Source organism: Streptomyces sp. NPDC047000, assembly GCF_040644295.1.
Classification (GTDB): Bacteria; Actinomycetota; Actinomycetes; order Streptomycetales; family Streptomycetaceae; genus Streptomyces.
In genome coordinates this window covers 228,179-283,404 of record NZ_JBEYWE010000007.1, presented here as the reverse complement: position 1 = coordinate 283,404, position 55,226 = coordinate 228,179, and the positions used below count along the sequence as shown (strand labels likewise).

Annotated in this window: 55 protein-coding genes (2 of these 55 running past the window's edge); 27 read left to right on the top strand and 28 right to left on the bottom strand. The window is 72.7% G+C overall.

All coding sequences use genetic code 11. The features are described 5' to 3' along the window. The 7 genes in view from ABZ862_RS14860 to ABZ862_RS14830 are tightly spaced (at most 1 nt apart) and all read left to right on the top strand, a layout consistent with a single transcriptional unit that may run on beyond the window. Window positions 1–475, top strand: the 3' portion of a protein-coding gene (locus ABZ862_RS14860) for a hypothetical protein (RefSeq protein ID WP_360957240.1). The gene continues 230 nt to the left of window position 1, outside the view; 475 of the gene's 705 nt are visible here — the last part of the coding sequence; its start codon lies beyond the left edge, outside the window; the stop codon is at window positions 473–475. Beyond that, window positions 459–2,162 carry a GH3 auxin-responsive promoter family protein gene (locus ABZ862_RS14855; RefSeq protein WP_360957237.1) on the top strand — a complete coding sequence of 568 codons (1,704 nt, stop codon included), beginning with the start codon at window positions 459–461 and terminating at the stop codon, window positions 2,160–2,162. The genes ABZ862_RS14860 and ABZ862_RS14855 overlap by 17 nt, the downstream gene beginning before the upstream one ends. After that, on the top strand, window positions 2,159–3,049 hold the full coding sequence (locus ABZ862_RS14850) for an SAM-dependent methyltransferase (RefSeq protein ID WP_360957234.1): 891 nt from the start codon (window positions 2,159–2,161) through the stop codon (window positions 3,047–3,049). The genes ABZ862_RS14855 and ABZ862_RS14850 overlap by 4 nt, the downstream gene beginning before the upstream one ends. 1 nt (window position 3,050) lies before the next feature. After that, on the top strand, window positions 3,051–4,499 hold the full coding sequence (locus ABZ862_RS14845) for a hypothetical protein (protein ID WP_360957231.1): 1,449 nt from the start codon (window positions 3,051–3,053) through the stop codon (window positions 4,497–4,499). Continuing rightward, complete coding sequence (locus ABZ862_RS14840; protein ID WP_360957229.1) at window positions 4,500–5,708, top strand: hypothetical protein; 1,209 nt, start codon at window positions 4,500–4,502, stop codon at window positions 5,706–5,708. After that, on the top strand, window positions 5,705–6,448 hold the full coding sequence (locus tag ABZ862_RS14835) for a DUF6182 family protein (RefSeq protein ID WP_360957226.1): 744 nt from the start codon (window positions 5,705–5,707) through the stop codon (window positions 6,446–6,448). Before ABZ862_RS14840 ends, ABZ862_RS14835 begins: the two co-directional genes overlap by 4 nt. Continuing rightward, the gene (locus ABZ862_RS14830; protein ID WP_360957223.1) at window positions 6,441–7,154 is read left to right on the top strand and encodes a LysR substrate-binding domain-containing protein; all 714 of its coding nucleotides are present in this window, start codon (window positions 6,441–6,443) and stop codon (window positions 7,152–7,154) included. Before ABZ862_RS14835 ends, ABZ862_RS14830 begins: the two co-directional genes overlap by 8 nt. A 94-nt stretch (window positions 7,155–7,248) precedes the next feature. Here the strand turns inward: ABZ862_RS14830 and ABZ862_RS14825 are convergent, their stop codons facing one another. From ABZ862_RS14825 to ABZ862_RS14775, 11 genes are all read right to left on the bottom strand, one after another. Beyond that, window positions 7,249–7,788 (bottom strand): hypothetical protein, encoded by a 540-nt coding sequence (locus tag ABZ862_RS14825; RefSeq protein ID WP_360957220.1) that lies wholly within the window; start codon window positions 7,786–7,788, stop codon window positions 7,249–7,251. A 158-nt stretch (window positions 7,789–7,946) separates the two neighbouring features. Then, window positions 7,947–9,089, bottom strand: coding sequence for a glycerol dehydrogenase (locus ABZ862_RS14820; protein WP_360957217.1), 1,143 nt, complete (start codon window positions 9,087–9,089; stop codon window positions 7,947–7,949). A gap of 122 nt (window positions 9,090–9,211) precedes the next feature. Beyond that, window positions 9,212–11,116 carry a Mov34/MPN/PAD-1 family protein gene (locus ABZ862_RS14815; RefSeq protein ID WP_360957214.1) on the bottom strand — a complete coding sequence of 635 codons (1,905 nt, stop codon included), beginning with the start codon at window positions 11,114–11,116 and terminating at the stop codon, window positions 9,212–9,214. Between the two features lie 19 nt (window positions 11,117–11,135). After that, complete coding sequence (locus tag ABZ862_RS14810; RefSeq protein WP_360957211.1) at window positions 11,136–11,567, bottom strand: hypothetical protein; 432 nt, start codon at window positions 11,565–11,567, stop codon at window positions 11,136–11,138. Between the two features lie 94 nt (window positions 11,568–11,661). Then, window positions 11,662–12,711 carry an ABC transporter permease gene (locus ABZ862_RS14805; protein WP_360957209.1) on the bottom strand — a complete coding sequence of 350 codons (1,050 nt, stop codon included), beginning with the start codon at window positions 12,709–12,711 and terminating at the stop codon, window positions 11,662–11,664. Between the two features lie 20 nt (window positions 12,712–12,731). Then, window positions 12,732–14,285 carry a sugar ABC transporter ATP-binding protein gene (locus ABZ862_RS14800; RefSeq protein ID WP_360957206.1) on the bottom strand — a complete coding sequence of 518 codons (1,554 nt, stop codon included), beginning with the start codon at window positions 14,283–14,285 and terminating at the stop codon, window positions 12,732–12,734. A gap of 6 nt (window positions 14,286–14,291) precedes the next feature. Continuing rightward, window positions 14,292–15,461, bottom strand: a complete 1,170-nt coding sequence (locus tag ABZ862_RS14795; protein WP_360957203.1) for a substrate-binding domain-containing protein — start codon at window positions 15,459–15,461, stop codon at window positions 14,292–14,294. Between the two features lie 80 nt (window positions 15,462–15,541). Then, window positions 15,542–16,924, bottom strand: a complete 1,383-nt coding sequence (locus ABZ862_RS14790; RefSeq protein ID WP_360957200.1) for a Xaa-Pro peptidase family protein — start codon at window positions 16,922–16,924, stop codon at window positions 15,542–15,544. A gap of 313 nt (window positions 16,925–17,237) precedes the next feature. After that, entirely contained in the window at window positions 17,238–18,263 is a 1,026-nt protein-coding gene (locus ABZ862_RS14785) for a 2-dehydropantoate 2-reductase (protein ID WP_360957197.1), read from the bottom strand. Window positions 18,264–18,457: 194 nt separating this feature from the next. Next, entirely contained in the window at window positions 18,458–18,760 is a 303-nt protein-coding gene (locus ABZ862_RS14780; RefSeq protein ID WP_360957195.1) for a Dabb family protein, read from the bottom strand. A 34-nt stretch (window positions 18,761–18,794) separates the two neighbouring features. After that, window positions 18,795–20,222 carry an amidohydrolase family protein gene (locus ABZ862_RS14775; protein ID WP_360957192.1) on the bottom strand — a complete coding sequence of 476 codons (1,428 nt, stop codon included), beginning with the start codon at window positions 20,220–20,222 and terminating at the stop codon, window positions 18,795–18,797. A 283-nt stretch (window positions 20,223–20,505) separates the two neighbouring features. Between ABZ862_RS14775 and ABZ862_RS14770 the strand changes: the two genes are divergently transcribed. After that, on the top strand, window positions 20,506–21,216 hold the full coding sequence (locus tag ABZ862_RS14770; protein ID WP_360957189.1) for a helix-turn-helix domain-containing protein: 711 nt from the start codon (window positions 20,506–20,508) through the stop codon (window positions 21,214–21,216). A 68-nt stretch (window positions 21,217–21,284) separates the two neighbouring features. On the opposite strand, the gene ABZ862_RS14765 is transcribed toward ABZ862_RS14770, so the two are convergent. From ABZ862_RS14765 to ABZ862_RS14750, 4 genes are read right to left on the bottom strand one after another with little or no spacing between them, the layout of a single operon-like run. Beyond that, window positions 21,285–22,172 (bottom strand): NAD(P)-dependent oxidoreductase, encoded by an 888-nt coding sequence (locus tag ABZ862_RS14765; RefSeq protein WP_360957187.1) that lies wholly within the window; start codon window positions 22,170–22,172, stop codon window positions 21,285–21,287. Window positions 22,173–22,219: 47 nt separating this feature from the next. Beyond that, complete coding sequence (gene lpdA / locus ABZ862_RS14760; protein WP_360957184.1) at window positions 22,220–23,620, bottom strand: dihydrolipoyl dehydrogenase; 1,401 nt, start codon at window positions 23,618–23,620, stop codon at window positions 22,220–22,222. 26 nt (window positions 23,621–23,646) lie between these two features. Further along, window positions 23,647–24,942, bottom strand: a complete 1,296-nt coding sequence (locus ABZ862_RS14755; protein WP_360957181.1) for a dihydrolipoamide acetyltransferase family protein — start codon at window positions 24,940–24,942, stop codon at window positions 23,647–23,649. A gap of 36 nt (window positions 24,943–24,978) precedes the next feature. Next, a complete protein-coding gene (locus ABZ862_RS14750) occupies window positions 24,979–27,159 on the bottom strand; it encodes a thiamine pyrophosphate-dependent enzyme (protein ID WP_360957178.1) in 2,181 nt (726 codons plus the stop codon). Between the two features lie 136 nt (window positions 27,160–27,295). Between ABZ862_RS14750 and ABZ862_RS14745 the strand changes: the two genes are divergently transcribed. From ABZ862_RS14745 to ABZ862_RS14730, 4 genes are all read left to right on the top strand, one after another. Continuing rightward, on the top strand, window positions 27,296–27,817 hold the full coding sequence (locus ABZ862_RS14745; RefSeq protein WP_360957175.1) for a VOC family protein: 522 nt from the start codon (window positions 27,296–27,298) through the stop codon (window positions 27,815–27,817). A 26-nt stretch (window positions 27,818–27,843) separates the two neighbouring features. Continuing rightward, window positions 27,844–28,509, top strand: a complete 666-nt coding sequence (locus ABZ862_RS14740; protein ID WP_360957172.1) for a GntR family transcriptional regulator — start codon at window positions 27,844–27,846, stop codon at window positions 28,507–28,509. A 348-nt stretch (window positions 28,510–28,857) separates the two neighbouring features. Continuing rightward, entirely contained in the window at window positions 28,858–29,139 is a 282-nt protein-coding gene (locus ABZ862_RS14735) for a hypothetical protein (protein WP_360957169.1), read from the top strand. Between the two features lie 225 nt (window positions 29,140–29,364). Further along, on the top strand, window positions 29,365–29,823 hold the full coding sequence (locus tag ABZ862_RS14730) for a PaaI family thioesterase (RefSeq protein ID WP_360957166.1): 459 nt from the start codon (window positions 29,365–29,367) through the stop codon (window positions 29,821–29,823). A 79-nt stretch (window positions 29,824–29,902) separates the two neighbouring features. Here ABZ862_RS14730 and ABZ862_RS14725 read toward each other — a convergent pair whose 3' ends face one another. Beyond that, a complete protein-coding gene (locus ABZ862_RS14725) occupies window positions 29,903–30,907 on the bottom strand; it encodes a YafY family protein (RefSeq protein ID WP_360957164.1) in 1,005 nt (334 codons plus the stop codon). Window positions 30,908–30,996: 89 nt separating this feature from the next. On the opposite strand from ABZ862_RS14725, the gene ABZ862_RS14720 reads away from it, so the two are divergent. After that, on the top strand, window positions 30,997–31,395 hold the full coding sequence (locus tag ABZ862_RS14720) for a VOC family protein (protein ID WP_360957161.1): 399 nt from the start codon (window positions 30,997–30,999) through the stop codon (window positions 31,393–31,395). On the opposite strand, the gene ABZ862_RS14715 is transcribed toward ABZ862_RS14720, so the two are convergent. The 6 genes from ABZ862_RS14715 to ABZ862_RS14690 form a co-directional block, all read right to left on the bottom strand. Further along, on the bottom strand, window positions 31,309–32,319 hold the full coding sequence (locus ABZ862_RS14715) for a DMT family transporter (RefSeq protein ID WP_360957158.1): 1,011 nt from the start codon (window positions 32,317–32,319) through the stop codon (window positions 31,309–31,311). The genes ABZ862_RS14720 and ABZ862_RS14715 overlap by 87 nt on opposite strands. Beyond that, on the bottom strand, window positions 32,316–32,906 hold the full coding sequence (locus ABZ862_RS14710) for a TetR/AcrR family transcriptional regulator (protein ID WP_360957373.1): 591 nt from the start codon (window positions 32,904–32,906) through the stop codon (window positions 32,316–32,318). The genes ABZ862_RS14715 and ABZ862_RS14710 overlap by 4 nt, the downstream gene beginning before the upstream one ends. A gap of 135 nt (window positions 32,907–33,041) precedes the next feature. Then, window positions 33,042–33,713 carry a lysophospholipid acyltransferase family protein gene (locus tag ABZ862_RS14705; protein WP_360957155.1) on the bottom strand — a complete coding sequence of 224 codons (672 nt, stop codon included), beginning with the start codon at window positions 33,711–33,713 and terminating at the stop codon, window positions 33,042–33,044. A 197-nt stretch (window positions 33,714–33,910) separates the two neighbouring features. Further along, window positions 33,911–34,747 carry a hypothetical protein gene (locus tag ABZ862_RS14700; RefSeq protein ID WP_360957152.1) on the bottom strand — a complete coding sequence of 279 codons (837 nt, stop codon included), beginning with the start codon at window positions 34,745–34,747 and terminating at the stop codon, window positions 33,911–33,913. An 83-nt stretch (window positions 34,748–34,830) separates the two neighbouring features. Then, window positions 34,831–36,033: a glycosyltransferase gene (locus ABZ862_RS14695; RefSeq protein ID WP_360957150.1), complete on the bottom strand. Its 1,203-nt coding sequence runs from the start codon at window positions 36,031–36,033 to the stop codon at window positions 34,831–34,833. Window position 36,034: 1 nt separating this feature from the next. Continuing rightward, window positions 36,035–37,552 carry an MAC/perforin domain-containing protein gene (locus tag ABZ862_RS14690; RefSeq protein ID WP_360957147.1) on the bottom strand — a complete coding sequence of 506 codons (1,518 nt, stop codon included), beginning with the start codon at window positions 37,550–37,552 and terminating at the stop codon, window positions 36,035–36,037. A gap of 413 nt (window positions 37,553–37,965) precedes the next feature. On the opposite strand from ABZ862_RS14690, the gene ABZ862_RS14685 reads away from it, so the two are divergent. From ABZ862_RS14685 to ABZ862_RS14675, 3 genes are all read left to right on the top strand, one after another. After that, entirely contained in the window at window positions 37,966–38,526 is a 561-nt protein-coding gene (locus tag ABZ862_RS14685; protein WP_360957145.1) for a hypothetical protein, read from the top strand. Next, window positions 38,439–39,032: an isochorismatase family cysteine hydrolase gene (locus tag ABZ862_RS14680; protein WP_360957142.1), complete on the top strand. Its 594-nt coding sequence runs from the start codon at window positions 38,439–38,441 to the stop codon at window positions 39,030–39,032. Before ABZ862_RS14685 ends, ABZ862_RS14680 begins: the two co-directional genes overlap by 88 nt. Window positions 39,033–39,243: 211 nt before the next feature. Next, a complete protein-coding gene (locus ABZ862_RS14675; RefSeq protein ID WP_360957139.1) occupies window positions 39,244–39,423 on the top strand; it encodes a hypothetical protein in 180 nt (59 codons plus the stop codon). Window positions 39,424–39,477: 54 nt separating this feature from the next. Here the strand turns inward: ABZ862_RS14675 and ABZ862_RS14670 are convergent, their stop codons facing one another. Beyond that, window positions 39,478–40,173 carry a GntR family transcriptional regulator gene (locus tag ABZ862_RS14670; RefSeq protein WP_360957136.1) on the bottom strand — a complete coding sequence of 232 codons (696 nt, stop codon included), beginning with the start codon at window positions 40,171–40,173 and terminating at the stop codon, window positions 39,478–39,480. A gap of 179 nt (window positions 40,174–40,352) precedes the next feature. Here ABZ862_RS14670 and ABZ862_RS14665 point away from each other — a divergent pair, with 179 nt between their 5' ends. Beyond that, complete coding sequence (locus tag ABZ862_RS14665) at window positions 40,353–41,738, top strand: amidohydrolase family protein (protein WP_360957134.1); 1,386 nt, start codon at window positions 40,353–40,355, stop codon at window positions 41,736–41,738. 43 nt (window positions 41,739–41,781) lie between these two features. Here the strand turns inward: ABZ862_RS14665 and ABZ862_RS14660 are convergent, their stop codons facing one another. Beyond that, window positions 41,782–42,603, bottom strand: coding sequence for a BMP family ABC transporter substrate-binding protein (locus ABZ862_RS14660; RefSeq protein ID WP_360957131.1), 822 nt, complete (start codon window positions 42,601–42,603; stop codon window positions 41,782–41,784). Between the two features lie 60 nt (window positions 42,604–42,663). Here ABZ862_RS14660 and ABZ862_RS14655 point away from each other — a divergent pair, with 60 nt between their 5' ends. From ABZ862_RS14655 to ABZ862_RS14630, 6 genes are all read left to right on the top strand, one after another. After that, the gene (locus ABZ862_RS14655) at window positions 42,664–43,911 is read left to right on the top strand and encodes a methylenetetrahydrofolate reductase C-terminal domain-containing protein (protein ID WP_360957129.1); all 1,248 of its coding nucleotides are present in this window, start codon (window positions 42,664–42,666) and stop codon (window positions 43,909–43,911) included. Then, window positions 43,908–44,966 (top strand): hypothetical protein, encoded by a 1,059-nt coding sequence (locus ABZ862_RS14650; RefSeq protein WP_360957126.1) that lies wholly within the window; start codon window positions 43,908–43,910, stop codon window positions 44,964–44,966. Before ABZ862_RS14655 ends, ABZ862_RS14650 begins: the two co-directional genes overlap by 4 nt. A 136-nt stretch (window positions 44,967–45,102) precedes the next feature. Further along, window positions 45,103–46,164 carry an ABC transporter substrate-binding protein gene (locus ABZ862_RS14645; protein WP_360957123.1) on the top strand — a complete coding sequence of 354 codons (1,062 nt, stop codon included), beginning with the start codon at window positions 45,103–45,105 and terminating at the stop codon, window positions 46,162–46,164. Between the two features lie 85 nt (window positions 46,165–46,249). Then, complete coding sequence (locus tag ABZ862_RS14640; protein ID WP_360957120.1) at window positions 46,250–46,705, top strand: trehalase-like domain-containing protein; 456 nt, start codon at window positions 46,250–46,252, stop codon at window positions 46,703–46,705. A 272-nt stretch (window positions 46,706–46,977) separates the two neighbouring features. Continuing rightward, entirely contained in the window at window positions 46,978–47,334 is a 357-nt protein-coding gene (locus ABZ862_RS14635) for a PRC-barrel domain-containing protein (RefSeq protein WP_360957117.1), read from the top strand. Between the two features lie 24 nt (window positions 47,335–47,358). Beyond that, window positions 47,359–47,532: a hypothetical protein gene (locus ABZ862_RS14630; protein ID WP_360957114.1), complete on the top strand. Its 174-nt coding sequence runs from the start codon at window positions 47,359–47,361 to the stop codon at window positions 47,530–47,532. Between the two features lie 248 nt (window positions 47,533–47,780). Here ABZ862_RS14630 and ABZ862_RS14625 read toward each other — a convergent pair whose 3' ends face one another. Next, window positions 47,781–48,068, bottom strand: coding sequence for a DUF5133 domain-containing protein (locus ABZ862_RS14625; protein WP_360957111.1), 288 nt, complete (start codon window positions 48,066–48,068; stop codon window positions 47,781–47,783). A 314-nt stretch (window positions 48,069–48,382) separates the two neighbouring features. Between ABZ862_RS14625 and ABZ862_RS14620 the strand changes: the two genes are divergently transcribed. After that, window positions 48,383–48,658, top strand: a complete 276-nt coding sequence (locus ABZ862_RS14620) for a hypothetical protein (protein ID WP_360957370.1) — start codon at window positions 48,383–48,385, stop codon at window positions 48,656–48,658. Window positions 48,659–48,741: 83 nt separating this feature from the next. Here the strand turns inward: ABZ862_RS14620 and ABZ862_RS14615 are convergent, their stop codons facing one another. Together ABZ862_RS14615 and ABZ862_RS14610 are read right to left on the bottom strand one after the other, a co-directional pair. Further along, complete coding sequence (locus ABZ862_RS14615) at window positions 48,742–49,854, bottom strand: enolase C-terminal domain-like protein (protein ID WP_360957108.1); 1,113 nt, start codon at window positions 49,852–49,854, stop codon at window positions 48,742–48,744. Between the two features lie 202 nt (window positions 49,855–50,056). Beyond that, the gene (locus tag ABZ862_RS14610; protein WP_360957105.1) at window positions 50,057–50,908 is read right to left on the bottom strand and encodes a helix-turn-helix transcriptional regulator; all 852 of its coding nucleotides are present in this window, start codon (window positions 50,906–50,908) and stop codon (window positions 50,057–50,059) included. 88 nt (window positions 50,909–50,996) lie between these two features. Between ABZ862_RS14610 and ABZ862_RS14605 the strand changes: the two genes are divergently transcribed. Beyond that, window positions 50,997–51,800: an SDR family NAD(P)-dependent oxidoreductase gene (locus tag ABZ862_RS14605; RefSeq protein WP_360957102.1), complete on the top strand. Its 804-nt coding sequence runs from the start codon at window positions 50,997–50,999 to the stop codon at window positions 51,798–51,800. Window positions 51,801–52,061: 261 nt separating this feature from the next. Here the strand turns inward: ABZ862_RS14605 and ABZ862_RS14600 are convergent, their stop codons facing one another. After that, window positions 52,062–53,273 carry an MFS transporter gene (locus ABZ862_RS14600; protein ID WP_360957100.1) on the bottom strand — a complete coding sequence of 404 codons (1,212 nt, stop codon included), beginning with the start codon at window positions 53,271–53,273 and terminating at the stop codon, window positions 52,062–52,064. Window positions 53,274–53,493: 220 nt separating this feature from the next. On the opposite strand from ABZ862_RS14600, the gene ABZ862_RS14595 reads away from it, so the two are divergent. Continuing rightward, entirely contained in the window at window positions 53,494–54,315 is an 822-nt protein-coding gene (locus ABZ862_RS14595; RefSeq protein WP_360957097.1) for a siderophore-interacting protein, read from the top strand. A gap of 145 nt (window positions 54,316–54,460) precedes the next feature. Continuing rightward, window positions 54,461–55,226: the 5' portion of an aminotransferase class I/II-fold pyridoxal phosphate-dependent enzyme gene (locus ABZ862_RS14590; protein ID WP_360957094.1), read on the top strand. The gene runs 452 nt beyond the window's last position; 766 of the gene's 1,218 nt are visible here — the first part of the coding sequence; it begins with the start codon at window positions 54,461–54,463; the stop codon falls past the right edge of the window.

Here is a 55,226-nt window from a genome sequence, read left to right as displayed (position 1 = left end):
CGGTGACGTGGTCCCGGGCATGGAAGACGCCTACTCACGCGACTTCCTGATCGCGACCTTCCAGACAGCGGTGCTGCATCTGCGGGACGAGATCCTGCGCGGCGCACCCGGGACCCCGGTCGTCGTGGACTCGTACTTCTACAAGATCCTCGCGAAGTGCCGTCTGGTCGCCGCGTCCGAACACCCCCTCTACGACTGGTGGCGCACCTTCCCCGCGCCCCGCCGGGTGTTCGAGCTGGAGGTGGACCCGGCGACCGCCTGGGAGCGGTGCGGCGCGGGCCGCGACCTCAATCCTCTGGAGCACTACGGCACCGGGGCGGACCGGCTGTCCTTCGAGAGCTTCCAGCGCGACCTGCGCAAGACGATGCGCGAGGAGACCCGCGCACTGCCCGTCACCACGATCGGGGAAGGCAGCCCGGCAGCGGCCGTCGCCCGGGAGATACAGGAGGCGATCAGCCATGACCACCTCGGCTGACGACGGCGCCGGTCCCGGCCGTACGAGCCGTTACCGCGCACGGGTCTTCGCCGAGCGCGAGGCGATCGCCGCCGCACTCGACGACGCCGCCGGACACCAGCGGCGCGTCCTGCGGAGGCTGCTGGACTTCAACTCCGGCACCGAGTACGGGCGTTCCCACGGCTTCGGGTCGGTACGCACCCTGGACGACTTCCGCAAGGCCGTGCCCGTCAACGACTACACCGCCCTGGCCCCGTACATCGAGCGGACGGCCGCCGGCGAGAGCGGGGTGCTCAGCGCCGACGACCCGGCGGTGTACTTCACCAGCAGCGGCACCACCGGCGCGCACAAGAAGATCCCGGTGACACCCGCCTTCATGCGGGAGACGTTCTTCCCCTTCTACTACGCCGCGTGGGCCCCGTTCATCGAGCACCACCCGGAGGTCCTGGCCCGCCCGGACGCGGTCCTCAACCTCAAGCACGACCCGCTGGCCGCCCCGCCCACCACCGCCTCCGGCTCCCCCCACGTGGGGGCGAGCCAGGTCGACTTCGGCGAGAAGTTCGGCGAACCGCTCTCCGCGGAGCCCGGCACCGGCGCCCCGTGGGGCAGCCTCCCGGTCCCCGTCGACCCCGCCGACCACCTGGAGAAGGCGTACCTCCGGCTGCGCCTGGCCGTCGCCGGCGATGTGCGCGGGGTGATCGGCATCAACCCCGCGATGGTCGCGGCCGTGCCGTACCAGCTGAACCTGTGGTGGCCCCGGCTGGTCAAGGAGATCCGCGACGGCACCCTCGGCGGGCTGCCGTACACCGGTCCCGACCCGGACCGGGCCCTCCTGCTGGAACGGCTGGCCGGCCACTTCGGCACCGTCCGCCCGTCCCACGTCTGGCCCCGCCTGCGGGCGGTCTTCTGCTGGACCACCGGTGTGGCGTCGCTGTATCTGCCGCGGCTGCGGGAGGAGTTCGGCGCCGGTGTGACCGTCCTGCCCGCCCCGGTGGCCGCGTCCGAGGGGCCCGTCGCGGTGTCCCTGGACCGGCACGGCTCGGCCTGCTCGCTGACCGTGCAGGCCGCGGTGTACGAGTTCCTGGACGCGGAGGAGGACCTCACGCCCGACGCCGCCACCCTCACCTGGGACGAGCTGGAGCCGGGCCGCGACTACCACGTCGTCTTCAGCCACGTCGGCGGCCTGTACCGCTACGCCGTCGGGGACGTCGTACGTGTCGTCGACCGGGTGCGGGGCGTACCCCGCGTCGAGTACGCGGGCCGGGCCACCCGTTCGGACGCCGCCGGCGAACGGCTCCGCGACGCACAGGTCGTCCGCGCCCTGGCCTCCGCGGCCCGGGCCACCGGGCTCGAGGTACGCAACGCGGCCTGCCGGGTGACCGGCGGCCCCACCGGCACACCGCACTACACCTTCGCCGTCGCACCCCAGACCCCGTGGACCCCGGCGGAGACGAGCCGTTACGCCGGGCTGCTCGACCGGGCCGTACGCGACGAATCGCCGCGCTACCGCGAGGCGCGCACCGCGGGACGGCTCGGCGCCGTCACCGTCATGCCGGTGGACCGCGACGCCTTCCTGCGCGACTGGCACACCGCCGTGGCCGCCGGGACCCGGCCGACCCAGGTCAAGGACCGGCTCTTCCGGCAGGATCCCGCGCTCTGGGCACGGCTGACCGGCACCGCAGACACCGACCGTGAGGACGTCCGATGACCAGCACACCCGACACCCTGGACGCCGTGGAACGGACGGCGCTGCTGACCGCCGCCCTGCGCGCCGTGGAGTCCGCCCGCAGCGACCGCCTGTACGACGATCCCTACGCGGCACGTCTGGTCGGCGACATCGGTCCCCGGCTGCTCGGCGAGGTACGCGCCGCCACGTTCCCGCCCGGCGCGCCGCGCACCGTACCCAGCACGCCCGACTACAACGCCATCCGCACCCGGTTCTTCGACGACCACCTGCGGCGGGAGGCCTCGGCCGGCGACCGGCCGCAGGTCGTGCTCGCCCCGGCCGGCATGGACTCACGCGCCTACCGCCTCGACTGGCCGGACCACACACGGTACTTCGAGGTCGACCGGCCCGCCGTGCTCGCCTACAAGGAGGAACGGCTGCACGGTGTCGCGCCGCGCGTCGACCACCGCCGGGTGGCCGTCGACCTCACCCACCCGGACTGGGAACGGGACCTGGTCGCGGCGGGCTACGACCCGGACGCCCCGTCCGTGTGGCTGCTGGAGGGACTCCTCTACTACATCCCCCGGGACGACGCCCACCGCGTCCTGGAAAGGGTCGCGGCCCTCATGGCCCCGGGCAGCCGCATCGCCGCCGACATCGTCAACGACAGCGCGCTGACGCTGCCCGGCATGCGGCCCCTGCTCGACGTGTTCGCCGGCTGGGGCTGTCCCTGGGTGTTCGGCACGGCCGAACCCGAGGCGCTCTTCGCCGGGCACGGCTTCGCCGTCCGCGCCGTCCAGCCCGGCGACCCGGAAGCGGACTACGGCCGCTGGCCGGACCCGGTACCGCCGCGCGCCGAGAGCGGCGTACGACGCGTGTTCTTCGTCCACGGCACGAAGAACGGGACGAAGAACGGGACGGGGAGCTGACATGGCCGATGTCGCGATAGTCGGCGGCAGCGTCGCGGGCCTGGCCACCGCACTGGCCCTGGGCGGCGCGGGCCACCGCGTGCGGGTGCTGGAACGCGCCGGCGCCCCGCCGGAGGGCCGGCCGGACGAAGCCGCCCGCACCTGGCACCGTCCCACGGTGCCCCAGGCGGTCCACTCGCACACCATGTCCTCGTCCGCCGTCGCCGTCCTGCGCACCCGGCTGCCCGGGCTGCTGGAGCAGCTGACCGGCCACGGCGCCGAGCTCCTCGACCTCCTCGACGCGCTGCCCCCGCTCGTGACGGACCGCGCCCGCGAGGCGGAGGACGACGAACTGGTGGCCCTGGCATGCCGCCGCAACGTCTTCGAGCTGCTGCTGTACCGCGCCGCCCGCGCCCTGCCCACCGTGCACGTGCAGCACGGTGTCACCGTCCGCGCCGCCGAGTTCGGCCCCGCGCCGCTCCGCCGGACACGGGCCGTCGTCACCGCGGACGGCGCACGGATCCCGGCCGACCTGGTGATCGACGCCACCGGACGCCGTACGGCGTCCCGCTCCTGGCTCGAGGCCGCGGGTGTGGCCGTCGCTCCCGACGCACAGGTTCCCAGCGCCATGACCGGCTACAGCCGCCAGTACCGGCTGCGCACCGCCGGCCGGCCCGGCCCGCTCAACCGCGGCAACGCGGTCGGCGGCATCTGGGACCACTACGCCGCCGCGCTCCACCCCGCCGACAACGGCACCTTCGCCGTCGCGCTCATGGTGCCCGCGGGTGACCGCGGGACCGCGGCCCTGCGCCGTCCCGACGCCTTCACCGCGGTGGCCCGGGCCACCCCCGGCCTCGGCGCGTGGCTGGAACCGGGGACGAGCACGCCTCTGACGCCGGTGAACGTGATCGCCTGTCCTCCGAACACGCTCAGCGGCACGGCGACGTCGCACCGGCAGCCCGTCGCGGGTCTCCTCGCCGTCGGCGACTCCGTCTGCGTCACCAATCCGATGCACGGCCGCGGCATGGCGCTCGCCCTCACGCATGCCTTCGCCCTGGCCGACCTGATCGGCACCGGTCCGGTGGACCACACCCTGGGCGAGGCCGCCGCGGAACTGGCGGAGCGCGTCCACCGGCCCTGGTACGAGGCCTCCGCCGCCGACGACCGCCAGCGCACGGCACGGTGGACGGCGGCCCTCGCGACCGGCACCGCCGGGCCCCGGGAGCCCGCCGCACCCGCGGCCGGTCCGGATCCGGAACGGATCCGCGACGCCATGCTCACCGACGGACAGGTCTGGCGGACCGTCACCCGCACCGTGATGGGCCTGCTCCCTCCGGCCGGTCCGCTGCACGACGACAAGTTCCTCGCCCGGGTGCGGCACGCGGCGCCCGTCGATCCCGCCCTGCTGCCGAAGCCGCCGAACCGCGAGGAGCTGCTGAGCATCCTCGCCTCCGTCTCAGGAGACGCGTAGATGGCCCTCCTCGCCGCCCCGGCCACCGGCGCCCCCACCGGCACCGTGTCCGCCACCAGCACCGTTTCGGCCACCGCGGCCGCGAACCGGACCGCCCGGCCCCGGGTGCTCCTCGCCCCCGTGACCGTCACCCCGACCAAGCCCCTGACGCCCAGCCACCTCAAGGGCCTGCTGTGGACCGACGTGATGCTCCGGGCCACCGCGGGTCTCGCCGAGGTGACCCTCCGCTACAGCCCCACCACCTATCACCTCACCGAACAGACCCTCGGCTTCTGGGAGTTCCTCGACCGGACGGCCCCCGACACCGACTGCACGACCCTGTCCGAAGACCGGATCGGCGCCCTGTACATGGCCTACCGCGCCCAGGAGGGCCGCGCGGACGAGACCACCATGCGGGCGTACGCCGACGCGGTCGAACACCACGGCTGGGTGCACCCGGCCGGGTCCCGGGTGCTGGACCTGTGGGCCGGCCACTACGCGCGTCTGGGAATGCACGACCCCGGGCTGCGGGCGCACCAGCCGCCGTCCCTCGGGCTGGAGGAGACGCTCGGCCTGCTCGCCGACCGCGGCCTCTGCCTCGACCTGCGGTCCCACGGCGGCCCCGCCTACCTCGACGTCACCCGCCACGGCCTGCCGCTGCGCCGGATCGTCACCCCGCACGGCCGCCCCAACTATCTGGCCTGCGCGCTGCGCGAACTCCTGCCGCTGGCCACCGCGTACGACGAGATCGTGCTGCTGTGCGACCAGGAACTCGACGCCGACTACCAGTTGCTGGACCGGGTCCTGACCGCCTTCGGCGCCACGGTGCGCCGGGTCCTGCTGGGCCGGGTCCCGATCGAGGGGCGCATCCGGTCGGCACGGCACGGCGGCTGGGCAGGCCACACCGTGGGCGATCTCCTGGACGGAGTGTGCGGCACGTACGACGAGCCGGTCGTACGGCTCGGTATGCGGCTGTACTTCATCGCGGTGCTCGGTGCGGGCCCGCAGCAGTCCTTCCAGCACGACGCCCTGCGCCAGAGCCTCACCCGTGCGGCGCGACTGCTGTCCCGGGGTGCCGGTGACGCGACCGATCCCGCGCCGGTCGCCGAGGTGCTCGCCCGGCACCGCACGGGTCATCTGTACGTCAACCCCTACCGGCTCACGAGCGCGCTTCTCGCCCGGCACCGGCCCGGTCCCACCCGTGAACTGCTCCAGGCGGTCTACCTGTGAACCTCACCCAGCCCCTGCTGCACGCCGAGGCGGTGCGCCGGGTCCGCGCGGCCCGGCCGGACCTCGCCTCCGCCGGTCTCCCGGCACCCGGGAGCCTGACCGCCGTGCGCCGCGACGGCACCGGCCCCGACGAGGACACCGCGGTCGCGGCCGTCTGCGTCCTGCGCTCCTTCGACCTGGCCACGTGGGCGGGCGCGACCTGCGACTTCGTCCTCGGCCTCGGGCCGGTGGAGGCCGCCGCCTGGCAGCGGGCCTTCACCCGCACGGTCTTCCTGGCCGGCAACCCGGACAACCTCCGGGACCGCTTCGCCTTCCGGCACACGGCCGCGGACGGCTCGGCGGCCTGGACCGCGCCCGGACCCGACGCGGACACCAGGACCCTGCGGCGGCTGCTGAAGCTCTTCGACGCCCCCGCTCCCCTTCCCGGCCGTCCCCCCGTGACGATCCGGGTGGGAGGCGGCCCCGCCCCCGCCGGGGCTTCCGGCACCCGGTACACCCTCCACCTCGCGACGGCCGGAGCAACCGTCAGCGACACGCTCGTGCACCTCAACCATCTGCTGGCGGAAGCCGTCCTCGACCGGACGCTCGTCCCCGGGGACCGGCTGACGCTCAGCCAGGCACCCCGTCTCACCACCCTCCCGGCTCCCCCTGTCGCCCTGCGGGTCGCCGAGGCGCAAGGACGCCCCGGGGCCCTGAGCGCCTACGCCGCCCTCACCGAGAGAGAAGCCCGGCATGTCTGACACCCGCCCCTCTCCCCCGGCGGGCCTCGTCCGTCTCGGTTATCCCAGCTCCGTGCGCACCGCCCACGAGGTGGTGGCGGCCTCGGGGTTCCCACCGGACGGGGTACGGCTCGCGCCCTACGACCTCAATGACCCGTTCGCCGCACTCCGCGGCGGTGAACTGGACGTGCTGATCGTCAAGTTCGAGCCCCGGGAAGCCGACCTGGCGGTCGGCGGAATCCTGGGTCTCGAGGCACGCGCCGCCGTCCTCGCGGCGACCCACCCCCTCGCGGAACGCACCTCGCTCTCGATCGAGGAACTCGCCGACCACGACGGCTTCGCGTGCCCCGGCTCCTTTCCCGGCTACCTCTGGGACATGATCGTGCCGCCCCGGACACCCGGCGGCAGGGTCTTCCACCGGCGGCATCACGCCGCCTCGATCGCGGAGATGATGGGCGTCCTGCTCTCGCACGACGCCGTGCACATCTCCGTGGCCTCGCTCGCCGACATGGCTCCCCCGGCCGTCCGGGTCATCCGTATCCACGATCTGCCGCCCACCCCGGTCCGCCTGGCCTGGCGGAAGGACATCGGCGTACCCGACCGTGTCGCGGCCTTCGTCCGGGCCGTCGAGGCCGGACGCCGCGGAGCACCCGGCGGGGCTGTCACCGTCGGCGCAGGCGCCGCTGGGCCGCTCCACGGTGCCCGTGGGCCGGACCTGGGCGCCTGACGCGCGGCCGGGGTGCCCGCCCCTCGCCTGTTCCCACGGCGGGGGGCGGGCCGGTCCCGCCCGGCGGGTCCCGTCCCGCGGGACCCGGGCGCGGTCACCAGCTGTGCGCGACGTCCACCACCACCCGCTCGGGCAGCACCAGCACGCGGAACGGCAGCCTGGCCCGGACCCCGAGTCCGATGTGAGTCGCCGAATCATAGGTTCCGCCGAACTTCGCGTCCCGGAAGGTCCGGTAGCCGCTGAAGTCCAGCCCCGGCAGCGGGTCCGCGAGCCCGACCGGGTACTGCGCCTGGTCGACCGGCGCGGTGAACTGGATCTCGATGATCGCCCCGCCCTCGACGGGAATCCCCGTCTGGGACGGGACGTGGGCGAACCCGGGCACGTACTGCACCCAGTACATGGCCGGATCGGCCGTGGTCATGCCCGGGATGTCGAAGACCATCCGGTCGTAGCAGGTGTGACGGCCGGTCCGGACACCCGTCAGGGCACCGGTCATCGCGAGCGACCCCGGCTCCGACTTCGTCGTGCTCCCCCAGCCCGTCTCACACACGGCGGACGGCTGCGCGGCGGCAGCCGGCGCTGCGCCGGCTCCTGCCAGTACCAGCGCCAGCGTCACCGTTGCCCAGCGTCTCATCGGTCACCAACTCCTTTGTCCCGCTTCGGCTCTGAACGTCCATGCGAGGTGAGACAAAGGGGGTGGCGAAATGGTTGGCCGCGCTGTCCTCACCGTTCAGAACCGGCTGCCGCCGGCGGTCGAGGCGGGCACAGGATCCCCCGCGGGCCCGGTCCGGGTCAGTGGGCTTCGTGGCGTACCGGGGCGGGAAGTCCCGCGTCCTCACGGACCCGGACGGCGAACCGCTCGATCGACTTGAGCGCGCTGACCACGTCCTCGCTGCGGACCTCGAAGGGCATCGAGTGGATCGTCTCGCCCTCCGCCGTGGCCGCGTCCGCCACGGTCCGCAGCGCCTCGTCGTCGTCCACCCGCAGCCCGGCCTCGGTGAGGGTGGTGGGCAGGCCCACCCGGGTCGTGAACTCGACGAACTCGCGGATGTCGGCGGTGGGCGCGCCCTCCAGGACCAGCTGGGTGAGGGATCCGATGTTGACCTTCTCGCCGTGCGCCAGACCGTGGGTGTGCGGCACCGCGGTGAGGCCGTTGTGGATCGCGTGGGCGGCGGCCAGGCCGCCGGACTCGAATCCCAGGCCCGAGAGCAGCGTGTTGGCCTCGATGACCTTCTCGACGGCCGGGGTCACCTGGTGGTCCATGACGGCCTGGATCGCCGGGAGCGCGTTCTCCCAGAGGATGTCCCAGCTGAGCTGGGCGAGTGCGGTGCCGGTGAGTGTGGGCAGGCCGCCGGCCATCGTTCTCGAGTGGGACCGAGCGGTGGCGCGGGCCTCGAGCCAGGTGGCGAGGGCGTCGCCCACCCCCGCCACCAGCAGCGCGGCCGGTGCGTCGGCCACGACCTGGGAGTCGACCAGGACCAGGTCGGGGTTGCGGGGGAAGAAGCGGTACTCCTCGAACTCCCCGTTCGCCGTGTAGATCACGGAGAGCGCACTGCAGGGCGCGTCCGTGGAGGCGACGGTCGGGCAGTTGGCCCAGCGGATCCCGGCGAGGTGGCCGGCGGCCTTGACCGCGTCGATGGTGCTGCCGCCGCCCACGGCGACGGCCACGTCGGAACCGGTGGCCTTGATGACGTCGACGAGCCTGTCGACCTCGCGGGCACTGGGCACACCGGTGAACCGCTCGCGTGTGACGGGCAGCCCGGCGGACTTCAGGGACGTCGTGACGTCGTGCCCCACCAGGCCCCAGACGAGGTCGTCGGCGACGACCAGCGGCGTGGATCCGATGGGCTTGAGGTATTCACCGAGCTGATGGATCGCTCCCCTGCCCTGTACATAGCGACCGGGGCTGATGACGGTACGGAGCGGGCGTGTCATGACTCCTCCATATTTCGACTCAGGTGGTCAAAATATTCCCTCTGGACGATAAGACGACGATTCGGCGAGCGGAAGAGTCGAAAGGCCCTGATGAGGTGAGACGTCGCGGACGCTGCGACGTCTCACACGGAGGGGTCCGAGGGGACGATGCTGATCCCGTCCTCGAAGACCTCGCCCTCGACGATGCGGAAGGAACGGAACTCGACGTTCTCCGGATCGGCGAGGGAGACGATCACATAGTGGGCACCGGGCTCGTTCGCGTAGGAGATGTCCGTGCGGGACGGGTACGCCTCGGTGTCGATGTTCGAGTGGTAGATGACGACCACTTCCTCGTCGCGTTCGTCCATGCTCCGGTAGACGTTCACCACGTCCTGCCCGTCCATCTCGTAGAACGTCCGCGAAGCCGCCGCGTTGCGCATCGGGATGTGTCTCTCCGGGCGTCCGTGACCGGCGGGGCCCACCACCAGGCCGCACGCCATCAGCGGGTACTGGGCCCGCGCGTGCGCGACGATCGCGTCGTGGACCGACTGCCCGATGACGAGTCCGTGTCCGCGCCCGCTGCCGGTGCAGGCGTCCCGCTCCCGTTCGATGTCGGCGCGCATGACGTGGGCGGACCGGTAGCGACGGGCCGGATCCGTGTCCAGCGCCTTCAGGACGACGCGGTCGGTCCCGGGCGGGATCCGGGGGTCGAAGGCGCTCGGGGGCCGGCCGTCGAAGGGGGGCACGAGCGCCAGCAGCTCGTAGAGCAGGCACCCGGTCGCGTACAGGTCGGTTCCGGTGTCCGGGCCGCCGACGGAGCCGAAGCCGGTGATCCTGACCTGGCTGTCGCGGTCCAGGAGGACGTTGGCCGGTCTGATGTCCCCGTGCACCGCGCCCTCGGCGTGGGCGTACTCGAGCGTCCGCAGGATGCCGGCCGTCCATCCCAGGGCGGTCCCCGGGTCCGGCCTGTGCCCGGAGTCCAGGAGTTCGCGCAGCGTCGGGCCGTCCACGTACTCCGTCACCGTGTAGGGCACCGAGACCTGGCCGAAGCGATGCTGGAGCCGGTCGTGGACGGCGACGATCCCGGGATGGCGGAGCGCGGCGGCCGACCGGCTCTCCTCGCGGAACCGTGCCTGGAACGAGGGGTTGAGCACGAGGTCCGGCAGCAGGGACCGCACCGCCACCGCACGGTGGCGGTGCCTGTCGTATCCGCGGTGGACCTCGCAGATACCCTCACGGCCGAGGAGCTCGCCCATCTCGTAACGGCCCCCGAGCAGTTGTGGCCTCCGGAGCCACTCCCGTCTGCCCCGGGCCGAGCGCGCGACGGTCAGCCGGTAGTGGATCTCACCCCACAGGCGCGGGCTCTGGTCGGGCCGGGCCGCGTGCATGCGTTCACAGACGTACTGGTAGAGGTCCTTCTCGCTGACGACCCCGTCCCGGTCGAGGTCCGCCTCGCCCGAGCGCAGCCCCTCGATCACCGCTCCGGTGAAGAGGGAGGGCCGGGGATCCAGTTCGCTGAGCCGGTCGTCCTCCCAGGCGTACTCGATCTCGTTGCTCGCGGTGAGCACCACGGTGCCGTCGCCGGTGAGTGCGTCCCTGAGGTGCACCGTGGTGTCGCCCTTGCGGCCCCGCATGAACGCCCCGCTGTAGCAGCAGTCGAGCAGCAGGACGATCGACTTGGCGCGGCACTTCCTGATCTGCCTGCGCAGGAACTCGGCCGACACGGTGGTGGAGTCGAGCAGTCTGCGCCGGGTGCCCCGTGTCGCGAAGAACAGTTCGCCGTCGTCGTCCTTGATGCCGTGACAGGACATGTGCAGCAGCAGGAAGTCGTCGCGGCTGCGGTCGATGAAGAAGCTCTCGACGGCGGTGGTCGCTTCCTGGTGCGGGGCGTCGACGACGCTGCTCACCTGGTATCCGCCGATGTACGGGTCCCCCAGCACCTCCGCCAGCCCGTCGACGTCCGCCATCGGTGAGCGCAGCCCTCCCAGACCGGGATGGTCGTACGTCTTCGTGCCGATGAGCAAGGCGAAACGGCCGCCCTTGGACATGTTCCCGTCCCCCGCCACCTCACAGCCCCGGGTCCGCGGCCGGCGCCGGTTCCGGCCCGGGCGGCGGCGTGGGACCGTGCTGCGCGATGAACGCCTCGATCAGACGGTGCTGATCGGCGCGGGACACGGCCTGCACCTCGATGCTGTCCCCGTCGACGGTCAGGGTGACCGCGCGGACCGGCCGGTTCTCCAGCCATGTCTGCAGCAGCCGCACCACACTGCGCAGAGCGAACGGCGCCGTGGTCACCACGAGGGCGCCCAGCGCGATCGTCCCGGCCGGCTTGGCGCCGTCGGGGGCGCGGCCCGAACGGCTCAGCTCCACACGCTGTACGTCCAGTTCGAGAAGACGGTCCCGTAACCGGCCTGTCAGTCTGTCCAGTTCTTCCTGGTCGCTGTCCTCGCCCCTTTCCAGCACCAGGTGCAACCGGTGTTCCCCGCCGTCGCTCGTCACCGTGTCCGCCTCCCCCGTACCGCCGGTGACGGAGGAGTCTAGCCGTCACCGGCGGTCACGGAGGGGTTTCTCTCCGGAATCACCTGTCCTGCCCTCATTCGCCGACCTCGGAGCTCCCGGTGCGCCGGCGGCGCAGATAGGCGGAGAGGACGATGGCGAGGATCAGGGCCGTGCCGTTGAAGACGTCGGTGACCCAGGGGGCGGCGCCGAGCAGGGAGAGACCGCTGACGACCATGGTGAGGAAGTACAGCGAGATGACGGTGCCGCCCACGTTGTAGGTGCCCGGACGCCAGGTCGTGGCGCCCAGGAAGGCCGCGGCCAGGGCGGGCAGGACGAAGGTGATGGTCCCGACCGAGGGATCGGCGTTGCCCTGGGCGGCGATCTGCAGCACTCCGGCGACGCCCGCGGTCGCGCCGCCGGTGACGAAGCTCAGCAGGACGATGCGGTTGACCGGGATGCCCGTCAGCCTGGCCGCCCTGAGATTGGAGCCGACTCCTTGCAGATAGCGGCCGTAGGGGGTCTGCCGCAGGACGAACCAGGCGATCGCCGCCACGACGAGTGTGAAGACGAACAGCACCGGCACGCCGGCGACCGCACGGGCGTTGAGATCGGTGAGCAGCGGGGACAGGCCGCTGCTGATCGGTGTCCCGCCGGTGTACGCGGACACCAGGCCGCCGATGATGATGCTCACGCCCAGCGTCCCGATGATCGAGTGGACCCCGAGGTAGGCCACCAGCAGTCCGTTGACCGCGCCGACGGCCGCGCCGGTGAGGATCCCGGCGAGGACCGCGAGCGCGAGCGGCAGGTGGTACGAGGACATCACCGAGGCGGCGATGATCGCGCTCAGGCCCACGTTGGCGCCGACGGATATGTCGAACCGTCCGGCGACCAGCGGGATCATCAGGGCGATCGCGACCACGGCGAGCACCGACCCGGAGGTCGCGATGCCGGTCCAGTTGGCGTAGGTGCCGAAGGTGTCCGGGCGCAGCACCGTGAACACCACGGCCACCACGACGGAGAGGACCAACAGGCCGTAGCGCTCCAGGATGTTCGCCATCAGGTGTTCGCGGGACGCCGCCGCGGCACGGGGGCCGGCCTCGGTCCGCGTCGTGGGTCCGTTCCCGGATCCGTCTTCCTGGTCCATCACATCTCCTGCCACGGGCTTCATGACGCCGCCTCCTTGCCGGTATAGGTCAGATAGGTCAGGGTTTCCCGGTCCAGCCGCTCCTTGGGGAGTTCCGCGCTGATCACGCCGTCCTGCAGGACGAGCACCCGGTCGGAGGCGTGCACGAGTTCCTCGAAGTCGGAGCTGACGAGGACGACGGCCATGCCCCGCCCGGTGGCGTGCCGGATCGCCTCGTAGACATCGGCCCGGGCGCCGACGTCCACGCCCTGGGTCGGCTCGTCCAGGAGCAGCACCCGGGGCTCACGTCTCAGCCAGCGGGCCAGGACGACCTTCTGCTGGTTGCCGCCGGAGAGCGTGGAGAACAGCGCCGTCTCCCGGGGAGGCTGGATGCCGAACTCGCTGATCGAGCGGAGGGCGTCCTGCTGCTCCGGCTTCGCCCGCAGCCGGCCGAACCTGCGGTAGCGGGACACCTGCGCCATGGACAGGTTGGTCTGCACGGTCAGATCGCCGAACGCCGCGTCGAGCGTGCGGTCCTCGGGTACGTAGGCGATGCCCGCGGCGATCATCGGGGCGGGGGTCCTGCTCCTGGGCAGGACACGGCCGCCGAGCCGGACCTCGCCGCGTTCGGGACGCAGCGCGCCGAAGATCATGCGCAGCAGTTCGGAGCGTCCGCTGCCCAGCAGTCCGGCGACGCCCAGCACCTCGCCCTCGTGCACATCGAGGTCGACGCCCTTGAGCGGGCCGCCGGCCAGGTCGCGCACGGAGAGCAGTACGTCGGTGCGGGGGATCTGGTCCGCCTCCCGTTCGCCGAACAGACGGTCGATGGGGCGGCCGGCGATGCACTCGGTCAGGGTCGCGTCGGTGAGACCGCTGACCGGGCGGGTCACGATGTGTCTGCCGTCGCGCAGGACCGTCACCGTGTCCGAGATCGACATGACCTCGTCGATGCGGTGGCTGACGTAGATGATGCCCTGGCCGGCCTCGGCGCAGCGGCGCACCGAGGCGAGCAGGACCTCCACCTCGCCCTGGGGCAGCGAGGCGGTGGGCTCGTCCAGCACCAGGAGGGACGGTTCCTCGCCCTCGCCCCGTTCCAGGGCGCGGGCGATGGCCACCATCGTCCGGTCCGCCGGGCGCAGGTCGCCCAGCTTGTCGCCCGGGCGGGCGTCGATGCCGAATCTCTCCAGCAGCGGGCCGACCCGGCGGTGGAGGTCGCGGGTGCGGACGGCGCCCCCTCGGGTGGGGAAGCCGCCGAGCATCGCGATGTTGTCCGCCACGGTCAGCTCGCCGAAGAGGCCGGGGTCCTGGTGGACGAAGCGCAGCCGGTTCTCCCTGGCCAGCGCGGGGCTGGTGGCGGCGGCGTCCACCGGGCGGCCGTCGAATTCCAGAATGCCGCCGGGGTCGGCCTGGTGGACGCCCGCGAGGATCTTGATGAGGGTGGATTTCCCCGATCCGTTGCCGCCGAGCAGGGCGTGGATCTCGCCGTGCTCCACCTCGAAGGAGATCCCGTCGAGGGCTTTGAGCGTGCCGAAGGTCTTCGAGACCCCGCGGACCCGCAGGGCCGCGGTCCCGGTGGTCGCCGTCGCGTCAGCCATGTCCGGTCACTTGCCCCAGACGGCCCGGTAGGCGGCCTGGTAGTCGACGGGCAGCTTCACGGGCTTCCCGGCCGCGGGGAGGTTGTGCTTGGCGTCGACGTAGAGCACGCCGCCGCCCTGGCTGGGCAGGCTCTTGGCGCTCTCCCCGGCGAACAACCGGTTGAGGGTGTCGGCGGTGGCCCACATGTACCAGTCGTAGGGGACGAAGGACGCGGACGTCTGCTCGCCGGACCGGATCAGGTCGAGGTTGGAGGGCAGGCCCTCCGAGCCGACCTTGAGCAGGTTCGCGGCGTGTCCGGACTGCTTGACGGCGGTGCTCAGACCGAGCTGCATGAGCGCGTCGGTGTCCCAGGTGATCGCTTTCACCTTCGGGTACTTCAGCAGGACGGACTTCCAGGTCGCGGTCGCGGGGTTGGGCACCTGGGAGAAGGTGAACGGCGAGTTCACCACCGTGCACTTGGGGCACTTGGCCTTGATCTCCGCGGCGAAGCCCTCCTCCATGTACTGGTGTGCCCGCTGGCTCGTCTCGTTGACGTCGATGACGGTGCCGCCCGCGCTGCCGAGCGACGCGGCGACGTAGTCCGCGCGGGACCGCCCGAGCCGCTTCCACAGGTCGGCCTGGTCGGCGCTGCCCATGATGTTGACGCTGGCGGCGAAGAGCGGTTCACCGCCGAAGGCGCTGTCGTCGCAGTCCAGGGAACCGAAGTTGACGACCGGGACCTTGGCGGACTTGGCGTTCACCAGCGCGCTCTTGATACCGGGGCAGTCGAAGGTGAAGAGGCCGATGCCGTCTACGTGCGCGGCCACGCCCTGCTTGATCGCGTTGGCCGCCGTCGACGGGTCGGCCTTGCCGTCGACGACGGTGACCTTCCAGCCGAGCGCGGTGCCGGCGTTCTTGAAGGACGTGGCGGCGTTGGCACAGGCCACGTACGCCTGGCCGCACGAGATGTACCAGACGGTCTTGCCCTTCTGGGCGGCCGGTCCGCTGGACGGCGGCGCGTCGAAGGCGCCCTTGAAGCCCGCGGAGAGCGCGGAGGTGTCGGCCTTCTTCGCGCCGGCGCCGGCGGCGGTGCCGGTGTTCGCGGTGGAAGAACAGCCGGCCAGGGCGAGGGTGAGGACGGCGCCGGTGGCGGCCGATCTGACGGCCCACGATCCGGTGCGGTGCGTGAGGGACATGGTTCACTCCTGGTGCGGGTGACGGCGGACCGCCGAGGGCAGGCGCTTCGGCGGAGCTGGTGGGGTACGGGAGGGGCGGATCAGCTTTTGCCGAGTCCCGCGGCGGTGTTGCGGTGGGACTGGGAGTCGCGGACGGCCGCCATCGGGCCGTCGACGGTGAAGTAGCGCCGGCCGCCGGCGACCATCAGGTCCTCGGCCGGGAACTTGGTGATGACCTCGCACCCGTCGGCGGTGACGACGATCTCCTCCTCGATACGGGCGGCGCCGATGCCGTCGGCGGACGGCCAGTAGGTCTCGAGGGCGAACACCATGCCCTCCTCGAGCACTTCGGGGTGGTCGAAGGAGACGAGACGGGAGAAGATCGGCTTCTCCCAGATGGACAGCCCGACGCCGTGTCCGTACTGCAGGGCGAAGGCGGACTCCTCGTTCGGGAAACCGAACTCCTGCGCGCTGGGCCAGACCGAGACCACGTCGGCGGTGGTGACGCCGGGGCGGACCATCGCTATCGAACGGTCGATGATCTCCCGGGCCCTGGTGTAGGCGTCGCGCTGGGCCCGGCTGGCCGAACCCACGGCGAAGGTGCGGTAGTAGCAGGTGCGGTAGCCGTTGTAGCTGTGCAGGATGTCGAAGAACGCCGGGTCGCCCGGCCGGATGATGCGGTCGGAGTAGACGTGGGGGTGCGGTGAACAGCGTTCCCCCGAGATCGCGTTGACGCCTTCGACGTACTCGGACCCCAGGTCGTAAAGTTTCTTGGAGACGAGTCCGACGGCCTCGTTCTCCCGCACCCCGGGCCGCAGGAAGCCGTACAGCTCGTCGTAGGCGGCGTCCACCATGGAGGCCGCGTGGGTGAGCAGCCCGATCTCGTCGCGGGTCTTGACCCGGCGGGCGTCGAGGAAGACCTGCTGGCCGTCGACGACGTGCAGGCCGGCCTTCTGCAGGGCGAAGAGGACCGGGAGTTCGACGATGTCGATGCCGAGCGGCTCGTCCGCCAGCCCGTACTTCTCCAGTTCCCGCTTGATCTTGGCGGCGAGGTTCTCGGCTATCCCGGCGTCCGGGTGGAAGGCGCCGCGCAGCACGGAGATGCCCGCGCGGGCGCCGCTCTCGGCACGCGGGGCGACGGCTCCGTGGTGCGGGGCGTGCGGGTCGGCGTCCGCCTCCATGTGGGTCTCGCCGAGCCACGGGTTGTACATCTGATGGTGTCTGGCGGCGGATCCGAAGTCCCAGGAGACGGGGTCGGAGTGCTGGGTGATCAGGGAGAAGCGGATGAGCTTGTCCATGGCCCACGTCCCGATGTGGGTCGCGGTCATGTAGCGGATGTTCCCGAAGTCGAACGCCAGCAGGGCTCCGAGATCGGACGCCCGCAGCTGGGCGCGGAGCCGGGCGAGCCGCTCCTCCCGCAGACGCCCCATGTCGATGCGGGTCTCCCAGTCCACGTTCATGGAGCCGTAACTGGCGATGCTCACGGTGAGCTCCTTGCTTTACGAAGCGGTGAGGGGATGGTGGGGGTCGAAGCCCAACGTGCGTTAAGTATAAGTGAACAACCTGTGGCCACAACCCGCCTGACGGGGATTTTTGTCCACCGATACTGAACACTAAGGGGAGCCCGACGAGGCAGGGGAGAGCGACGGAGGCGAGCCTGCGGACACACGGGCAGGGCGGGGCTGCGCTGGGGCACGGGCGGGGCGAAGGGGCGGGCCCGGGGGACGCCGTATGCGCCGTGCGCGGGCCGCCCCGTCGGCCGGCGAGAGGCGGAGGAACTACGGGGAGGAGGACGAACTACAGGGACGCGAGCAGGAGTTCCGCGTTGGAGGGACGGGCCGGGAGGTCACCGCTCTCGATGCGGTGGGCGAGCTCGACGGTCCGCGCGTTGGCCGGGGCGTCACCCAGCAGCCGCCGGTGCTCGGCCAGGACGAACCCGTTGAGTTCGTCGACCTCGCTGTGCCGCCCCTTCTGCCAGTCCTGGAGCACGGTGGTCTTGGTGTGCGGCAGGGACCAGCGGGTGTACACGGCGTCGAGCATGACCTCGACGAAGCGTTCGGGTGCGGCGGGATCCACGTCCCTCAGGCCGAAGATCGGGACGATGCGGTGTCCGCCGGCGACCGCGGCGCGCACCGCCTCCTTGCCGGCCCGCAGCATGAACTCGTGCATCCCCGGCACCTCCGCCGCGGCCTTCAGCGGCAGGTCGAGGATCGCGGACGGGACCAGTTCCGCCGCGTTCACCACCAGTTTCATCCACTTGGCGGACCGGATGTCCTCGACGGTCTCCACCGTCCCCGCGTGGCGCAGCAGGTCGGCGACCTCCTTCTCACGGCCACGGGCGGCCGGGGCGTCGGCGCCGAGCGCGAACCAGGTCCCGGACGGCGGGGTGTGCCGCTCGACCAGGCCCGGTTCCCACATGGCGGCGGCGATCTCGATGACGGCTGCCAGCGACCGGGCGGGTCCCATGACGTCGCGGACGACGTCCACCGTCATGCCGTTCTGCAGGCCCACCACCAGGCCGTCGGGTTTGACGTACGGTTTGACCAGTTCGCAGGCCCACCGGGTGTCATAGGCCTTGACCACCAGGAACACCACGTCGAACCGCTCGCGCAGGGTCGCCACGTCGCACAGGTGGATCGCCCGTACCGGCGTACGGGTCGTCCCGTCCGGTGTCTCGACGGTGATGCCGTGGGCCCGCATCGCCTCGACGTTGGCCGGCCACTGCTCGATCAGCGTCACGTCGAGCCCGGCGCGGGTCAGATCGGCGCCGACGCTCGCGCCGTTGGCGCCCGTTCCCAGGATGGCGATCTTCTTGTCGGACACGATCCTTGCACCTTGCCTCTTGGGGTAGCGGTGCGCAGCCGTTGCGGTGAACGGACGCGCAGACCTCATGCAGTCTGTCTTTACGGATGTCGGCCTGTCGCGGGGAAATCGTACATACACACTGAACACATGGCGAGGGTTCCGACAGGCCGAGACGGTTCGGTGACCTGCCGCGCCGCAGCGGTGCCCGGCGCTCAGTCCAGCTCGTGGTCGACCACGGCACGCTCGGCGACCAGCGTGTTCAGCCAGGCCACGACCTCGACGTGCGCGGGGTGCCGCTGGTAGGCCTCCAGCGCCGCGTTGTCCTGGTAGTCCGCCACCAGCACCGCGTCCCAGTGCCCTGCGACGATCCCCAGGTCCGCGCCGACCTCCAGCCGCAGGACGCCCGGGACGATCTGCCGCAGCGGCTCGAGCCGTTCCCGCATGGCCGCGACGGCGCTCGCGCGGTCGCCGGTGCCCGCGGCCCGCAGACGGAAGACGACGATATGACGGATCACGGTTCTCTCCTGACGGTGTGGGCCGCGTGCCGGTTCAGCGGTCGAAGACGGGCAGCTCGACCGGGGGCTGCGGGATGAACCCGCCGTGCCGGTCCATCTGGTCGTTCAGATACGCGTGCGACTCCTCCAGGGTGCGCAGCGCGGCGGGCACGTCGACGTGCACCAGACGGCCACCGCGCTTGACGATCCGGCCGTCGACCAGCACCGTGTCGACGTTTCCCGAGTTGGTCTGGGCGATGACCGCGGCACCCGGTTCACGCCGGTTCCAGCCGGCCTGGCTGACCCCGCTCATGTCCAGCAGGACGACGTCGGCACGCTTGCCCGGGGTCAGCGTGCCCACGAGGTCGCCGACACCGGCCGCCCTGGCCCCGTTCACGGTGAGCCATTCCAGGGCGTCGCGGGTGGTCCACCGCATCTGGGTGGGGGCCCGCATCGCGTCGTAGTCGGGGCGGTCGGCGTGCCAGCGGGTGGCCTGGAGCACCAGCCGGGCATGGGAGATCATGTCGGCGCCGGTGCTGCTGGTGCAGTCGATGCCCAGACCGGGGCCCGGGGTGTACCGGGTGGCCTCGTCGATGACGGGGAAGCCCATGCCCATCTGCATCTCGGTCTCGGCGCAGACCGAGACGGTGGTGCCGGTGCCGTCCAGCAGCTCCCACTCGTGCGGGGTGTTGAAGGTGCAGTGCACGAGGAGCAGGTCCTCGCCGAGCATGCCGTGCCGGTGCAGCACCTCGACGTCCTCGAACAGGTTGCGCACCAGCACCTGGTTGGCGTGGAAGGTGATGCGGGCGCCGAGTTCGCGGGCGAGGTCGAACTCGGCCTTGACGTCGGCGACCGGTGCGATGGCCAGTTCCTGCGGCGCGATGCCGAACCTGAGCAGCTGGTCGTCGCTGGAGAAGTAGGTGCTGCGGATCTCCCGCGCCCAGGCGGCCCTGGTCTTCAGGCCGCTCGGGTCGGAGCCGGCCTCCTGGCCGCCCTGCTCCTCCGACCAGGTGTTGGAGGTGACGGGCACCAGACCGTGGCCGTACAGACCGCGCACGCCGGAGTCGCGCAGGCCCTCGACCGACGCGTGGGCGTAGTCGAGGTCGAGGATGTTGTGGCAGTAGTCGACGAGGGTGGTCACGCCGGAGTTGAGGGCGTCCAGACCGCCGAGGTAGTTGCCGGCGTACATGTCCTGGGGCCGGTAGCGGGTGGCCATCTGGATACGGAATCCGCGCAGGTAGTCCGGGATGTTGCCGTCGGCCAGGATGCCGCGCAGACCGGTCTGCCAGGTGTGGCGGTGGGTGTCGACCATGCCGGGCATGGCGATCATCCGCGAGGCGTCGATGCGTTCGGCCCCGTCGGCGGCCACCTCGGGGCCGACAGCCGCGATCCGGCCGTCCTCGATCAGGATGTTCGCCCGCTCGAACTCGCCGAGCGCGGGGTCCATCGTGACGACTGCGGCGTTCTCGATCAGTATGCGCATGGTGCTTCCTTCCTGGCGCTCATCCTTGAGCGTCCAGCGATCGTATACACGGCCTTCGCGAGTTCCAATAGGACTGAACACTCGAAATCGAGAACGGTCAGCCGTTCGGTCCGGACGGAGGCGCGAAAGGGCAGGTCCCGGGCGGATTCGGGGCAAGAAGTGCCTGAACGGCGCCCGAGGGGGGTCAGGAGCGGCGGGACGGATGGGTTCTGCCGCCGACCCTGTGTAGTCTCATTGGACAATGGGACATACAACCGGGCGGGACACCGCGATGACGAATGCCATGACGAACCATTTCGGCCCCAACCTGCGTGCGGCGCGTACCGCCAAGGGACTCAGTCTGCGTGCGGTGGCCTCCGCCGTCGGGATCTCGGCGAGCCTGCTCTCCCAGGTGGAGACCGGCAAGACACAGCCTTCGGTGAGCACCCTGTACGCCCTGGTGACACATCTGGGCGTCTCGGTCGACGGCCTCATGGCGCCGCCGGCCGACCAGCGGGATGCGCCGCGGCCCGCGGACGGCCCCGCGCCCGTGGCACCGGTCTCCGACGCCATCCAGCGGGCCGAGGACAACCCGAGCATCGAGATGGAGAACGGGGTGACCTGGGAGCGGCTGGCCGTCGGCAGCCGCAGCGAGGTCGACCCGCTGCTGACCACCTACGCGCCCGGCGCCTCCAGCTCGGTCGAGGGCCGTCTGATGCGGCACGCCGGCACGGAGTACGGCTACCTCATGGAGGGTGAGCTGACCCTCAAGCTCGACTTCGACACCCATGTGCTGCGGGCGGGGGATTCCCTGTGCTTCGCGTCGAGCCGTCCGCACCTGTACTTCAACCACACCGACCGGCCGGCCAGGGGGATCTGGTTCGTCGTGGGCCGGCACAACACCGGCGACGGCGGGAACCTGCTGGCCCGGCTCGGTCTGCCCGAACCGGGCACCGGCCCGGTGCGCTCGGCGGTGGACGCGCTCGCCGCGCTGCGCCCGCCGCAGGACGGCTGACCGCCCCGCGGCGGCCGGCCGCAGGACGGTGACGGACCGTTCCCGGCCGGACGGCCGGAGCACCCGCGTCACGGCGTCTGTTCGCACAGGGTCCGCAGGAACACCGCGACCGCCGACTCGTCCGCGTCGCCGAACCCGGCGGCGGACGCCCGGCCGAGCACGTCGAGGGCGGCCCGGGTCTGCGGCACCGGGGCACCGACCCGGTCGGCGAGGGCGGTGGCCAGGCGCAGGTCCTTGGCGGCCAGGTCCAGGCTGAAGCCCACGGGCGTCTCGCCGGGCCGTTCGAACGCCGCCTGTTTGTAGCCGACGAACGGGGCCGCGACGGCACTGTTCAGCAGGACCGCGTAGGCCGCTTCGCGGGGCACGCCGGCCCGCTCGGCCAGGACCAGTGCCTCGGACACCGCCTCATTCAGGCTGTGCACCACCGAGTTGACCGCCAGCTTCATCACGCTGCCGCTGCCGCTCGGCCCCAGGTGCATCACGGGGTCGCCGAGCTGGGAGAGCAGCGGGCGGGCGCGTTCCACCGCGTCGGTGTCGCCCGCCGCCATGACGGTCAGGGTGGCCGCGGTCGCCGCCTGCACGCTGCCGGAGACGGGGGCGTCGACGAGGTCGGCCCGCCGCCCGGCCAGCAGGTGCCGCAGCCGCCGGACGGTGTCCGGGGAGACCGTGCCCATGTCGATGGCGAGGGTGCCCGGTGCGATCCGGTCCAGGGCGCCGCCGGGTCCGGTGTAGGCGGCCATCAGCGCGTCGTCGTCGGCGAGCATGGTGATCACCACCTCGGCGTCCGTGACGCACTCCGCGGGTGTGGCGGCCGAGGCGGCACCGTGCCGGGCGGCGAACACCTCGGCCTTGGCGGGCGTGCGGTTCCAGACGGTCAGCCGGTGTCCCGCCCGGGTCAGGCGGGCGGCCATGGGCAGGCCCATGCGGCCCAGGCCCAGAAATGCGATATCGGTCATCGTGTGTTCCCTCTGAGCTGTGTCACGGCGGGGTCCGGGCCGCGGCGTCAGGCGTTGATCGGGTGGCCGAGCAGCCCGTGGAAGGCCTCCTGGAGGGCTTCGGAGAGCGTCGGGTGGATGTGCACGTTGCGTGCCAGTTCCCGGGCGGTGAGTTCCCACTTCTGGGCCAGGGTCAGTTCGGGCAGCAGCTCGGAGACGTCCGGGCCGATCAGGTGGCCGCCGAGCAGTTCGCCGTGGGTGCGGTCCGCCACGAGCTTGACGAACCCGGTGGCGTCGCCGAGACCGTGGGCCTTGCCGTTGGCGGCGAAGGGGAACTTCGACACGACGACGTCGTGCCCCTCCGCGCGGGCCTGCTCCTCGGTGAGGCCGAAGCCGGCGACCTGGGGCTGGCAGAAGACGGCCCGCGGCATCATCCGGTAGTCGCCCAGCTCCACCGTCTCCGCGCCCGCGATGGTCTCGGCGGCCACCATCCCCTGGGCCTCCGCCACATGGGCGAGCTGGAGCTTCATGGTGACGTCCCCGATGGCGTACAGGTGCGGGACGCTGGTGCGCATCCGTTCGTCCACGGCGATCGCGCCGCGGTCGGTGAGGGCGATGCCGGTGTGTTCCCGGCCCCATCCGTCGACGTCGGGTGCGAAGCCGACACTGACCAGCACCCGGTCGGCCGCGAGCCGGTGGGACCGTCCGGCGGCGTCGGTGTAGAGCACTTCGGCATCCCGGCCCAGGTCGGTCACCGACGTCACGCTCGCCGAGGTGACGATCGGGATGCCGAGGGCGCGGTAGGCGCGGCCGATCTCCTGGGAGACCTCCAAGTCCTCGCCGGGCAGCGCCCGGTCCTGGTGCTCCAGGACCGTCACCTGCACACCGTAGGCCCGCAGCACGTACGCGAACTCCATGCCGATGGCGCCGGCGCCGATGACGGCGACGGAGCGCGGCAGTTCGCGGCTGAGGATCTGCTCCTCGTAGGTGACGACGTTGGCCGAGCGTTCGGTGCCGGGCAGCATGCGCGGGCGGGCTCCGGTGGCGATGACCGCGTCGTCGAAGGTGAGGTCGGTGGACTCACCGGACGGCGTGGTGACCCGCAGGGTGTGCGGGGAGGTGAAACGGCCGCGGCCGTGGTGTTCGGTGACGCCGTTCTTCCGCATCAGGAAGTGGACTCCCTTGACGCGGCCCTCGGCGACGTCCCGGCTGCGGTCGAAGGCGGCGCCGAAGTCCGCGGTCGTCTCGCCGCCGAAGCCGAACTTCTCGCGGTCGCGGGTGAGGAGGGTGAGCAGCTCCGCGTTGCGCAGCAGGGCCTTGGAGGGGATGCAGCCGACGTTCAGGCAGACGCCGCCCCAGTACTTCTCCTCGACGACGGCGACCCGCTTGCCGAGTTGGGCGGCCCGGATCGCGGCGACGTAGCCGCCCGGCCCGGCGCCGAGGACGACGACGTCGTAGTGGTCCGTCACGGATGGACTCCTTCGTGGTGACGCGGTCAGGCGAGGAGCCGCAGGGGCTCTTGGAGATGGGAGACGAGGACGTCCATCCACTGCGCGGCGAGCGCCCCGTCGATGGCCCGGTGGTCCACGGAGAGGGTGAGCGCCATCACGGTGGCGATCCCGACGGTGCCGTCGTCCACCACCGGCTGCGGGCGGGCGGCGCCGACCGCGAGGATCGCCGACTGGGGAGGGTTGATGATCGCCGAGAACTCCTCGACGCCGTACATGCCCAGGTTGGTGACGGTGACGGAGCCGCCTTCGAGGTCCCGCTGCGGCAGCCGTCCTTCGTCGGCCAGCCGGACGTACTCCCTGACCTGTGCCGCGATGGCGGCCGGCGAGGTGCGCTGTACATCGCGCAGGACCGGGGTGACCAGCCCGCGCCGGGAGGCGATGGCCACCGACACGTCGACGGAGGCGAAACGGGCGAGGCCGTCCTCGGTCCAGATCACGTTGGCGTCGGGTACCTGGGCATGGGCCCCCGCGACCGCGCGCAGGACGAGGTCGTTGAGGGAGATCTTCTGCGGGGAGACCGCGTTGAGCCGGGTGCGCAGCGCGTTCAGTTCGTCGATCCGGGCCGTGCGGCGCAGATAGAAGTGCGGGATGTCGCGCTTGCTCGCGGTCAGCCGTTCGGCGACGGCCCGGCGCAGCCTGCTGTGCGGGACGAGTTCGTGCTCGCGGCCGGGGGCGGTCGCGGTGGAGGCGGGGGCCGGGGCCGGGGCGGGCGCGGGAGCAGGGGTGGCCGGGGCGGCCGCGGGAGCGGCCTGCGGGACGGCGGATCCGCGGGCCCGTGCGACGGCCGCCTCGGCGTCCGCGCGCACGATGCGGCCGTTCGGGCCGCTGCCGGTGAGGCCGTCGGTGCTCAGGCCGGCCTCGGCGAGCAGCCGCCGGGCGAGGGGTGAGGCGAACACCCTGTGTCCGAGCGGTGGTTCGGGCGGTTCCGGTGCCGTGGGCGCCGGACCGTCCGGGCCCTCGGGTCCGCCGGGCGCGTCCGGGCCGTCCGCGGCGGGGGCGCCGAGGGCGGCGAGCAGCCGGTCGGGGTCGGCGTCCCGTTCCGCCTCCTCGCCGATGAGCGCGATCGGCGCGCCGACCTCGACCGTCGCCCCGTCCTCGACGAGCCGCCGCAGCAGGACGGCGTCGGTGTCGGCCTCCACCTCGACGATCGCCTTGTCGGTCTCGACGACCACGAGGGGTTTGCCGGCGACGATGCGGGCGCCCTGCGGCACCAGCCATTCGGACAGGACGGCCTCGGTGGCACCGGCCGCGACCTCGGGCATGTTCAGGAGTACTGCCATGATGGCTCCTTGGCTGTGGGCTGTCGGCCCGGGGTGTCAGGACGAGGCGAACGCGCGCAGGGCGGCGGCGACTTCCTCGGTCCGGGCGATCGCGGCCCGCTCCAGGACCTTGCTGATGCTCGGTGAGGCGACGGAACCGGTGACCCGCTCGACGGGGGCGTCGAGCCAGTCGAACAGGCGCCGCTGGATCTCGTCGGCCAGCCAGCCGCCGTAGGACGTGCCGCGGGCGCCCTGTTCGACGACGAGGACCCGGTTGGTCTTCTTCACGCTCGTCTCGATCGTCTGCCAGTCGAGGCTCGCCCGGTCCAGCCAGCGCAGGTCGACGAGGTCGGCGTCGACGCCGGGGACCTGGTCCAGGGCTTCGAGGCAGTGCCGCACCATGGACAGGTAGGAGATGATCGTCAGGTCGCCGCCCTCGCGGCGCAGCGCCGCGCTGCCGATGGGGATGCGGTAGTCCAGGTCGTCGACCGGGCCCGGTCCCTTGGTGGGGTACAGGTCGACGTGTTCCAGGACCACGACCGGGTCGTCGCAGGCGAGGGCGGTGTTCATCAGGCCCACGTAGTCGAAGGGGGTGGAGGGGGCGGCCACGCGCAGGCCGGGCGCGGTGGTGAGCACTCCGGCGGGGTCCATGGAGTGCTGGGAGCCGTATCCGGTGCCGGCGGCGAGCTTGCTGCGCAGTACCAGGGGTACCGGGCTGTCGCCGCCGAACATGTGCCGGGCCTTGGCGATCTGGTTGAAGAGCTGGTCGGCCGCGACCCACATGAAGTCGGCGTACATGAACTCCACGACCGGGCGGAACCGTCCGTCCAGTGCCATGCCGCCGGCCATGCCGGCGAAGGCGTTCTCGCTGATGGGGGTGCCCAGGACCCGGTCGGGGAACATCTCCAGGGGCTTGCGGGTGGCGCCGTTGGTGCCGCCCTTGAGGCCGTCGACGTCCTCGCCCAGCAGGACCACCGACGCGTCGGTCTCCATGCGGCGGGCCATGACCTCGCCGACGACGTCGATGAAGCGCCGTTCGGCGAGCTCGCCGCCGAAGGCCGTCTCCTCCTCGTAGCGGCTGCCGTCGAGTTCGCTCAGGTCGCCGAGGATGCCGACGTCGACGAATCCGGGGTCGGGCCACTTGTCGGCCCGGAAGCGGCGGCGGCCGGGCTTGTCGCCGGGGATCTGCTCCAGCAGTTCGTCCCCGACGGAGCGCAGGCAGGCGGTGATCTCGGTGTGCCGGGCCTCGTACTCCTCGGCCGTGATCAGCTCGCGCCGCAGCGCCTGCTCCTTGAGCAGCCGCAGCGGGTCACGCGCGCGCCAGCTCTCCTCCTCGTCCTTGCTGCGGTAGCCGAAGGCGCTGCCGGGGTAGGCGCCGTTCTGGTGGAAGTAGCGGTACACCTCGGCCTCGATGATCGTGGGGCCGTGGCCGGCCCGCATATGGGCCACGGCCTCCTCCGTCGTGAGCCGGACGGCCAGCGGGTCCATGCCGTCCACCCGCCAGCTCGGTATGCCGAAGCCGGGGCCGCGGGCGGACAGTCTCGGCTCGCGGGTGACCCGGTCGACGTGGGTGGAGACGGCGTAGAGGTTGTTCTCGATGAAGAAGCAGACCGGCAGCCGCCAGGCGGCGGCCAGGTTGAAGGACTCCAGGACGGATCCGATGTTGACCGCGCCGTCGCCGAAGTAGGTCACGGAGACGGCGTCGGTGCCGGAGCGCAGCTGGTTGAAGGCGTAGCCCAGGGCCTGGGGTACGCCGCCGCCGACGATGGCGTTGGTGCCCATGGCGCCCGCTTCGGCCCACCGCAGGTGCATCGAGCCGCCTCGGCCCCGGCAGTAGCCGTCGGCCAGTCCGCAGATCTCGGAGAGGGTCCGGCTCAGTACGGTCCGGACGTCCGCGGTGAGTTCGGGCAGTCGGCCGGGAGCCGGTGTCATCACGTGGCCGAACGCCTTGGCCAGGAACTGGTGGTGGCCCCGGTGCGAGCCGTTGATCATGTCGGCGCCGGTCAGCGGGAGGGCGGAGCCGACCGCGCCGCCCTCCTGGCCGATGCTCGAGTGGACCGGGCCGTGGGTCAGGCCCGCTGAGGCGAGTTCGAGGGCGTACTCCTCGAAGACCCGGATCCACAGGGTCCGCATCAGCATGTCGCGCACCGTGTCGGGGTCGGCCGCGTCCCAGTCCGCGGGGCGGGTCGTGAGGTGGATCCAGGGGGATGCGGCGGTGAGTTTCTTCCGCGACGGCATGGTGTACCTCCGAGCAACAGCCGTTCAATGGATCCATTCGAACCATGATCCCGACGAGCCGATGCCATAAACGCAGGAATTGACGGGAAAGCTTCGCCATCGTAGGTTCCGAATGGATCCATTACAAGGAGGGGCGATGAAGAAACCGACCGGACCGATCCCCGGCGTCACCGGGGTGGACCACTTCGGGGTGACGGTGCCCGACCTGGAGGAGGCGCGGGCGTTCTTCGTGGACGTGCTGGGGTGCGAGTACCTCTACTCGCTGGGGCCCTTCCAGCACGACGACCACTGGATGAGCGAGCACCTCGGCGTCGACGACGACACCGTGATGCGACGGCTGCACTTCTTCTCCCTCGCGGGACGGGCCGTCTTCGAGGTCTTCGCCTACGAGGCGGCCGGCCGACGCACCGTGCCGCCCCGCAACAGCGACGTCGGCGGCCACCACGTGGCCCTCTACGTCACGGACCTGGACGCCGCCGTCGCCCATCTGCGCGCGCTGGGCGTCACGGTGATGGGCGACCCGACCGCCAGCCGGGGGCCGAGCGAGGGCCAGCGCTGGGTCTACTTCCGCTCCCCGTGGGGGATGCAGTTCGAGCTAGTCTCCTACCCGGGCGGCAAAGCCTTCGACCGGGCCGGACGGCGGACCGGCGAGGACTGACCGCGTCGATCCGACAGAGGTGAGTGATGGGATCCGCAGCCAGCGGGCCGGAGATGACCGCCAGCCGGCGCATCGCGGAGATCATCCGCGCGCGGATCCTGGACGGCGAGCTGAGACCCGGTACCCGTATCCGGCAGGACGACCTGGCCGAGGAACTGAACGCCAGCCGGCTCCCGGTGCGCGAGGCGCTGCGCATGCTGGAGTCCGGCGGCCTGGTGACCCTGCGCTCCAACCGCGGGGCCTGGGTCTCCTCGCTCGACCAGCACGACTGCGAGCTGAGCTACACCATGCGCGAGCGGCTGGAACCGCTGCTGCTGGCCGAGAGCATGGGAAAGATCACGGCGGACGACGTGAACGACCTGAGGGGCCTGCAGGACCGTATCGAGCGGAGCGAGGAGGTCGAGGACTTCCTGCGGCTGGACCGGGAGTTCCACTGGCTGTCCTACCGGCACCACAACGCCCGTGAACTGGCCACCATCATCGCCCGGTTGTGGGACACCACCCAGCACTACCGGCGCGCCTACAGCCGGCTGGCCCACCACGACCGGCGCTGGGTGATCAACAGCGAGCACCGGCTGCTGATCGCCTCGATCGAGGACGGCGACTGCGAGATGGCCCAGCGCGTCCTGGAGACCCACATCGGCCGGACCCGCCGTGCCCTGCGGGCCCACCCGGAGATCTTCACCGACTGACCGGCTCCGCCGCGGGCGACGGCAGACCGGACGGGGTCGGCAGGCGGGACCCGAGCGGACGGGGCACGGCAGGCGGGCACGAGGGGCGAGGCTCGGCAGGCGGGCACGAGCGCGGGCCGCGGGGGGGCGTCGTCAGGCACGGGCGGGCGGCGGACGCCGGCCCCTGTTCCGGCGCGCCGCGGGGCTCCGGGTACCGGGCCGGTGTGCACGGAACCCGCGGGCGCCACCACCCGAACGGCCCAGCCGCAGCCCCGTCGCAGGTGCGGGGGCCACCCGGTCGGCCCACTCTGGACACGGACCTGTTGCCGTCGTGCGGCTTCAGTGATCACTGCTTCACCGGGAGGCATCGTGATCGTGGTGGCTCTGCTCGTGCCGGTCGTCCTCCTGCTCTTCGTCCTGGCCCTGGACGTGTTCGAGAACCTGCTGTTCCCCCCGGCGCCGACCGCGCCCCCGGAGGACACCGCCGAACAGGTGACCGGCCGTGGTCACGGCAACGGCCGGTCACCGGCGGTGACGCGCGCCGAAGATCACGCCTCTGCGCCCCTCGGCCCCGAGGCGCGCTGGCGGGCGCCCCGCCGCAGGCCCGGTGGCAGCGGTCCCGGCAGAGGGCGGTGCCGGCACGAGTGGTGAGCCGCGGGACGGATGCCGCGGCTCACGGCTGGCGCGATCGCGTCTGCCGCCCCTTGCCGGATCTCTCGTCCGCTTGGCAGACTGCCCGGCCGAGGCACCGGGTCCGGAGACGTACGGCCCGGCGGGCCGCCGTTCACCCGGTCCCGTGTACCGCCGGTGGTGAACGGCGCGGACCCTCCCGGGCCGAGGACCACGACCGTCGACGCGTAAGGCACGAGGAGAGCGGTGGACGACCGGACGTCACAGGAGCAGGCCGATCCGGCGGTACGGAAACGGATCCAGGAGAGCTTCGACCGGCAGGGCCTCATGCGCCACCTCGGGGCCCGCATCACCCACATCGCTCCCGGCCGGGTGCACATCACGCTGCACAAGCGGGCGGAGGTCACCCAGCAGCACGGTTACATCCACGCGGGCGCCACCAGTGCCGTCGCCGACAGCGCGGGCGGCTACGCGGCCTTCACGCTCTTTCCCGAGGACTCCACCGTCCTGACGGTGGAGTACAAGATCAACCTCCTGGCGCCCGCCGCGGGCGACCACATCGAGGCGGTGGGGACCGTGCTGAAGTCCGGCCGGACACTGACGGTGTGCCGGCTCCAGGTCTTCAGCGCGCAGGACGGGAAGAGGACACTCATCGCCACGGGGCAGCAGACGCTGATGTGCCTGGAGTCACGGCCCGACCGGTAGGGAGGCGGTCAGCCGGCACAGCCGTCGGCCGCTGTCGCCGCAGACGTCACTGCGGGCCACCGCCGGGGGCCGGGGTCCGTCATGCGCCGGTCGGGCCGCGCCGGGCGGAGTGGGTGAGCCGCTCGGCGAACGCCACGACGAGACCGCGGAGCTCGTCCGGGCGTTCGATGACGAAGGGCAGGTCCATCGAGGCGAGCACGGCGGGCAGCCAGTCGAGCCGTTCCACGCGCAGGTCGACCAGGGACCAGTGCCCGGTCGCCTCGTCCGCACCGCCCGGGGAGGGCGGTTCCCGCACGACCGCGAGGCCGGCGGGGAGCCGGGCGTGGATCTGCGCGGCGGTGCCCCGGATCCGCAGGGTCACCTCGTGCCGGTACGGGACGGTGGCGAGCCCTGTCAGGAGACGCTGCGCCGGATCGGGTCCGGCGGGGGGTTCGAAGGAGCCCGGCAGGGTCCGTACGTCGGTGACGCGGTCCAGGCGGAACGTCCGGTCCTGGCCGCCCTTCGTGAGGTCCCGGGCCGTCACGTACCACTTGCCCCCGTGGGCGACGAGTCCGTAGGGGTGCAGTGTGCGTTCGCTGCGGCGGCCGTCGGCGGCGGCGTACCGGATCGAGACCGGCCGGTGGTGGTTCACCGCGTCGGCGACCGGAAGCAGGACGCCGGACTCCGGCGGGAAGGATTCGCCGGGCGGGGCGGTGAGGGCGAGGGAGGCGAGCACCGCGTCGAGTCTGCGGCGCAGCCGCTCGGGCAGGACCCGCCGGATCTTGGCCGCCGCCGTCTCGCCCGCGGTCCCCGTGGCCGTGGCCAGGCCTGCCCGGCGGCCCGCGACCAGGCCGAGGAGCACGGCGAGTGCCTCGTCGTCGCTCAGCATGAGCGGGGGCAGGCGGAAGCCGGGGGCGAGCCGGTAACCGCCGTGGCGGCCGCGCAGCGACTCGACGGGCACGTCGAGATCGAGGAGGTGGCCGACGTAGTGCCGCACGGTGCGTTCGTCGACGCCCAGCCGGCCGGCGAGTTCGGCCGCGGTCCGGGTACCGCCGGACTGCAGGAGCTCCAGCAGGGTCAGCACGCGGGCGAGGGGACGGGACATGCCTGAAGTCTGCCGCGGATACCGGGCGGGTTCCGCCCGGTATCCGTCGTAGCGTCCACGGCAGAGCACCGAACGACCAGGAGAAACCCGTGAACCTTGTCTCTGTCCGGATCATCACGGACGACGTCGCCCGCCTCGCCGGCTTCTACGAGCGGGCCACCGGGATACCCGCCGTCCGGGCCGGCGAGGACTTCGCCGAGCTCCGGACCGCCTCGGGCACCCTCGCGATCGGCAGCACCCGTACGGTCCCGCTGTTCGCGCCCGGCGCCGCCCGTCCGGCCGCGAACCGCAGTGCCGTCATCGAGTTCCTCGTCGACGACGTGGACCTGGTGCACGGGAACCTGACCGGCATCGTGGCGGACTTCGTCAACGGGCCCACCACGATGCCCTGGGGCAACCGCTCACTCCTGTTCCGCGACCCCGACGGCAACCTCGTCAACTTCTTCACGCCCGTCACGCCCGCGGCCGTCGCGAAGTTCGCCCGGTGAGGGAGGACCGCCGGCCCCCGGGGCGGTCAGGACGGTGAGACAGGCGATGACGAGCGCGATGCCGGCCCAGCCGGCGGCGGGCAGCCGTTCACCGACGACCAGGACCGCGAGGACGGCCGCGACGGCGGGTTCGAGCAGGGACAGCGTGGTGGCCGTGCTGGCCGGTACGTGCGCGAGTCCCCAGCCGAACAGGACGTAGCCGGTGAACATGGGCACCGACGCCATGTAGGCGCCGACGGCCGCGTCGGGCCAGGACGCGACGAGCGGGGCACCGGTGCATGCCAGGACGGGCAGGAGGAGCAGTCCGCCGAGCCCGAAGACGGCTCCCATCGCCGCGCGGGAGGGGATCCCCCGGGTGATCAGCCGGTGCGCGGCCCAGGAGTAGAGGGCGTACGTCGCGGCTGCGACGAGTCCCAGGCCGACGCCGGACAGGGTGCCGGCCACGGAGTGCCGCCCCGCGTGGCCCGGGGCGCGGGCGGCTTCCGCGACGCACAGCAGGACCGCGCCGAGCAGGCCCAGGGAGGCCGCGAGCAGCCAGCGGCGGGTGAGGCGGCGGCCGTCCGCCACGCGCTCGATCACCGCCGAGAGGAGAGGGGCGGTGCCGATCGACACCACCGTGCCGACGGCGACACCGGCCAGGTGCATGGAGCTGTAGAACGCCAGGGGGTACACGGCCACGGAGCCGGCGCCGAGCAGCACCGTGCCGCGCCGCTCGCGCAGCCGGCCCGTGTACCGGGCGAGCCGCGGGGCGGCGGCGAGGGCCTGGAGCAGTCCGCCCAGTCCCATGGCGGCGGCGCCGATCGCGAGGGGGCCCGCGTCGGGCGCGAAGGTGGCGGCCGTCCCCGTCGTCCCCCAGAGCACCGAGGCGGCCAGCACGCAGAGCGCGCCCGTCCGCGCGGGGCGTCCGCGGCCGGGGCCGTTCACAGCCGGTCCAGGAGGGCCGCGGCCATCGACCGGGCGTGCCGGAGGCGTTCCCCGTCGCCCTCCAGGCCGGCGCGGGCCATCGCGCCCTCCAGGAGGAAGGCGAGGTGCTCGGCCGCCGTGTGCGCCGCACCGGGGCGGCCGGGCAGCAGCTCGCGCAGATGGCCGCCGATCAGCCGTTCGACCTCCTCCTTGTGGGCGCGCACCACGGCCCGCCCGTCGTCCCCGGCCGGGAGTTCGGCGGCGGCGTTGAGCAGTCCGCAGCCGCGGAACCCGTGCGCGTACGCGGACTCCGCGTGGTCGGCGTAGGCGTCGAACACCGCCAGCACCCCCTCGCGCGGCCCGTCGGCGTGCTCCAGCCGGGCCCGGTACAGGCCGAGCCATTCCTCGTGCCGGGCGTCCAGGTAGGCCCTGACCAGGTCGGCCTTCGAGGAGAAGTTGTTGTAGAGGCTCATCTTCGCCACGCCCGCCTCGGCGGTGATCGTGTCGATACCGGTCGCCGTCACCCCGTCGGCGTAGAAGCGGCGGGCCGCCGCGGCCAGCAGCCGCTCACGCGCCGGCCGCCGTCTGCCGGTCTCCGGCCCGGTCATGTCGCTCTCACCTGTCACCCTCGCCTCATTAGGTAGGTAGGTCTACCTAATATAGCGGGCGTCCGGGGGCGTCCGGGGGCGGCCGGACCGGCCGTCCGCCGGACCGCGCCGACGACCGGCTCGTCCGGGACCCCGTCAGCGCGGCGGCCGGACCGTCCCGGTGCGCTCGTCCAGCCGGGCGGCCGCGGTGCGCCAGGCGGCCGTCACCGCGAGGTGTGCCTGTGCCGTGCGCACGGCCAGATCGCCGTCGAGGAGGACCGGCGCCCCCACATGGACATGCAGGGGCGGGCGGCGCAGCGGTGCGGTCGCCGCCCCGACGAACTGTTTGGCGGCGTTCCCGGAACTGATCCGGCGGGCTCCCGCCTGGCCGACGGGCACGACGGGGGCGCCCGTGCGCCCGGCGAGGCGTGCCAGGCCGCTGCGGAAGGCGCCGGGCGCGAAGTCCGCGGCGTCCGTGCGCGACGGGAGGCCCCCTTCGCCGTAGATCAGGACCAGCCGGCCCCGTTCCAGCGCGTCCGCGGCGAGGTCGAGGCAGCGGGCGGCGCGCCGGTCTCCCCGGTGCACCGGGATGTGGCCCTCGCGGGCGAGGGCCCGGCCCAGCAGGGGGACGCGCCACAGGCCCGCGGCGGCCATGACGACCGGTTCGGCGCCCAGGCGGTGCAGTGCCGCGAGGACGACCGCCGGGTCGGCGAGCGAGGTGTGGTTGGCGGCGACGATGCTGCCCGGTGCGAGGCCCGTCCCGCTGTCCGTGCTCACGCGCAGCCGTCCGGCGGCCGGTATCAGGACGTGGGCGAGGCGGCTGAGCATAGGGTCTCCCGGGCTGTGCGGTCGTGGTTTCCCACCATCATCGGGAGCGGGGACCCGCCCGGCCTGAGCACGCGTACTCATCCGGCGGCGGACCGGGTACCCGGTCCGGGTCCTTCGGGACCGCCCCGGCCTGGCCGGTCGCCGCGTCGGGCTCCCGCCGAGAACCCACGTCGGCCACCCGCGCCCGGAGGGTGCCGTCAGGAACGGAAGGCTTTTTGATAGAGACTCAGCACGTCGCTGTCGAAGTAGGGCGAGAAGTCCTCGACCGGGAACTCGTCGGTGCTGTAACTCTCCACACCGTTGGCGTAAGGGTGTCCGGGGACCAGCCAGGGGCCGCCGCTGGCCCCGGCGGTCAGGTTCCCGTCCATCCCGATCGTGTTCAAGGTGGGCTGGCGGGTGAAGTCGCCCCGGCAGCTCCACATCCAGCGCCCGTCGAAGTCGTAGGAGGGGACGGTGACACTCGGGTAGGCGAGGACGTCCCACTCACGGATCCCGGGCCGGTCGACGAGGAGTTCGAAATGCCCGGTCACATCGCCCAGCACGCTGTAGCCGTTCGTACCGCCCAGGCCGACCTTGCTGAATCCGTAGTCCCAGGCATGATTGACCTGTGCCTTCCACTGATCGGGGACCACGGGCTCATCGAACAGGGGCCACTTGCCCAAGGGCGCCAGGAGGTTCTGGTAGCCCGGCACGTATGCCGCATTGGTGAGGTATTCTCGCGGCTTGATCCCGTACAGACAGTGGGCGGCGGTGAGGATGCCGTTGCGGGTGATGGCCGATGCGCTGCCGCGGCGGTCCACGCCTTCACGGACGTAGAACAGGGCGCCCGCGCGCCGGTAGTAGGGGCTGTAGGCCGGGTCCTTCACCAGGGTCGTGGTGAATCCGCCGGGCAGCTCGGTCTGCGGTGCCGGGAACTCCGGGGCCGCGGTACGCGTGCCCTCCGGCAGGGCTGCCGCCATCCGCCCCGGCGTCCAGTATTCGTCGATCTCGAGCCAGCGCTCGTGGTGTGCGCGTTCGGTGTGTGTCCTGGACATGGTGTGTCTTCCTTCCGCGTAGGTCTTCGGGAGTCGGTGCCGGTTGCTGTGACGGGCGCCCGACGCGATCGGTCACCTCTGGTTCAGCACGGCGTGCCGCGCCGGGTCATCGCCTCCCGGAGCAGCCGGTCCCAGACGGCGGCCACGGCCGGCCGGGCCAGCGCGGGGTCGAGCGCGCGGGCCCGGGCCCGGCGGCCGTACTCGCGCAGGGTGCCCGGTTCGGTGGCCAGCCGGACCAGGGCCGCGGTGAGCGCGGCCGGCATGGTGTCCTCGCCGGTGGGCAGCAGCACGGCCGCGTCGCCCCAGATCGCCCGCTGCCCGTCGTGCCCGGGCACGATCTGCGCGGCTCCGGTGCGGGCGTGCTCGAAGGCGACGAAGCCCCAGCTCTCCCCGTCGGCGGTGTTGACCCCGACGTCGGCGGCACGGTAGAGCCACCGGAGTGCGGCCTCGCCGGTGTCCGGGTGGTCGTCGCCCGCGGCGGTGCAGACGACCCGGTCGGCCACGCCGAGCCGCCGGGCGGTGGCGATCACGTCGGTCCCGAAGTCCCGCCGCCCCATGTGCAGTACCAGCCGGGCGTGTCCGTGCCCGGCCCGCACCAGCCCGGCGAAACCGGCCAGCGTACGGTCGATCCGCTTGCGGCCGGTGTTGCGGTTGGCGTTGAGCACGACGAAGGCCGAGGCGAGGTCGGGACGGCCGGGCCAGAGGCGGGCCCTGGCCGTCGCCCGGTCCGTCGCCCGGTCCCGGTCCCGCCCCGGTCCAGTGGCACCGGTCCCGTCCGTCTCCGGGCCGTCCGCCGTCAGACCGTGCGGCACCACCCGCACGGCCGGTGCGGGCCCGCGGGCCGCGACCAGCGCGGCGCGGGCCGGTTCGTGGGGTACGACGGCCAGGTCGAGGCCGTCCAGCCAGGACGCGATCTCCGGCGCGTCCGCCGTCCGCTCGACCTGCACCGCCGCCACGGCCGGCCGGGTCCCCCGGCCGGCCAGCCACCCCGCGTGCAGGCCGGGCAGAACGGCTTCGTGCAGGAACAGCAGCGCGTCCGGCGCCAGCCGGTCGGCCAACAGCGGGACCTGGACCAGTCCGTAGCCGTCGCCCTCGACCTGGCCGCGGTGCACCTGCCAGGGCCGCGCGATGCGCAGGCCGGCGTCGCGGACCTCGAACTGGTGGATGTCCCACCGGTCCGTCAGGGCGCCCAGCAGGCCCTCGGCGTGCCGTGCGTAGCCGGTGTGCCGCTGGGACTCCCCGACCACCAGCAGCCGCGGACGCGACCGGCGTGGCGCCGCCGGCATCTCAGGCCCCGGCGGGCAGGGGTGCCAGGCCGAACGTGTACGGGGCGTCGTAGGCCAGCCGGTAGAAGTAGGCGTCCAGGCCGAGCCGGGCGGGCTGGTCCCAGGCCGACGTGAACGCCTCGAGTCCGCTGTCGGCACCCTCGTCGAACACGCCGATGAGCGCGTAGGCGGTGTTGTGGGCGTTGCCGCTGCCCGGAACGGCGTTCTGCACCCACCGCTGGAGCGTCTCGCCGCCGCCCGCCGAGCGCAGCAGGCCGTAGAAGTCGCTCTCCGGCGAGCAGTTGTACTTCAGGCCGAAGGCGCACGCCACCAGGATGTGGTTCTCGTCGGCGTGCCCGGACTCGCGGATGTCGCGTGCCATGGTCCGGTACACCTGCTGGAACGAGGACGGCCAGTTCCTGTCGAAGGTGTAGTACCGGTCGAACACCACCTTCGCCGGGGTGCTCACGTCGCGCCGGTCCAGGACGGCGATCTGCCAGCCGGACAGCGTCTCGGGCGGGGTGGACGGCTTCACCTGGAAGCCGAGGGTGACCGTGGGGGCCTGGGCGGCCGGGCTGGTGGCCTCGATCGTGATCCGCGGGTGCATGGTCCTGCCGAACAGCAGCCAAGCCTGCCGGACCACCGCCTTCTTGTCGCCGCACACGTTCCAGATGCCGCTGAGCTTGTACTCCGACACCGCGGGGTTGTCGCTGATCGTCTCCAGCCAGCCGTTGAACGCGTCCACCGTCTTGTCGCTGGGGTTGCGGGAGTCGATGGACTGCAGGTGCGCGGCGCCGATGGCGTCGCCGCCCGTGGTCGCGATCGACAGCGTGGAGTTCTCCGCGTAGGTCTTCCACTCCTGGCTGGCCAGGATGCCGGCCGAGATGCTCCCGCTGCTGAACAGGCCGGTGTACTGGACCTCCAGCATCGCGCTGATCTGGGTGACCGAGTCGGTGGTCGCCTTGCTGACGCCGTTGTAGAACTCCAGTGAGGCACCGAGCGACACCTGGCTGGTGTAGTACCCGCCGAACCGGGCGAAGAAGTCGGCGAAGACCGGCAGGTCACGGTCCGTCACCGTGTCCGGCAGCTTGGCCACCGCCTCGCTGAAGTCCGCGGTGAGGAACGTGGTGTCGGGGTTGAGCTGGAGGTGGCCCAGCCGGGTGTAGAAGTTCTTGAACGTGTAGTAGTACTCGGTGCTCCGCGCGTAGTCGGTCGCGAACGCCGCCTTCAGTTCACCGCTGAACTCGCCGTACTTGCCCTCGACCCCGGCGAACACGGCGACCTTGTTCTGGAAGCCCTCGCGCGAGGTGAACGTGCCGCTGTTGTACGTCGACGAGGTGTCCTGCACACCCCGGACGACGGCCGGGATCTGGTAGTCCCTGCCCAGGAACGTGAAGACGGACGTGGGCGTGTCGTCCAGGTCGAAGATCGGCCGCAGCAGGCTCTCGGCGCCGTACACGCCGTACACGTCGAACCCCTGCCCCAGGGCGTTCGCCTGGGACAGGAACGGCAGGTCCTGCGCCATCGGTTCAGTGGTCATGGATTCCCCCGGTCGGAACGTGGTCGGAACGCCCGGGCGGCACGGGATCGGCCCGTCCGGCCCCTGGGCGCACGGCGGTCTGTCGGCCGCCGGGATGAGGGAGCCGCGGTCGGCCCCGCTGATACACCCGTCACCGGGAATGGCTGTCGGCCCTGTGATGCCGGAAGAGTCGCAGGCCCAGCGGCACTCGGGGCGCCGGGGAAGAGGCTGCGGAGGAGCACCGGGCACCCGGATACCGGTCCTCGGTTACGCCGGATGACCCGCGACCGGAGCACAGCGCACTACGCACCGGGTACGTCTACAAGGCCGTAGTCCGCGGTCGGCGCGGCGGTGCCAGCGTACGCGGGTCCCGCGGCGGCCCGGCCTGCCGGGGACCGGGCCGGTGACCCACCGCCGGCGCCCCGGAACTGATGATGATGGACGAACCCTTCGCGGCGCTCGACGAGTTCACCCGCGAGAACGTGCAGAAGAAGTTGCTGCGTCTGTGGCGCGCCAACGACTTCTCCGCCATGTTCATCACCCACTCCGTCCCGGAGGCCGTCACGCTCGGCCACCGCATCGTCGTGATGGCCGCCCGTCCCCTCACCCCCGGCGCCGCACCACAGCGCCTGACCCTGGACCTGGAACGCACCGCGATCGTCGTCGTCGACATGCAGAACAACTTCTGCGCCCCCGGCGGCCGGCTCGACAGCGTCGGCGTGGACATGCGCGGCACCGCGGCGGCCGGGCCCCTGGCACGCCTGCTGGCCCCGTTGGGTGCGGTCGGCGTACCGGTCGTCCGGGGCAACCGGCCCGACCTGGCCAACCTGCCGCCCGGGGTAGGCATGTATACGGCAGTGACGGCCCGGGAGGCGGCATCGGCGACCGTGCCGGTGCCGGCGAGGCCGTGCCGACGGCCGGGAGCTGGGGCGCGGCCGTCATCGACGCCCTGTCACCACAGGACGACGACGTCCATGTCGACGAGTACCGGATGAGCGGCTTCACCGACACCCCGCTCGACTCCGTGCTGTGCAACAGGCGCATCGAGACCCTGCTGTTCGCGGGCGTCGACGCCGACCAGTGCGTGCCGGCGCCCCTGGTGGACGCCGCCGGTCCCGGCCATGACGTGGTCCTGGTCGAGGGGGCCGGCGCCACCACCTCGCCCGCGTACCGCCTCGACGCCACCCTCTGCACCGTCCGTCAGTGTTTCGGGTCCACCAACTCCCGACGCCCTGACCGCCGCGCTCCCGGCGTACGGACGACTCCGCCAGGGCGTCCGACCGCTCCCGCCGGGCGCACGGCGCCCGGCGCAGCTCACCCACAGCCCGGGAAGCGCGGGCGGTGCCCCCGGCGTCAGACGCCGTGCGATGGTCCGGCCCGCGTTGTCGGACACGCCCCGGCTCGCACTCCGGTCACGTCCGGAAGGATCATCTCCCATGGCCGCAGCGCCCGTTCCGAAGCACGTCGACGACCTCCCCACCCACCGCGTCTCCCCCGGTGACACCGTCGAGCCGGCCCATCCGACCGGCCCCCGCCAGGGATCGCCCACCGGCGTCTTCCTCGAGGTCCGGGACCCGGAGGGCAGCCGGCCCGACGACTCCCCCCGGACTCCGTGGAGATCTTCGTCTTCCTGTCCGGCGAGGGCCGGGCGGTGTCCGACGAGCACACCGTCGAGGTGCGGGCCGGCGACATGCCGTCCCGCCCCGGGTTCGGTGCACCCCATCGTCAACACCTCGCCGGCGGAACGTCTGTACGCCGTCACGATCATGGCGAACGATCTCGGCGCCATGCAGCGGGGCTTCGAGCACCTGGTCACCTCCGGGCAGCCGGCGGTCCTGGACGACACGGACAAGGCGGCGGTCTTCCCGGGGTTCACCGCGCCGAGGCGCTGACCGGCGTACCGGCCGGGCCGCCGCGGAGGGCCAAAGGGCCCGCCGTACCCGGCGTCAGTGCTGGGCGTTGCGCAGCATCGTGTACGGCACCAGCCCGCCGCGGTGGTGCTCCTCCGCACGGAACAACCGCTCACCGTGGCGGGACACGCCGACGACACAGAGGCTGAGCACCGCCGCCCCGGCCACCGTGTCCAGCAGCTCCGCGGCGGCGCCCTCCGCGATCGCCGCGGTGAGCTGGACCCGTTCCCACTCGATCGGGGTGCCCCGCAACTCGCCCACGATGCCGTAGACGGAGGCGTCCGGGTCGGCCGGCGCGTACGGCCGCCGGCGCGCGGGCACCACGTCGCGCGCCACCATCACCGGCACGTCGTCGGCCAGCCACCGCTTGGTCGTCGCCCACGCGCTGCTCCCCGGTTCGGCGCCGAGGTCGTCCGCGGCCCGCTCGTCGAGCACCGTCCAGCCGGCGTCGACGACCTCCACCCGGGCCGTCAGACCGGCGTCCCGCAAGGCCTGGGAGTACTCCAGCGCGGCATCGATGCGCACACCGGCGTCGACCGCCGCGGGGTTGGGGAAGGTGCCCTGCCGGGGATGGCGGCGCAGCAGTCCCGCCGACTCCATCCGGATGAGTTCTTCCCTGACGGTCGGCCGGCTCACTCCGAGCGCCGCCGCGATCTCCACCTCAGGAGGCAGGGGCACCGCGTCACGGGCTGCCTGGCGCCACAGGGTGAGCAGGCTCTGTCTGACATCCACGGAGCCATAGTGCGCCGTGCCCCGCCCGCAGGGCAACGCACCTCCCGTTCGACGAAACCGACCCGAAATAACCGGGAAAATCACCAGTTACGGCGAGGTCGTACCTTTGCCGCATCCCGCTCCCCGGCGGACGACTTCATCCGCGCAGTCGCGCACCCTCTGCAGATCGCGAGTACCCGATGCCCGTTGCCGCTCCCGCCGACCTGCTCGTCACCGATGCCCTGCTCGTCGAGACCGAGCCCGACCCGCGGGTCGTCCCCGGCGCGTGGTTCGCGGTCCGCGACGGTGTCGTGACCGCCAGGGGAACCGGCCCGGTGCCGTCCGGGGTGACCGTGGGCCCCGGGACCGAACGGCTCGACGCGGCCGGGGCGTTCGTCGCACCCGGCTTCGTCTCCGGCCACAGCCACACCTTCACCAGCGGATCCCGCGGACTCGGTGTCGGCGAGCGGCTCTACGGCTGGGCCGAGGCGATGTACGCCGTCACGCTGGACGCAGGCCCGGACGACGTCTACTGGTGCGTGCTGCACGGCGCGCTCGACCACGTCGTCAGCGGCACCACCACCGTGTTCGACTTCACCGACCCCAGGACGACCTGGCAGCCGATGGCCGCCGGCCGGCGGGCCCGCCCGGCGGACACCGTACGCGGCACCGACTGGCTGACCCGGCAGCTCGACGCCCGTATGGACAGCGGCATCCGCTTCGTCGGCGCCTACCAGATCGAACAGGACACCTTCGGCGCCGACACCGGGACCCGCGTGTTCGGCGACATGGTGGCGGACCTGCGTTCCCGCGACCGGGCATTCGCGCTCGACGCAGCCGTCTACGGGGCCGTGCAGTGGAGTGCGGACGCCTCCAGCGCACGGCTGGAGGCGCGGATGATGCGCGAGCACGGACTGCGCAACCACGCCCATCTGCTGGAGACCCCCGACCAACTCACCGAACAGCTGGCCAAGGTCGCCTGGTACGTGGAGGCCGGAGCGATAGGACCGGACTTCACCTTCGGGCACTTCGTCCAGGCCACCGCGGACATCGTGGAACTCGCCGCCGAACGCGGGGCGGGCGTCTCCTGGCAGCCCGCCGCCAACGGCCGGCTCGGGTCCGGCGTCCTCGACGTCCCCGAACTGCTGCGCCGCGGGATCACGCTGGGCATGGGCCTGGACGACCAGGCGTGCAGCGATCTCAGCAATCCCTGGCAGAACATGCGGCTCGGTCTCTACGGAGCCCGCGCCACCTGGCGGGACCCGGCGGCCGTCTCCCCGGCGGACGTGCTGCGCGCCCACACCCTCGGCGCCGCCGAGACCATGGGCGTAGCGGACCGGGTGGGCTCCCTCTCCGTCGGCAAGTACGCCGACTTCCTGGTCGTGGACCCCCGGCGGCCCGACATCGGACCGCTGTGGAGCCCGCTGGACAACTACGTGCTCTCCTGCGACCTGCGCAATCTGCGCGAGGTACGGATCGGGGGCCGCCTCGCCGCCCGCGACGGCGTCGCCACGGCCCCGCTCGCGGCCCGCGCCTCGGACGAACTGCACGCCCGCTTCGACGCCGCGGCGGGAGGTCGCGGATGAGCCTCCGGTGGCCCGGGCGTCGCCGCCGCGCGGCCGCCACCGCTCAGCCCGTGGCGGCCAGCTCGCGCACCCGGGCCGCGATGTCCTCCCCGACACCGTCCGCCAGCGCCAGCCCCACGTCGCCGCTCTCCAGGGAGCACACGTACAGCGACGGCGTCGGGCGTCCCGCGACCGCCTCGCGCACCAGCCGGACGAGCACGCCGGTGATGTCGCTGGTGACGGCGGCGACATGGGCGTCGATCCCGGACAGGAAACCGATCGTGGGGACCCCGCGGTCCGCCGCGGCGGCCGTCGCCGCCATACCCGCCGAGTCCGCGGAGTGCGCCACCAGCGCACACCCCGCTCCGTCCGTCATCGACACCCCGGCCGCCGCCCCCTGGGCCACGTCGTCGAAGGCGGTGACGAACCGCACCTCGAGGGCGCGCCGGGGGTCCGCCGCCCGCAGGCCGCGGGCGAAGGCGTCGGCGAACCGCAGCTGGGTGTCGACGGTGGGTCCGGCCACCAGGCCGACCGGCCCCGTCCGCCCCTGCTCCCGGGCGATCAGCCCGGCCGCCGCGCCCGCGGCCCGGCCGCCCAGGTGCCACGACCAGTCCACCGAGGTCACGTTCGCGTCCGTCGGCGTCGCCGGCCGGTCGCTGAGGACCACCCGCTGGGCGCGGTCGGGGCGCGCCCGCACCAGCGCCTCGTACTGGATGCCGTGCGCGACCGCGACGGCCCAGTGCCCCGGCAGCGCCGCCGGCGTGCCGGGCACCACCTCGACCTCCAGCCCCTCCGAGCGGAGCGTCTGAGCCGCGGCGAGCGCTCCGTCGACCCAGCTGCGGTCGCCGCCGACGTGGGGCACCACGAATCCGACCACACCGTTCACGCGTCTCTGCTCCGTTCCTCCCGGACAGCGCGCACCGTCACTCGTCCCGGGAAGGACACGATGAGCACAAGGACCGAACTGCCGATTCTCGCCGACTGCCCGAAATCAATGATCGCAGGCCCCTGCGGCGGGGTGTTCGGCGACGGCGGCTGCGAGATCGCACCGGATCACGGATGCGTGTTCCTCGACCCGGCCGAGGCCCGCTCGCACGGCGACCGCGCGCGGCTCCTGCTCTCCCCTCCGGTCCCGTCCGCCCCGCCGGCCGCCGGGCCCGTCAGCGGGCTGGACCGCGCGCTGCGCCGCGGCGAGTTCGCGGTCGTCGCCGAGGTGAACGGCACCGACAGCGCGGACGCCTCCGGTTTCGTCGCCGCCGCCCGCTCGATCGCCGCCGTCGCCACGGTCGTCTCCGTCACCGACCACTCCGGCGCCAACGTCCACATGGGCAACGTCGCCGCGACGGCGCACCTGCTCGCGGCCGGTATCGAGGTGATGCCCACCTTCTCCCAGCGGGACCGCAACCGGATCGCCCTCCAGGGCGACCTGCTGGGCGTCACCAGCCTCGGCGCCCGCAACATCCTCGCCGTCACCGGCAACCATCCCCGCGTCGGCGACACCCCGGACGCCAAGCCGGTCTTCGACTTCGACAGCCCCCGTTTCCTGCGCGCCGCCGACCGGCTGCGGCACGAGGGCCGGTTCACCAACGGAAGGAGCGTGGAGGTCCGGCCGTCCTTCCTGCTCGGCGCGACCGCCCACCCGTTCGCGCCGGACCTCGCCGACCGGCCCCGCCAGGTGCTGCGCAAGGTGCGCGCCGGCGCCGACTTCGTCATCTCGCAGCACATCTTCGACCTGCCGGTGTGGCGCGCGTTCGTCCGGCGGCTCAACGCCGAACGTGCCCACGTACGCCCGTTCTCGCTGCTGGGCGGGGTGGCGATCCTGCCGGACGAGCCCATCGCACGCGCCGTCAACGCCGGGCTGCGGGGCTTCTCCATCCCCGAGGACCTCCTCACCCGGCTGCGCCAGTCCCGCGACCCGCAGGACACCGGCCTGGACATCGCCGCCGAGACCGTCGCCGAACTGCGGGCGGCCGAGGGCGTGCACGGCGTCCTCCTCGCCCCCGTCACCGGCCGCCAGAACGCCCTGGCCGCCTCGCGGGAGCAGATCGAGCTCATCGCCGAGGTGCGGCGCAGGGCCGGCATCGCCGTCGGCCCCGGCACCACGGTCGCCGCCGGGGGCGCCCTGCCGGTCGCCGCCGTGGGGCCCGCCGTCCCCGCACACCCGGCCGGTTCCCTCGAGGGGGCCGCCCGATGAGCACCGGTCCCACCGTCATGACCGTCCTCGGCCCCGTCGCGGCGAACGAGCTGGGCGTGACCCTCATGCACGAGCACCTCGTCTCCAACGCGGTCGCCCAGTGGTCGCCGCCAGAGGACCCGGCCCGTCTCGCCGAGTTCGTCGCGGAGTACGAACCGGCGATGCACGGGCGGGTACAGCTCGACCCGTTCTCCTACCGCTCCGCCATGCAGCAGCTCTCCCTCGATGTCGCCCTCACGGAACTCCGGCGCTTCCGGGCGGCCGGCGGCGGCACGGTGGTCGACCTCGGCGTCCCCGGCTTCGGCCGTGACCACGTAGCCCTTCAGGTGCTGTCCCGGCTCAGCGGCGTGCACATCGTCATGGGCTGCGGCGAGTACGTCGAGCACTCCCACTCGCCCTACGTCCGCCACGCGCCCGCCGAGACCGTGCGCGATGTCGTCCTCGGCGAGTTCCACGACGGCGTCGGCACCACCGGCATCCGCGCCGGTGTCATCGGCGAGATCGGCACCGGCAACCCCGCCACCGCCGAAGAACTGAAGGTGCTCACCGGGGCCGCGCTGGCCGCCATGGAGACCGGCGCCGCGCTGAACATCCACCGCTCCATCCAGCCCGACCCGCTGGCCGGGCTGGCCGGACTCGACCATGTCCTCGGCCTCGGCCTCGACCCGTCCCGGGTGGTGGTGTCGCACTGCGACGAGCGTCCGGAGCACGCTTTCGCCCTGGAGGTCGCCCGGCGCGGCGCCTGGGTCGAGCTCGACACCTTCGGCATGGAGCAGTGGGCCGTCTCCGCCCGGCGCGGCGACGGCTTCCCGCGGCGCTCCTTCGACCACGACCGCATCGGGATGCTGCTCGCCCTGCTGGAGGCCGGGCACGAGGAGCGCATCCTCCTCAGCCACGACATCGCGATGAAGCCGCAGTTCACCGCCTACGGCGGCTGGGGCCTGACCCATCTGCTGGAGAACGTGCGCCCCCGGGCGATCGCCGCGGGCGTCCCCGCGGACACCTGGGACCGCCTGCTGACCGACAACCCCCGCCGGGCCCTCACCGGCCGCTGACCTCTCCGCGGGCCCGCCGGCCGCCCCACGCCCACCCGGCCGTCACCGTGCCCGCGCCCCCACACCCGAGCCCCACACCCCGCATCCCGCGTTCCCTGTCCGCCGCGCCCGCGGCGGTCCGACCCGGAGGACCCCTATGTCCCTCGTACGGCGCTCATCCCCGCGCACCCGCCGGCTGCTGTCCGTCGCCGGTGCCCTGGCAGCCACCGCCCTGGTGCTGACCGGTTGCTCCTCGGCGAACGGCAGCGGCGTCTCCTCGGACGGCTCGGCCAAGCTGAAGCTCGTCCTGGAGTGGTACCCGGACCCGGAGAGCGGGGGCTTCTACGCCGCCCGGTCGACCGGTCTGTACGACAAGGCCGGGCTCGACGTCTCCATCCAGCCCGGCGGGCCCAATGTGTCGGCCACCCAGATCGTCGCGGGCGGCCGCGCGCAGATCGGTCTGGCCGAGGCTCCCGCCCTCGCGCAGGCACGGGCCGACGGCATCCCCGTGGTCGCCATCGGCGCCATGTACCAGACCAACCCGGCCGGTGTGATGGTCCACGCCGACAGCGGCATGAAGAAGATCGAGGACACCGCCGGCCGCACCTGGGTGGTGTCCACCGGGCAGGTCGGTCCCGACTGGGTGAAGCAGAAGTACGGCATCGGCTTCAAGACGCAGGCGTACTCCGGTTCCATCGCCAACTTCCTCAAGAACGACGGCCTGGTGCAGCAGGGCTGGCCGACCAGCGAGCAGTACCAGGCGGGCAAGCAGGGGGTGAGGACGACGTTCTTCAGCTACGCCGACACCGGTTACAACCCCTACGGTGACGTCATCTTCACCACCGAGTCGTTCCTCAAGGAGCACCCCGACCAGGTGAAGGCCTTCCTGAAGTCCTCCATGCAGGGCTGGGCCGACTACATGTCCGACCTGAAGGTCGCCAGGACCGCCCAGGCCGCGATGCGGAAGGCCAACAAGGAGGAGTCCTCCGAGGTCATGTGGTACGCCTGGCAGGAACAGCGGACCTTCATCACCTCCCACGAGGGCGCGGGGCAGCTGGGCGCGATGACGAAGGAGCGCTGGTCCACCCTGCTGTCGCAGCTGCGGAAGGTCGGTGCGCTGAAGAAGACGGTCGACGTCGACGACCTGTACGACTCCTCCTACCTGCCGGACATCGAGGCGCCCGCCTCCCTCCCCAAGGCGCCCGACGGCTCCTTCTGAGTCCTCCCGCGGGCCGGGCCGTGCTCCGAGGCGGTCACTCGGCGCACGGCCCGTTTTGCTCCGGGGCGATCAGGCCCCCCTGCCCATGGCTGAGCGAACGGACAGGCCGGCTGAGGTGCGCGACGGTCGCTGCCCGCCGTGGGTGCTGCGGGACTACGCGGTCCTCGCCGACGGCGAACGCGGCGCGGTGGTGGATCCCGAGGGAAGGATCGTCTGGTTGTGCGCTCCGCGCCGGCACAGCGACGCGGTGTTCTCCGCCCTGATCGGAGGCGCCGGGTACTTCGGGTGCCGAACCGGAGGACGGATGGCATGTGCGGGGCGGCCACTACGAGGACGGCACGCTGATCCGGGTGAGCCGCTGGCTGACCGCCGACGCCGTGATCGAGTGCCGCGACGCGCTGGCGATGCCCGCTTCGGCGGACCGTCTCGTACTGCTGCGCCGGCTGCGGGCCGAGAAGGGCGAGGCCCGGCTGCGGCTCACTCTCGATCCGAGGCCGGGCTACGGAGCCGGCCGGGTCCGGGATCCCCGGCTGGAGGGTGACACGTGGACCGCCGACGCCGGAGGACTACGACTCCGGCCGGCTGGAGTCCCGGTGCGGCACTGCGCGGCAGCCTGCCCCAGTCGTTCGTGCACGCCCTGCTGCTGGAGTGCGCGGTCCGGCCGAACGACGCCTCGGTGCTGCCGTTCCGAGGTGGCCCGCCGGGCCGGGACGACGTCCGTGGCCATGTCGTGGGGCGGGCGGGGGTGACATGCCGTGGCCGTCGTGACATCACCGCCCTCTGCGGGGGTAACCGCGCAGCAGGAGGTTGCACATGTTCGAAGCGTCCGACATCCGGGAGTGGCGGGGTCACGATGTCGTCGACCTCGACGGCCACAAGATCGGGGTTCTGGAGTCCGTCTACGTCGACACGGGCACCGACCAGCCCTCTTTCGCCACGGTGACCGTGGGGCTGCCGACCCGGCGCCGTCTGGTCTTCGTCCCCCTGCCCGGCGCGACCGTCGGCCCGGGCTATCTGAAGGTCACCCACAGCAGGAACACGGTGAAGGCGGCCCCGTCGATCGACACCGACGGCGAACTGGCCGCCACCGGGGAACCGGACGTCTTCGCCCACTACGAACTGCCCTACGCACCGGGTGCCGGCGGGGAGCGGCGCCTGGCCCGCCGCTGACGCGTCACCGCCCCTGGAGTCTTGATGAGCCTGTTCCTGTTCCTGATCCTCGTGGCCGTCGTCCTGGGCATCATCGGTGTGGCGGCGCACAGCCTGTTCTATCTGCTGGTCATCGGCGTCGTCGTCCTCGTCGTCGACCTCGTCTACGCCGCGATGCGTTTCCGGCGCGGGGGCCGGAAGCACCGCATCGCCCGCTGACCGCCCCGCCGCTGACGGTCAGGCCGGGCACGAGGAGCACGTCGGCCGCTGTGCAGGCCAGCGCCTCGGCGGCGAGCATCACCCGCCGCCCGGCGGGCGAACCGAGCGGACCGGCGGGTTCGGCCGGGTCCCCTGCCGCAGGTGCGGTCGCGTCGCGGGGACGGGCCGGCCCGGTGGAGGCCGGGTGACTCTCCCGGTGGCCGTGCGCGCCGGTCACCGCGGGGCGGTCCCCGGGCAGGCGCGGGCTCTCAGCCGGCCGGTGCCGTGCGGGACAGGTGCGGGCCTGCGGGAGCCGGGCCCTGACCGTGTGGCAGGGTGACCGTGCGCGCGGGTCCGGCGGCGGCCGAGGCCAGGCAGGAGTGCGCGATCTCCAGCGCTTCGGCGATCTGGCGGGTGCCGGTGGTGACGCACAGGGTGTACGCGAGATCCCTCAGCCGGGGGCTGGGGACCATGTCCGGGACGAGCGTCTCCTCGGCGAGGGCGGTCTCGTAGTCCTGGACCAGCCGGCGCAGGGTGGCCGGAAGAGGCATCAGCATCGGGAGAACGCTCCTTGGTCTGCGGTCTGCGGGACACGAAGGCGGCCGGCCGTAGCGGCCGGTGCCCGGGCCGCATGGGGCCGCGGGCGGGACACGGGGCGTCCGGGCGGGGAGGCGGCGGCTCGGGGCAGGGGCGCGCCGGGACGGGTGCCCCTCCTCGCGGGTCCCAAACCCTCGGCGGCGCACGGGAGAGGGGCCACCCGGGGAGGAACAAACGGGTGAAACATGCCGATTCGCAAGAACCCGGATGGCGCAAGCGGAAAGGGGCACCCACAGTGAAACCACCCACCACCGGACATGACCGGGAGAACTTCGTGATCGTCAAGAAGATGCATGACATGGGCGTCCGCAGCGAACACGCCTACATGGCCGCCTTCGCTTCCATCGGTCTCACGGCGGTCGCCTGGATGACCAGCCTGAAGGCCGAGCCCGACACCGGCCTGGACCGGGCCGACCGGTGGGGGCTCTTCGTGGGCGAATGGGCTCCCACGTTCTTCGGCCTGGGTCTGGCTCTCTCCCATTACGAACAGCAGGACGGCAGCCTCACCGCGGGCGTCAAGGGGATGCTGCGGGGCGAGTCGGCGGACTGACGCCGTCCGGCTGCCCACGCTCACAGGGGTGCCCGGCGAACCGGGCACCCTGTGCCCGCCCGCTGTGCTTTTCGGTGGAGCCGTCAGGTGCGCCGGGTCCCCCACACGCGGTAGCGCTCGGCGTCCGCCCACTTGACGTCGAGGCCGAGTCCGGGACGGCCGGTGTCGGGGCGCAGGACACCCCCGTCGGGCGACAGCGTGCCGTCGAGCAGCAGGCTCTCGACGCGGACGTGGTCGTGGAAGTACTCCAGGTGCCGCAGCCGCCGCACGGCGCAGAACGCATGGGCCGAGAGCGCCGGCGCGCAGTGGGCCGACAGGTCCATGTGGTGGGCCGCCGCCAGACCGGCCGCCGCCGGCAGGCCGGTGACGCCTCCGCACCGGGTGACGTCGGCCTGGAGACAGTCCACCGCGGGCCCCTCGACGAGGCCGGCGAAGTCCCGCGCGGTGGAGGCGTATTCGCCCGCCGCGATCTCCAGCCGCGCCGGGCCCCGAGCGCGCAGCATGCGCAGACCTGCGAGGTCGTCGGAGCTGACGGGCTCCTCGAACCACCGCACGTCCCACTCGTCGTGGAACCGGCCGGCCCAGTACAGCGCCTCCTTGCGGCCGAGTGCGCCGTTGGCGTCCGTGAAGATCTCCGGCTCGTCGCCGACGGCGGTGCGGACGGCCGTCAGGCGCCGCGGGTCGCACCCGGGATCGCGGGAGGTCTTGAGTTTGACGCGCGGGATCCCCTGGTCCACCCAGCCGGCGAGCTGGTCGGTGAGGCGGTCCAGGGAGTAGTTCGTGAAGCCGCCGCTGCCGTAGACCGGAACCTGGTCGTGCCAGGCGGGAAGCAGGTGGACCAGGGGCAGTTCCAGCAGCCGGGCCTTGAGGTCCCACAGCGCCACGTCCATCGCGGAGACCGCCATGGCGCCGACGCCGGGACGGCCCGCGTTGCGGATCCGGCGGTCCATCAGGTGCCACAGGGCCGGGGGCGAGGTGACACTCCGCCCCCGTACGACGTCGGCGAGTTCGGATTCCGCGAACGCGGCCACCGCCACGTCGCCGTAGGTGTAACCGAGTCCCGTACGGCCGCCGGCGTGCACCCGTACCAGGACCATGGTGGTGGACTCCCATGCGAGGGTCCCGTCCTCCTCCCTGCCGTCCGGACCGTCGGTCGGCACCTCGAAGGCGTGCACCTCCACCGAGTCGACCTCCACCGGGTCCGTCCCGCAGCCGGCCGGCCCGGGTCCCGTGCCGGTCCTCTCCCCGCCCGGCCCCGGCCCGCTCGTGCCGGCCCGCCCGGCAGGGAGCGCGGAACGTGGTCAGCGGGGTGCGTCATGGGCTTCTCCCGGCCGGAAGCGGTGCTCGGTGCCGGAGTCACCCCGGGACGCCGGGGTAAACCCGTCCGGCACGGTTTCCTCAGCCGGGCACGTCCATGCGCTGGGTGCCGATCACCGACAGCAGGCGCAGCGCCTCCTCCGACCGGGTGCCCGGCTCGGCGGTGTAGATCACGACCCGCTGGTCCCGGTCGGTGATGTCGAGGACGTCGCAGTCGACGGTGACGGGGCCGATCAGCGGGTGGTGGACGGTCTTGCGCAGCGTGTGCCCGGCGCGTACGTCGTGGGAGGCCCACAGCCGGGCGAACTCCGGGCTTCCGGAGAGGAGTTCGCCGACCACCGAGGCGACCTCGGGGTCGTCGGGGTAGCGGGCGGCGGCGGCCCGCAGGTGCCGGGCCGCGGTACGGGCGAAGCCGCCGTCGTCGGACAGGCTGTACAGCAGCCGATCGTCTCCCGGCGGGGTGAGGAAGGCACGGCGTACGAGGTTGCGCTCCGGCCGGGACAGCGCCGAGAAGTCCTCCAGGAGGGCGGCCGCCAGGTCGTTCCAGGCGATCACCTCGTACGTCGCGGACAGCACGATCGCCGCCGCGTGCGGGAGCCGCCGCAGGAAGTCGAGGATGCTCTGCGGCACCTCACGGGAGGGTCCGGGCGGCGGGCCCGGCGGAGCACCGGCCAGGTGGTGCAGATGGTCGCGCTCGGCGTCCGACAGGCAAAGGGCGCGGGCCAGGCCGGCGAGCACCTCGCGCGACGGGTGCGGGCCGCGGGCCTGCTCCAGGCGCGTGTAGTACTCGGTCGAGATGAACGCCAGCTGCGCGACCTCCTCGCGGCGCAACCCCGGGGTGCGGCGGCGCGGCCCGGACGGGAGGCCGACATCCGCGGGGGCGATCCGTTCACGCCTGCTGCGCAGGAAGCCGGCCAGCTCGCGTCTGTCCATGCCCTCCAGTCTGCGCGGGCGCCGCGCGGGCTAAACAGGTACCGGCGGTGCCTGGATAGGCCCTGCCGTGAGGGCCAGGCTCGATGTCATGGACAATACGCAGACCACGGATCCGTTCGCCCCCGCCGCACCCGGCCTGCTGACCGGCAAGGTGGCCTTCGTCACCGGCGCCGGGCGTGGCATCGGAGCCGCCGCGGCGCGGCTGTTCGCCCGCGAAGGCGCCCGGGTGCTCCTCGCGGCACGGACGGAATCCCAGCTGGAGGCGGTGACCGTGGAGATCCGTGCCGCCGGCGGCTCAGCGGACCACGTCGTGTGTGATCTCGCCGACGCGGCGAGCGTGCACTCCGCGGTCGAGCGCGCCGTGGAGCTGTACGGCAGGCTCGACGTCGCGTTCAACAACGGGGCGACCGGCCAGCGGCCGGGCCCGATGGACGAGTTACCGGAGGCGGACCTCGACGCCGTCTACCGTGTCAACCTCAAGGGGGTGTGGCTGGCCATGACCGCCGAGGTGGCCGCGATCAGGGCCACCGCGGGCAGCGGCGCCATCGTCAACACCTCGTCCGTCGGCAGCCTCAAGGCCAACCCCACCCTTCCCGCCTACTCGGCGATGAAGCGGGCCGTGAACAGCCTCACGGAGTCGGCCGCCGTCAGCTACGGTCCGGAGGGCATCCGGGTCAACGCCATCGCTCCCGGTACCACGCTGACCGAGATGATCCGCGACTGGGAGGCGGAGGTGCCGGGGGTCGTCGACCGGCTCAACGCGAACACCCCGCTGCGCCGCGCCGCCCACCCGGACGAGATCGCCCAGGCCGCCGCCTGGCTCCTCAGCGACCGGGCCTCGTACGTCACCGGGACGGTCCTTCCGGTCGACGGCGGTATGCAGGCGGCGTGAGCCGGGCGCGCGGCGTACCTCGCGACGCTGCGGCGCGCCGAAGGCCACGGGCGGACCGGCCGGACGGCTGGACGGCTGGACGGCTGGACGACCGTGCCCGCCCTCGTCGTGGCCGGGGGCGTCCCGCGACGCCGGGTGGCGGGGCTTTGGGTCTGACGACGCGGCACGCCCCGCACCGGGGGACACCGTCCGCGCCGTCGTCTCCGGGCGCCGCCCGCGCACCCGTCACGGGCGGCGCCCGGAGGTGAGGCGGCCGGCGGCTCAGCGGCGGGCCGCGGGCGCCTCCGAGGTCTGCGGCAGGGAGGAGACGACCACCTCGGAGCGGCGGCTGCCGCCGCGCTCCAGGAGACCGCCCACCACGGCGAGGGCCAGCCCCGCCAGGGCCAGGCCCGCGCCGACCAGGGACGGCGAGGCCCAGCCCCAGCCGGCCGCGATGACCAGACCGCCGAGCCAGGCGCCGCCGGCGTTCGCCAGGTTGAAGGCCGAGTGGTTGGAGGCCGCGGCCATCGTCGGGGCGTCCTTCGCCTTGGCCATCAGCAGCATCTGGACGGGCGTGGTGATGAAGGAGCTCAGCGCGCCGATCACGGTGATCGTGACCAGCGCGGCCACCGTGCTGTGGACGGCGAACCAGAACGTCACCAGCGCCGCGGCGAGGAGCGCGAACCCCGTGTACAGCGTCGGGCGCAGCGCGCGGTCGGTGAGCGGTCCCGCGGCCAGGGTACCGGCCGTCATGCCGACGCCGAAGAGGGCGAGGACCAGGGTCGTCGAGGAGTCGGAGATGCCCGTCAGGTTCGTCAGCATGGGCACCAGGTAGCTGTAGAGGGCGAAGAACCCGCCGAATCCGATCACCGCGACGGCCAGTCCGATCGCGACCTGCCCGTTGGCCATGGCCCGCAGCTCGTGACGAATGCCGGACTGCCCGGTGCGCGGCTGGTGCGGGACGAACAGGGCCAGCAGGACGAGGGCCACGAGGCCGATCACGGCGACCGCGACGTAGGCGGCACGCCAGCCCAGCTGCTGGCCCAGGGCCGTTCCCGCGGGCACGCCGACGATGTTCGCGACGGTGAGTCCCAGGAACATCCTCGACACGGCGCGCGCGGCCCGGTCGGGGGCGGTCAGCCGGGAGGCGACGACGGCTCCGACGCCGAACAGCGCTCCGTGCGGCAGGCCCGCCAGGAGCCGCGCGGCGAACAGGAGGGGGAAGTCCGGTGCGAACGCGGACGCCAGGTTGCCGGCCACGAACAGTCCGGTCAGCATCAGCAGCAGCCGCTTGTGCGGGACGCGTGCGCCGATGCCGGTCAGCAGGGGGGCGCCCACGACGACACCGAGCGCGTACGCCGAGACGACGTTCCCGGCGTGCGGCACGGAGACGCCGATCCCGTGGGCGATCTGGGGCAGCAGCCCCATGGTGGCGAATTCGGTCGTGCCGATGCCGAACGCGACGACGGCCAGGGCCAGCAGAGCCAGAGGCATGGGGCGGGGGAACCCTTCAGAGACGACGGTCGGGGACTGGTCGGGGGCGGGCTCCGTTGCCCGGCGCGCCCGGAAGGCGGACGCGCCCATGACATATCCAAGTATGACCGGTGGTCCGGACATTCCGAGATCGGCCCCCATGTCCCGTGACGCACGTCATAGACGACCGGGCAAGCCCCGCCCAACCGAGCCGTAAGTAAAGTTAGGCTAACCTTCCTTCATGGCGAAGATCCACAGACTGATGCCGCAACGGCCCCGCATGTTCCGCGCGGCGGTCCTGCGCACGGAACGCGTCTCCCCCTCCGTGCAGCGGGTGACGGTCAGCGGCCCTGACCTCGGCGAGTTCCCCTGGCAGGGCTACGACCACTGGTTCCGGCTCTTCCTCCGGCTCCCCCACCAGCGGCGGCTGCGGCTGCCGGAGTTCAGCGGGTCGCGCTGGTGGCAGGCGTATCTGGCGATCCCGGAGGACGAGCGGCCGCACTGCTCCAACTACACCGTGGCGGGCTTTCGCCGGGAGAGGGCCGAGATGGACATCGACTTCGTCGTCCACCACGGTCCGGCCGGCGAACTCGCGGGCCGGGCCGCGGCCTGGGCGTGCGGCGCACGTCCCGGCGACCCGCTCGCCGTACTCGACCAGGGAGTCCTGTTCGACTGCCCGCCCGACGCCTCCGAGGTCCTGATCGTGGCCGACGAGACCGGGCTGCCCGCCGCCACCGGCATCCTGCGCTCCCTGCCCCGCGACGCCAGGGGCCGGCTGATCCAGGAGGTGCCCACGGCGGACGACCGCCGGGCGCTCGACGCGCCGCCCGGGGTGACGGTGACCTGGGTGGTGCGTGAGGACCGCGGGAGCGTGCCCGGCACCGCGGCCCTCGGCGAACTCCTGCGGCACTCCCCCGCCGACGCCGGCGGGTACGCCTTCGTCGTCGGCGAGTCCACCCTGGCCACCGAGGGACGCCGCCACCTGCGCGACGCCGGCCTGCCGAGGGAACGCATCACCTTCTCGGGTTTCTGGCGCCACGAGGGCCGGCGGCTGGCGGCCTGACCGCCGCGGAGCCCCGCCAGGGCCTGTCCGTCACCGGGCGCGGCGAGCCGTCCGGCTCGGTCGCCCGTCATCTCGCAGGGGTCGCACACACGGTGCGGGCCGAGGGCGTCCGGAGCGGGCCGGCGGCGCGCTTACCCTGTGCGGCATGAGCGGTGTGAACAGGGTGAGCGGTGCGGACGGCACCGGCGGGGACATAGCCGGCGGGGGTGGTCCGCTGGAGCGGCTCTCCCTCGAACAGCTGCGGACGCGGACCAGTGTGAAGTGGCGGGCCCACGACGGTGACGTGCTGCCGCTGTTCGTCGCCGAGATGGACGTCCTGCCGGCCGAGCCCGTGGTCCGGGCCGTCACCGAAGCGATGACGCGGGGCGACACCGGGTACCCGGCCGGGACCTCCTACGCCGAGGCGCTGGCGGAGTTCGCCCGCGAACGGTGGGGGTGGGACGGCGTCGTCGTGGAGCGCACGGCGCGGATGCCGGACGTGATGCGGGGCGTGGCCGAGGTGCTCGCCGTCGTCTCCTCCCCCGGTGACCCCGTCGTCGTCAACTGCCCTGTCTATCCTCCGTTCTACGACTTCGTGACGCACGGCGGGCGGCGGGTGGAGGAAGCACCGCTGGGTGCGGACCTGCGGATCGATCTCGCCGCCCTGGAGGAGGCTTTCGGGCGGGCCGCCCGGCGCGGGGCGCGGCCGGTGTATCTGCTGTGCAGCCCGCACAATCCCACCGGGACCGTGCACACCGCCGACGAGCTGGCCGCCGTCGCCGCGCTGGCGGCGCGGTACGGGGTGCGGGTGGTCGCCGACGAGATCCACGCTCCGCTCGTGCTGCCGGGGGCGGTGTTCGTGCCGTACCTGAGTGTCCCGGGGGCCGGGAACGGCATCTCGCTGATGTCGGCGTCCAAGGCCTGGAACCTCG

Excerpts from the sequence above, each read along its gene's own strand:
- ABZ862_RS14855 (WP_360957237.1), top strand. The coding sequence starts at position 459 with ATGACCACCTCGGCTGACGACGGCGCCGGTCCCGGCCGTACGAGCCGT.
- ABZ862_RS14850 (WP_360957234.1), top strand. The coding sequence starts at position 2,159 with ATGACCAGCACACCCGACACCCTGGACGCCGTGGAACGGACGGCGCTG.
- ABZ862_RS14845 (WP_360957231.1), top strand. The coding sequence starts at position 3,051 with ATGGCCGATGTCGCGATAGTCGGCGGCAGCGTCGCGGGCCTGGCCACC.
- ABZ862_RS14840 (WP_360957229.1), top strand. The coding sequence starts at position 4,500 with ATGGCCCTCCTCGCCGCCCCGGCCACCGGCGCCCCCACCGGCACCGTG.
- ABZ862_RS14830 (WP_360957223.1), top strand. The coding sequence starts at position 6,441 with ATGTCTGACACCCGCCCCTCTCCCCCGGCGGGCCTCGTCCGTCTCGGT.
- ABZ862_RS14825 (WP_360957220.1), bottom strand. The coding sequence starts at position 7,788 with ATGAGACGCTGGGCAACGGTGACGCTGGCGCTGGTACTGGCAGGAGCC.
- ABZ862_RS14820 (WP_360957217.1), bottom strand. The coding sequence starts at position 9,089 with ATGACACGCCCGCTCCGTACCGTCATCAGCCCCGGTCGCTATGTACAG.
- ABZ862_RS14815 (WP_360957214.1), bottom strand. The coding sequence starts at position 11,116 with ATGTCCAAGGGCGGCCGTTTCGCCTTGCTCATCGGCACGAAGACGTAC.
- ABZ862_RS14805 (WP_360957209.1), bottom strand. The coding sequence starts at position 12,711 with ATGGACCAGGAAGACGGATCCGGGAACGGACCCACGACGCGGACCGAG.
- ABZ862_RS14800 (WP_360957206.1), bottom strand. The coding sequence starts at position 14,285 with ATGGCTGACGCGACGGCGACCACCGGGACCGCGGCCCTGCGGGTCCGC.
- ABZ862_RS14795 (WP_360957203.1), bottom strand. The coding sequence starts at position 15,461 with ATGTCCCTCACGCACCGCACCGGATCGTGGGCCGTCAGATCGGCCGCC.
- ABZ862_RS14775 (WP_360957192.1), bottom strand. The coding sequence starts at position 20,222 with ATGCGCATACTGATCGAGAACGCCGCAGTCGTCACGATGGACCCCGCG.
- ABZ862_RS14770 (WP_360957189.1), top strand. The coding sequence starts at position 20,506 with ATGACGAACCATTTCGGCCCCAACCTGCGTGCGGCGCGTACCGCCAAG.
- ABZ862_RS14765 (WP_360957187.1), bottom strand. The coding sequence starts at position 22,172 with ATGACCGATATCGCATTTCTGGGCCTGGGCCGCATGGGCCTGCCCATG.
- ABZ862_RS14755 (WP_360957181.1), bottom strand. The coding sequence starts at position 24,942 with ATGGCAGTACTCCTGAACATGCCCGAGGTCGCGGCCGGTGCCACCGAG.
- ABZ862_RS14750 (WP_360957178.1), bottom strand. The coding sequence starts at position 27,159 with ATGCCGTCGCGGAAGAAACTCACCGCCGCATCCCCCTGGATCCACCTC.
- ABZ862_RS14745 (WP_360957175.1), top strand. The coding sequence starts at position 27,296 with ATGAAGAAACCGACCGGACCGATCCCCGGCGTCACCGGGGTGGACCAC.
- ABZ862_RS14740 (WP_360957172.1), top strand. The coding sequence starts at position 27,844 with ATGGGATCCGCAGCCAGCGGGCCGGAGATGACCGCCAGCCGGCGCATC.
- ABZ862_RS14725 (WP_360957164.1), bottom strand. The coding sequence starts at position 30,907 with ATGTCCCGTCCCCTCGCCCGCGTGCTGACCCTGCTGGAGCTCCTGCAG.
- ABZ862_RS14710 (WP_360957373.1), bottom strand. The coding sequence starts at position 32,906 with ATGACCGGGCCGGAGACCGGCAGACGGCGGCCGGCGCGTGAGCGGCTG.
- ABZ862_RS14705 (WP_360957155.1), bottom strand. The coding sequence starts at position 33,713 with ATGCTCAGCCGCCTCGCCCACGTCCTGATACCGGCCGCCGGACGGCTG.
- ABZ862_RS14700 (WP_360957152.1), bottom strand. The coding sequence starts at position 34,747 with ATGTCCAGGACACACACCGAACGCGCACACCACGAGCGCTGGCTCGAG.
- ABZ862_RS14695 (WP_360957150.1), bottom strand. The coding sequence starts at position 36,033 with ATGCCGGCGGCGCCACGCCGGTCGCGTCCGCGGCTGCTGGTGGTCGGG.
- ABZ862_RS14690 (WP_360957147.1), bottom strand. The coding sequence starts at position 37,552 with ATGACCACTGAACCGATGGCGCAGGACCTGCCGTTCCTGTCCCAGGCG.
- ABZ862_RS14685 (WP_360957145.1), top strand. The coding sequence starts at position 37,966 with ATGATGGACGAACCCTTCGCGGCGCTCGACGAGTTCACCCGCGAGAAC.
- ABZ862_RS14665 (WP_360957134.1), top strand. The coding sequence starts at position 40,353 with ATGCCCGTTGCCGCTCCCGCCGACCTGCTCGTCACCGATGCCCTGCTC.
- ABZ862_RS14655 (WP_360957129.1), top strand. The coding sequence starts at position 42,664 with ATGAGCACAAGGACCGAACTGCCGATTCTCGCCGACTGCCCGAAATCA.
- ABZ862_RS14650 (WP_360957126.1), top strand. The coding sequence starts at position 43,908 with ATGAGCACCGGTCCCACCGTCATGACCGTCCTCGGCCCCGTCGCGGCG.
- ABZ862_RS14645 (WP_360957123.1), top strand. The coding sequence starts at position 45,103 with ATGTCCCTCGTACGGCGCTCATCCCCGCGCACCCGCCGGCTGCTGTCC.
- ABZ862_RS14640 (WP_360957120.1), top strand. The coding sequence starts at position 46,250 with ATGGCTGAGCGAACGGACAGGCCGGCTGAGGTGCGCGACGGTCGCTGC.
- ABZ862_RS14635 (WP_360957117.1), top strand. The coding sequence starts at position 46,978 with ATGTTCGAAGCGTCCGACATCCGGGAGTGGCGGGGTCACGATGTCGTC.
- ABZ862_RS14630 (WP_360957114.1), top strand. The coding sequence starts at position 47,359 with ATGAGCCTGTTCCTGTTCCTGATCCTCGTGGCCGTCGTCCTGGGCATC.
- ABZ862_RS14625 (WP_360957111.1), bottom strand. The coding sequence starts at position 48,068 with ATGCTGATGCCTCTTCCGGCCACCCTGCGCCGGCTGGTCCAGGACTAC.
- ABZ862_RS14610 (WP_360957105.1), bottom strand. The coding sequence starts at position 50,908 with ATGGACAGACGCGAGCTGGCCGGCTTCCTGCGCAGCAGGCGTGAACGG.
- ABZ862_RS14605 (WP_360957102.1), top strand. The coding sequence starts at position 50,997 with ATGGACAATACGCAGACCACGGATCCGTTCGCCCCCGCCGCACCCGGC.
- ABZ862_RS14600 (WP_360957100.1), bottom strand. The coding sequence starts at position 53,273 with ATGCCTCTGGCTCTGCTGGCCCTGGCCGTCGTCGCGTTCGGCATCGGC.
- ABZ862_RS14595 (WP_360957097.1), top strand. The coding sequence starts at position 53,494 with ATGGCGAAGATCCACAGACTGATGCCGCAACGGCCCCGCATGTTCCGC.